This window comes from Acinetobacter nematophilus (assembly GCF_026344175.1).
GTDB lineage: Bacteria > Pseudomonadota > Gammaproteobacteria > Pseudomonadales > Moraxellaceae > Acinetobacter > Acinetobacter nematophilus.
Window position 1 is genome coordinate 1 of sequence record NZ_JAPKMY010000017.1, and the last position, 53,936, is coordinate 53,936.

Consider the following 53,936-nt stretch of genomic DNA (forward strand, 5'->3'; position numbering starts at 1 on the left):
AAAATAAAGCTAGGTCAAAGTCCATTTTATGTAAGTCTGAAATATTGTCTGTCGTTAAAATCCTTAAATCAATCCCTTCATTATTTTGCTGAAATGCTGCTACCTTAGGCAATAACCACAGAGCAGCCATAGCATTTGTAGTAGCAACTGTTATTTGATGCTCTCCTTGCCATTTTTTTATCTCAGCTGTAGCCTGAGATACTTCCAATAAGGAACTATAAATTGTTTGATAATACTGTAACCCTGTAGGACTTAATGAAATATTACGATTTGCTCGAACAAATAATTCTTTACCTAAATACTCTTCAAGTTGTCTGATTTGGCGACTAATAGCTCCTTGAGTAACACTTAATTCATCAGCAGCTTTTGTAAAACTAAGGTGGCGGGCAGCTGCCTCAAATACAATTAAGCTGTTCATGGGCGGTAATGGTCTAATTTTCATGGACACTCCTGGTTTGTCCGTTATATCGCCAAGATAGATATAACTATATATTTTCTAAAAAATTATTACTCATTTGAGAAATCTCCCTTTTCTCAATCATATTTTTACTTCATAAAAGTTAACTTAGCTTGTCGTAATAAAGTGTCATAAATATAAGTTAATAAAAAGTGAGAAAAAGTATTTCGCTTATGAGTTTTTCTCACAGTTTGAAACTACAGGCTGATTTGTTCATTTATATTGAATAAACTCTAAAAAACAGCCTTCAAAAACAAATTAAGCTGCTACCTTCATATCGTTCATCTAGATCGTAGTACTCACTTAAAGTAGATGTATCTCCGATTAACCAATTTCATTCGTATTAATTTTAAAGAAATAAACCTTTAATTAATATAAATAAATCATTTTCTATTTTCCTAAAAAAATCCTCCAGCATCAAACTTTAATTTATTTTACAAATGCTATCTTTGAGGATCACTATTGATTTTAAAATAAAGCACGTATAATCCACTATTCGTTTTTTTCTATCTTTTCAGGTTTACTTTATGTCTGAGCTCCAATCTCTAACGCCTCGTATTTCGGTTGCCCCGATGATGGATTGGACCACTCGCGACTATCGTTTTTTTGCCCGTTTATTTAATCCCAATATCATTCTATACACAGAAATGGTCACAACAGGGGCTATTATCCATGGTGGGGCAAATCGCCATTTAGATTACAACCATGAAGAGCATCCGATCGTATTGCAACTTGGCGGATCAAACCCAAAAGAACTCGCAACTTGTACCAAGATGGCGCAAGACTGGGGCTATGATGAAGTCAACTTAAATGTGGGCTGCCCAAGTGACCGTGTGCAAAATAATAAAATTGGTGCATGTTTGATGGCTGAACCTGATTTGGTTGCGGAATGCATAGCTGAAATGCGTCACGCAGTTGATATTCCAGTCACCGTAAAACATCGAATCGGCATTGACGACATGCAATCCTATGAAGAAATGCTGCATTTTGTCGATACTGTAGCAAAAACTGGATGCAATAATTTTATCGTCCATGCCCGTATTGCTCTGCTTCAAGGCTTGTCTCCAAAAGAAAATCGAGATATTCCCCCACTCCGCTATGATGATGTCTATCGCTTAAAACAAGACCGTCCTGAGTTGTTGATCGAAATCAATGGTGGGATTAAAACCTTTGCTGAAACTCAAGCACATTTAAAACATGTCGATGGCGTCATGATCGGTCGTGAGGCTTATCATAATCCTTATCTATTAGCGGAACTGGGACAGCTTTGGAATTTAGATCTGCCTGATCGTTTTGAGATTATCGATCAAATGTTGCCTTATATTGCTCAACGGATGCAGGAGGGTGCGCCACTGTCGATTATTACTCGTCACATTCTTGGATTATTTCAAAACCTGCCAGGTGCGCGTAAATGGCGTCAAGCTTTAAGTGGTGGCAATGCCAAAACTTTTGCCGATGTCGAAACTGCTATCGTAAATATTAAAGAAGCAATGAAACGAACTGAAGATTATATTCGAGAACAGTCTGTTTAAATTCACTGATCTCCATAGCCAACAGACCCAGTCAATAAAAAATGATATGCATTTACGACCTATCGTTTTTTATTGAAGTTTAATTTTGAAAGTATTTCGCTAATTCTTTTGCGCATTTCACTACTGCATCATCCGCATGACTGTTCCATGCCATAAAGACATCAGAGCGTGCATGCTCAACATCCAAAGCAATCAATCTAACTTGCTCAGGTAATATATTTTCGAATTCGGCAGGAACGATACAGATCCCTATGTTTGCTGCAACCAATTGCAGTTGCGACACTTTTCGAGATTGAATTCTGGCTTTCCGGGGCGCAAAACCTGCACTCAGGCAAATATTAGCAACCAAATAACTCAGCCCACCTCGTTCTGCATGAGGCGTTGATACAAAGGTTTCATGTCTTAATTGCTGAATTTTAACTGTGCTTTTTTTCGCTAGAGGGTGGTGTTGATGGACAGCAACATATAAGGGTTCATCATATAATTGAGTGGCGATTAAGCCATCCAAACTATTTAAAATAGGGGGACGAAAAAATCCAATATCAATGTTACCTTTTATCAATTCAAGTACTTGATCTTCAGAAGACATATTATTGATTTCAAAATTAATATTGTGATATCTGGCGACATGATCAAACAACTGTATTTTTTCCAAACTCATCGTAATGGTACTTGAATGCGCAATCTTAATTAGGCGATGTTGCCCTTTAGCAATATCTTTAGCATTTTCAATAATATGATTTAAGTTAAGTAGGTTATTTTTAACTTGGGAATAAAAGAACTGCCCTGCTTTGGTCAGCTTTATTTTCTTATCACCACGATCTAAAATTTCGAAACCAACTTCTTCTTCCAAAAGCTTCATTTGCCGACTTAACGCAGATTGGGCAATAAACAACTTTTCTGCAGCAGCAATAAATCCACCTTCTTCAACAATTTTAATCAGATAATGGAATTGTTTGAGTGTTGCCATATTCATCTCAATATTAGATCAATCATTCTTTTTTCCATATTAGATTAGATCAACAAACTTCACTAGACTGAATTTAAAAGTAAGCGTCCAGGAAGAAAGCCAATGAGTATATCTAAACAAATCTTGATTTTTATCAGTATCATTGGTGCATTTCTTTTATTGAGTTGCTATGACCGTTTCATCACTCAGCAAACAGGAAAAGAGATTAAGCAATCAACGTTTATTGAGTCGCAGGATTGAACAGATCTGGTACATTGAGCAAGTAACAACAAGGGCTGGTTTGTTTTTTAACCACAATCATGTATTAAAAATAAATCCCTATGGGCTGAACAGCAATCTGAACTGATCTCATTCAACTTAGACGGATAAACCATATTGATGGATATTCAGGTCGTTTCGTATAGGAATGCTGCTTTATCAACGGGTACAGAATTTTACGAGAGAATATTTTTCTATATTGGTCAAACATTCGGTTTTATTATTTTTTAGGTCATATCGATAGGCAATATACTTCCCAGCAAGATCATCACTGACAGAATGATCATATTTAAAATAGACTTTGATCATACATGTCTGTAAGTCATTTATTGCAAAGACTTTAATACGTTCAAGATATTGTGTCTGCTGTTGAACACTCACGTTCCAGTCGAATAATTGGTTTATTTTTTGAAACTCGGCGTGTGCACTGGCTTGCTGTATATTCTTAAAGTTACATGTCTTTATCGCATTATGAGGATATTGGGCACTTGACCAAATCAGCACCGTTCTTATATCACCCAATGCTTTTCGTGCTTCATTCAATTGATTGACTGCTTGAACGTGGCGAACCGTTGAATAACAACCGTAACCCACTCCAACTGCAATCAAAATGAACAATATGAGCGGGCTAAGATTAAAGTGTAAACGATTCCCCCATAGAAACATGTTTATTCAATATCCATATGTATAGATTGATGCTAAATCCACTGTAATCCGCATAACGTCAGATAAATTCCGAATCTATCGACCAAATTTATTTAGGCAGCGCCAATATTTATCTTTAAAGATACTGACCTCAATTTCAAAATCGTTGCTATATTTTTCAATAATCTGATCAATTACTTTGGACGGTTTTCGAAAATCCTTAGCGGCAAAATACATGGTTCTTAAATGATTTCCAGTTTCACGACCAATATTTAAATAACCATCAACATCTTTTAGCTCAGCCAATAATGCTTGTTCTATATGTTCAAGTTGTTCATATTGTTTTGAAGGCGGCATACCGCTCGAGTTTTGACCATGATAGGTGATTTCAATAATCATCATCCATGGATGCGACGCTTTTTGATCCCAATCCAGCAAAGTACTGTTTAAAACTGCAATCAGGGGTAAGCCCTCATTCGTTTCCCCTTGCAGGCTGATATATTCATCTTCATCTGTATTCGTTCGGATAACTTTGTCTAAACGAGAAATTTCACTCGTTTTTAAAATTAAAATATTTTTTAAACTCTCCATCGGCATCAATTCTTTTTCAGCATCTTGTCGACAGCGTACTGACACCTGATCCAATTTAGTGATTGAATCGTATTCGCCTAAATAATTGTCTAAAAAAATATAAACTGCTTGTAAAAACTCGGCTTTTTGCTCTTCATTATATTGATCATGCACGACAACGAGGTCAATTTCGTCAGGGTATCCATCATGATCTCTCAGATAAAAAGATAAAGTTTCTTGACTAAATTCATGACAGTGCATAGCAATACTGGTCTGGTGAATATCGCTGGCAGGTTTCAGTGCTGTAAATTTCCAACCTGCAATTTCAGGGGCAGCAGCCACCAGTTCTTCAACAAAGATAATATTGGAAATCACACCATCTGGCGTCAAGATCAGCTCAGCAGTCTCTTGGTCGTACATTCCTGTTAGAAAAAAAATCCCAACATGAACTTTTTCCAATTCAGGAGACAATTGATCAAAGAAATCTCTTTGAATCGTGTCTTGATTCATTTCATCGACCACTCGATGAAAATGCTGTTGATGCTGCTGAAACCATTGCCAAAATTCAGCATAGCGGTTTTGATTGTTTTGTACCTGCTGTTGTTTTTTTTCAAACAATTTCTTAAAAAAACTCATTTTGATTATTTTCTTTTATTGCTGATGAATCAGGTTAATTTAACCTAATTCATCTATTTTTTAAATGTACTGAAGCAACAATTAAGTCAACTTAAGCATTACTTTCCAGGTTGTAGACGATCCAATTTTTTTAATACTTCTGCAACTGCAACCATTGCAAAACTGGATGTCACGACAACAGCTGATCCATAACCGCCACAGCGCAGACCTGCACTGGCACAGACATCTGCGCTAGAAAATGGATTATCTATTGAATAAATACAGGTAATACCAAATTTTTCTTTGGGTTTCTTACAAATGCCTTTGCCACGTAACTGGCTACGTAGTTTTGCCAACATCGGGTCTTGCTCTGTCTTAGACAAATCAGCTACACGAATCTTTAAAGGGTCTAATTTTCCGCCCGCTCCACCAGAAACAATCAGTGGGATTTTATTAAAACGGCAATGTAACATGAGTGCAAACTTTGCTTTAACATCATCGATACAATCTAAAATAATATCGGGTGCCTTTTCTAAAATTTCCTTGATATTTTCAGGACTTAGATAGTCATCTATCAAGTTGATCTTGATTCGTGGATTGATTGAACGGCATCGTTCAGCCATGACTTGAATCTTTTCCATCCCTAGAGTTGAACTCATCGCGGGCAATTGACGGTTGATATTTGAAGCTGCAACGGCATCCATATCCACAAGGGTGAGTTCACCCACCCCCGTTCTGGCTAAGGCTTCCACAGCCCATGAACCGACGCCACCGATCCCAATCACCATCACATGACTTTTTTCATAATGACTAAACGCATCGTCTCCATAAATCTTGGCAACACCGGCAAAACGGCGTTCATATTCATCATCAGTAGAATGGTCAGTCATGTTTAGCATCAACTCAAAAATACCGCACTATTTTACTCATTTATCAGCAATGTGTCTTGCATGGACGCAATAAAAAAAGCCCTGTACTGTATACAGGGCTTGGAGAACCGATATAAAACCTGAGCAATAGCTTAACTAAGATGCAATTAAATTACGCAGTACATAATGTAAGATCCCCCCTGCTTTAAAGTATTCCACTTCGTTCAACGTATCAATACGGCATAACACTTTGAAACGATCTTGTGATCCATCTGCACGTTTAACCTCAACCTCTAAAGTTTGATGAGGTTGTATATCATCAGATAAACCGTAAATAGACAGTTGTTCATGTCCGGTTAGATTTAATGATTGGCGGGTCTGTCCATCGACAAACTGCAAGGGCAGTACCCCCATTCCTACTAGATTTGAACGATGAATTCGCTCAAAACTTTCGGTAATTACGGCCTTTACCCCCAAAAGATTGGTGCCTTTCGCGGCCCAGTCTCGTGAAGAACCCGTACCATACTCTTTACCTGCAATGATCACCAGTGGAGTGGCATCTTGCTGATACTTCATAGCAGCATCATAGATCGACAGTTTTTCACCGGTTGGGATATACAGCGTGTTGCCGCCTTCTTCACCATTCAACATTTCATTTTTGATACGAATATTGGCGAATGTGCCTCGCATCATCACTTCATGATTCCCGCGGCGTGAGCCATATGAGTTGAAGTCTTTTTGATCCACGCCCTGCGCTTGTAAATAACGCCCCGCTGGACTGTCCTTTTTAATGTTCCCTGCTGGTGAGATATGGTCTGTGGTGACTGAGTCACCTAAAACAGCCAAAATATTGGCATTAAGAATATCTTGAATTGGTTTTGACGGCTGATCAATCCCTTCAAAGAACGGTGGATGACGGATATAAGTCGATTGTTCATCCCATTCATAAGTTTCAGAGTCAGGAATCTGAATCGCCTGCCATTTCTCATCGCCATCAAATACCGCAGCATATTCTTTATGGAACATCTGTGTATTCACTTTTTGGAGTACAGCATCAATCTCGGTCTGTGTCGGCCAAATATCTTTTAGATAGACTGACTGACCCTGTGAATCAACACCCAGTGCAGTAGTGGTAATATCATGACGTATGTTACCGAATAATCCGAAGGCAACCACCAACGGTGGAGAAGCCAACCAATTGGTTTTTACCAGAGGATGTACACGGCCTTCAAAGTTTCGGTTTCCTGAAAGTACCGATGCGACATTCAGGTCATAGCACTGAATCGCATCTTCTATGGGCTGAGGCAATGGTCCAGAGTTACCAATGCAGGTGGTACAGCCATAACCTACAAGGTTATAGCCCAGTTGGTCTAGATAAGACAGTAATCCTGCTGCCTCTAAATAATCCGTAACGACTTTGGAACCTGGTGCTAAAGAACTTTTGACCCACGGCTTACGCTGTAAGCCTTTTTCTATGGCTTTTTTGGCCAATAAGCCCGCTGCCAACATTACGCTTGGATTCGATGTATTGGTACATGAAGTAATTGCAGAAATAACCACATCACCATCGGTCAATGGATAACGTTGACCATCAATGACACAATGTGGTTCTTCATTTTGTAATGCAGACTGTTTTGAATCAATGGCTGTGCCTGCACCCCCTTCATTCACCAACCGTTCTTTCTCAATTTTAGCTGGTTTAAGGTCTAGTTCCATCAGTGCACTAAAGGTCTTTGGAATATCAGCCAATACCACGCGGTCTTGTGGGCGCTTTGGCCCTGCAACACTGGCTTCAACCGTATTCATATCCAACGCCAAAGTATCGGTAAACACAGGCTCATCTCCTGGATTGCGCCATAACCCTTGTTCTTTACAGTAGGCTTCAACCAGTGCAATACGGTCATCTTGACGACCCGTCAAGCGTAAATAGCCAAGTGTGATTTCATCGATAGGGAAAAAGCCACAAGTTGCCCCATATTCAGGCGCCATATTGGCAATGGTTGCGCGGTCTGCCAATGGTAAATCCGCAAGCCCATCACCATAAAATTCAACAAATTTCCCGACTACACCTTTTTTACGGAGCATTTGAGTGATAGTCAGTACCAAATCAGTTGCTGTGATTCCCTCACGTAATTTGCCTGTTAATTTAAAACCAATCACTTCAGGAATCAGCATCGAAATCGGTTGCCCCAACATCGCGGCTTCGGCTTCAATGCCTCCAACGCCCCAACCCAGTACACCCAAACCATTGATCATGGTGGTATGTGAATCAGTCCCCACCAAGGTGTCCGGAAAAGCATACTGTTCTCCGTCACTTTCGCCTAACCATACAGCCTGTGCCAGATACTCTAGATTAACCTGATGACAGATCCCTGTACCCGGCGGGACAACGCTAAAATTATCAAAGGATGATTGCCCCCAACGCAAAAATTGATAGCGTTCACCATTACGCTGCATTTCAATTTCAACATTTTCTTCAAAGGCTTGGTCTGTACCAAAATGATCTACCATGACCGAATGGTCAATCACCAAATCAACAGGTGATAAAGGATTAATTAAATTGGGATCTTTATGAGCTGCCTGAACAGCAGCACGCATTGCAGCCAAGTCAACAACTGCTGGAACCCCGGTAAAGTCCTGCATCAAGACCCGTGCTGGTCGATACTGAATTTCTTGATCTGAAGTTTTATCTTTCTGCCAATCGACAATAGCCTGAATGTCACTTCGCTTTACCGTGAGATCATCTTCAAATCTCAGTAAATTTTCCAACAGTACTTTGAGTGACTTCGGCAGTTTTGAAATATCACCTAATTCAGATTGGGCTTGTTTCAAACTAAAAATTTTATATGTTTCATTCCCAACATTTAAGTTGTGTAGAGAATTCAAACTATTTATACGACCATACTTTGCCATTGAGTTAACCTCCAGCTTGGCGTTAATTTCTTATTGAGCTACTTGGAGTACTTCTTTCAATCTAAGACAAATATTTATTTTAGGTGTTGTGAATTGGTTATTTTTATTCAATTGAGTGAGATACAAGGCGACGTCCAGTGAGGAATGGTGATCCATTTACTCAAGATATTTTGAACAAACATGTGCCATATCATTGCGAACTTAAGCCCTTATCAAACTTCATTCATCCTCAAACATGTCATGGAGTTATTCCATAAAATATCTGCCAACAACAAAAGTTCCATGTTTAAGCTTTCTGCCAAACCTTGCAGAACATAGGGTAAATTGACAGGCGTATTACGTGTTCGATGTTGTGTAGATGTCTGACAGCACAAAGGCGTCATGTCTGGACAGTCTGTTTCTAAAACGAGATGCTCAGCTCCCACTGCCTGTACCACAGCATGGAGTTTTTTGGCATTTGGTTGAGTAATCTGTCCTGTTATCCCAATTTTAAATCCTAACTTGATCAATGCCTTGGCTTCTTCTACACCACCACTGAAGGCATGTGCAATTCCACCATTTTGAAACTGATGTTGCTTCAACATCGTCAGAACATCGGCATGAGATTTACGGATATGCAAAAGAATCGGCAGATCAAACTGTTGAGCAAGTTCAATCTGTGCTGAAAAGAATGCCTTTTGCTTTGCCAAAATTTCAGGCTGTTTATGCTGTTTCAAAAAAGTATCTAAACCGATTTCTCCAACGGCTATACACTGTTCTGTTTGGAGAATCTGTTCGAGTGCATCGAGATGTGCTGAATCATGCTGCTCAATATAAAAAGGATGCAAACCCGGTGCCAAATGGCTGCGCGGTGCCTGTTCTAACTGATTCAGTATGTACTGGGTATGAATCAACTCTTGAAAACGTGATTTTAAAAATCCGATTAAAACCAGATGTTCAACCCCAGCCAATTTTGCTTGATATGCCAACGTCTCCCGGTCCTGATCAAAATCCGGAACATCGAAATGCGTATGCGTATCAAACAGTCTCAATGACATTATAATTTCGCTTTATTGTCAGCCGCCGGCGCAGAACTATTCGGTTGATCTACCTGCATTTGTGCTGGGAAATATTGCGGTTTTAATATCCCCTTTAATTGATCATAAGGAATAGTTAAACGAGGCAAACCCACCACATATGGACCAATATCATATTCACCATACTGTAAAATCAAACCTTGTTTGCCCAGATAAAAATTATTGGATAATTGAAATTTCCAAACTTGCTCATACTCGCTCACATTATCCGCAAGTTTTGAATCAACTACCCAAGCTTTAAATGCATCATGTGCCAATTGTTCAAATTTAGCTTTTTGCTTTGCTTCAATGATTTGATCCAGTTGAACCTGTTTCTTCGTCAACAAATCAAAATTAAAATAAGTTTGTGCAGATGATCCATGTGCTCCCCCCAAGTAGCTACTGCTATTTAATACAACCGTTGCTAAAGGCTGATCCGAATTCAATATTTTAGGGCTTAAACTAATCGTGATCTGACCACTTGCACCCAATGTTTTAAGTTCTTTATCCAATGCCAAGAATGAGTTTGCATACGGTTGAACACGATCTTGCAATTGCTGAGTCGATGTTTTATCTACATTTACTTCACTGGCTGAAGCTTGTGAACTGGCTTGCTGTTGATCGGCAACTTTTTTACTCAACTGTGCAATATCCAACATTTTATCGAGATTATCCAAAATTGCTTGGTCAATCACTCGATCTACAAAAGGCTGGTTACTTTGCAGTCTTTCAATTGAAAATTCAGGACATGTTTTTCCATCACACTCAGGTAAACTCAGTTTTAATTTCTCTCTATCGCCTTGTAACAGCAGTGAAGTATCTGCGACTTGTGATGCAGCAGTTTCATCTACTGTTGGCTCTACTTTTTTAGAGTCTGGTTTTTGACACGCTGCTAATCCCAAGGTGATTAACAAAATTGAAAGTGCTAAGGTATTTTTTTGATTCAACATTTCACAAACCTATCCAACAATCCAAGCTCAGATTTTTTCAATATCTCTAAGGGATAGCCTATTCTTCTCTGTATCAATCCTCAATCAAAATTTGTATGAAAATTGAAGCGTTATTATCATTATCAATGTGCTGATTTAATGTTCAAACCCGGTCATCAATGCTGTATACAAACTCAAAGGAAAGTTCGCCTTATCGACAATTCAACATCATGGAATAGTCGATAAAATTTAGTTTTGCTCATCAGCTTTGTAGGCATCAAGATTAGAACATGTGTTGAAATACTTCTGCTTTAAGTATTTTTTGGGTTTGTTTTTTACTTAAATAAATATCCAACTGAGTTGCATCTTCTACAATCTCATTGGCGCGATAGTGTAAACCCACACCTTCTCCATCAAAGAACCAATCTGCTTGTCCCCAATAAAGTTTTTTAGGTGCATGTTTTTTTACATCCGGGTTTTGTTTTTCCAACCATGCTGCATATTTTTCTTGTACCCAAACATTCAACTGATTTTGTTGATTGGGTTGAATCACATCTAAAATGCTCAAACTCTTTTTCAATTTACGATCTGCGACGAAAAAGTATTGACGTTCCTGGATACTGACATCCGCTTGCAATGAGTTGACCGAGACTTGAAGTAAAACATATTCATTACGTTGTGATGCCATTCGGGTTTGCATATGTAATTCAAATGCTTTGTTTTTTGGAAACTCTTCTTGCCACGCATCTGACTTTTTGACAAAAGCATTAATTGCTTGCTGTAAAGTCATGTTCTGCTTTAAATCAATTTGTGCTTGAATCACATTCGCCTGATTATTACTGATCCATTGATTGAGCCAAGCATCTTGAGTTTTAATGGTTTGGATGTCGATTTCAATGCAATTCTTTTTCTCGCAAAATGGCAATGCATAATCCGCTTTGCTTTCTTGAATATTTAAATAAGGTAAAACTTCTGCGGCTTGTTGTTTGGATTGTAATACTGAACCATCTTTATCTTGATCTTTTTTTGAATCACATGCTACCAAAACCAAAGTACTCAAACAAAACACCGTGATTATTTTTTTTGAATATTGCACCGTATAAATCCCTTTGGACAAAAAGCACTGTATTTTGATACAAAAACAGCTTCACTAGGAAGCTGTTTTTACATTTTGCAATAAGTTAGCAAAACTTAATGTTCACGTGTCGCACGGAACTGAATATCAGGATAACGCTCTTGCATCAACTGTAAATTCACTCGGCTCGGCGCAAGGTAAGTTAAATGACCACCACCATCGACTGAAAGCTGGTCATGTGCTTTTTTCTTAAATTCGTTGAATTTCTTTTCATCATCACAAGATACCCAGCGCACTGTATTGATATTCACTGGTTCATAAATACAATCCACTTTGTATTCTTCTTTCAAGCGGTATGCAACCACATCAAATTGAAGCACCCCTACTGCGCCTACAATTAAATCATTGTTAATTTGGGGCATGAATACCTGTGTCGCACCTTCTTCAGAAAGTTCTTTCAAACCTTTTTGCAGCTGTTTAGATTTCAAAGGATCTTTGAGACGTACACGGCGGAACATTTCTGGTGCAAAGTGCGGAATACCTGTGAAATGAAGATTTTCACCTGAGGTAAAGGTATCTCCAATTTGAATCGTACCATGGTTATGCAGACCAATAATATCACCCGGCCATGCTTCTTCCAGTTGCTCTCGTTCGCCGGCAAGGAAGGTTAATGCATCACTGATACGTACATCTTTACCAATACGTACATGATTCATTTTCAAACCTTTTTCATACTTGCCTGAACAGATTCGCATAAAGGCAATACGGTCACGGTGCTTCGGATCCATATTGGCTTGAATTTTGAAAACAAAGCCACTGAAGCCTTCTTCAGTGGCGTCAACAGTCCGTTCATGTGTTGGGTGTGCTTTCGGTTCCGGTGCCCATTGGATAAATGCGTCAAGCACATGATCAACGGCAAAGTTGCCTAAAGCTGTACCAAACAATACTGGCGTTTGTCGTCCTGCCAAGAATTCTGCCGGATCAAGCGGATCATTGGCCATTTTGACCAGTTCCAATGATTCTTCAAAAGACGCAAATGCCAAGTCACCCACTTTGTCACGGATATCCGGATAATCATAACCATCACGAACTTCAATATCAGTAATGGTTGAACCAAAGCCTGCCTTGTAGAGATAAAGCTTATCTTCAAGAATATTATATACACCTGCAAAATCACGCCCCATACCCAACGGCCAAGTAATTGGTACACAACGGATTTTAAGCACATTTTCAATTTCATCAAGCAACTCTAATGGCTCACGGATTTCACGGTCCATTTTGTTGACGAATGAAATAATCGGTGTGTCACGCATACGACACACTTCCATCAATTTAATGGTACGTTCTTCGACACCCTTTGCCCCATCAATCACCATCAACGCCGAGTCAACGGCAGTTAAAGTACGATATGTATCTTCAGAGAAATCTTCATGTCCTGGTGTATCGAGCAAATTAATGACATGTTTTTTATAGGGAAACTGCATTACAGAGGTAGTGATCGAAATCCCACGTTCTTTTTCCATTTCCATCCAGTCAGATGTCGCGGCACGATCTGATTTACGACTTTTTACCATTCCCGCAACCTGAATTGCTTTACCCCATAACAACAGTTTTTCTGTCATTGTGGTTTTACCAGCATCGGGGTGGGAAATAATCGCGAAAGTCCTACGCGCTGCTACTTCTGTAGCTAACTGATCTTTAAACATAAAAAAATCTACAATATGTGCACAGTTATGTACACATTGATAAATATGTACTTGAACTGAAAAAGTTTGAATTTGAAATTGTGTGGATTGTAGCAGATTTCATCTGTATTTTAACGCTTGTTGATCGGTCTTAATCATCTATAATTTGTTCTTGAATAAGTCATGCAGGGAAAATGAAATTCGATAATCGACTTGCCATCTCATAAAAATCCTTGCTTGGCACACTTGGCTCGTCCTAAACAAGATAGGTAAAGCCTAGATCTATCTCCTTCATGGAAAAGAAAACAGAAAGAATAATACTCAAATATAAATTTATTTGATTGGCTTCACATTGAAGATTAGTATTTATTAATCAATCCTATGATTCCATTTGCAATCATATCAATCGCTATGGTTCCAATTAAAAGCGCCGATAAACGCCCAACAATATCAAAATAACGGTCAATATATTTTGCATGACTATAGCGGAGATGATCATGACCAAATTTCATAATCATTAAAATCCCACAACTGATAAATAAAGTGAATGCAATCAAGAGGGCCGATTCGAGTAAAGACATACTGACACCCGTCACAACAGCCGCACTAATTGTGCCCGGACCTATCATAAATGGCATCGCCATGGTACTGGCTAGGTGTGCGGGTGTCCCTCTCATTTCGCCAATTGTATCAGCACCTTGAAAGACAAAACGATAGCCGATCACCAAGAAAATAAGTCCACCAAAAATTTGAAATGACTCAAAACGGACATTTAAATACGTACTAAAGATGGCTTCTCCACCCCATGCGAAAAGCAAAAATACCACATAAGCAATCAGCGCACCCTGAGCTAAACTCTTATTAAAAACTTTAGTTTCAGTATGACGAATCATCCCAATCATATAAATGCTCATTAAAAATGGATTGAGCAGAGAAAAAAATAAAGCAAAAGAATGGATATAGTTTGAAAACATAAGAACTTTCCATTAATTAATTCAAAAAATATAGGGGTACATAAAGTGTAATATCAGTTCTTCACTCATTTTGTCAGACTCGTTATTTAGAATTGTAAAATTGTTGAATATAAATGAGTTTACTGGATATAAAATCATAGAAATATGTAACGATATTGCTACTCAGATAATTGAATGAATCAAAGTCTGTTTACTCGACTTACATCATTAAATCCTATCAAATGATGTTCAATTTTCGGGCTTAATACATTAAAAGTAAAAATTATACTTAGAAAAGGATATATCAAAAATTAAGATGGATAAACATCTAAAGAAAAAGAAGTTTATCCATATTTATATCATGAAATGTCGTTATAACCGATCATGGATTAAAATTTGTAACCGATTTTTAGTCCATATACCATCGCGGTATTGTCTTTAAAATCAGCTTGTTCTGCGATTTGTGAAATACCTTCAATAGGGAGAAAGTATGTGCCATCTTGTGCGACAGCATCACCAAACCATATATAACGAAGACCTGCAGAAAGAAAATATTTAGGTGTTGGGTTATATTGGAGCCCTAGCCCCAGTCCCCATCCACCATGAATTGGTCCTAAAACACCTGCAGGGTTGCCTGTACCTGAATCCCAGCTCACGTCAGTGGATGCACTTATTTTCTCATTAAATTGATGTCCAACGCCTAATGCTGCACTCCACTGATCTTTTCTATAGTCATCCAAATTGAAACCACCACCATATGCGCCTTGGCTTAATTCAGCCGTTGCTAATTCAGACAGTGCGCCAAACTGAGCTGGACGAATAACAGAATTTTTCCAGTTCACCCATCGTGCATTTAAATATAACAAGGTGTTTTGACTTACTCCTGTTTGAAAATCTAAGTTTATAGACTTCGGCGTAATTATTTTTGTATCTTTTGCTTCGGTAAAATTCATAATTTCACCATTCAGACTTTCTTGTACATCAATACTATAATCAATTTTAGAACGATAAGTTAACGCTGCTTTTAACGCGATTTCTGGGATTTGATATGCCACACCCGCCAACCAACCCGTTGAATTATCTTTTAAAAAATTTGCATCATATCCATTAAAAATGCCCATACTATTTCCACGCAGGGAGACATTTCCTTCCATGCTTTGATAGACCCCGCCCGCATAGAAATTCAAATATTTGTTCGGTTGAAAGCCAATGATTGTCGTAAGGTTTTGGGTTTCAACGTTCGCTTTGGTCCCAACAAAGGTGTATTGATTATCCGAAAAAGTATTATTCGCTTTCATAGGATATTCTGTATTCGCACCAAAAGGTTGGTCATAAAGAAGACCAAATGAGACCCTGGGTGAAAGCTGAAACTTCATGGCAGCACTATAATATTGAATATCTTTTATCATGTCGCCCGTATCTAGATCAGAACTTCCTGATGCGACTAAATCAGGTCTATTTCTAATTTTTCCCGAGATATCTGGAGAGACAGCTGTAATACTTGCCTCTGCATAATGCCCATCTTCTAAAAATGCTAAAATAGATTGACCAGACTGATCCATACCAGCTGCATAAACTTGTGTAGATGAATAGATACTCAACAAGCAAAATATGAGTGGGGTAATTTTCATAATTAACCATCCTTGATTAAAAACAATAACTTCTGCTGATGATGCAAGCGCTGTTCTTCTTTAGTTGCACTTGCAACGGACTATGTTTATTTATCGAGTGAAGCAGCTATCGCACTAAAAGCAGCAAGCGTATAGGCTTCAATATCATGATCCTCTGGTAAATCCAGACTAGATTGCTTCACTATAACGACATTGTGTTTAGGGTCGACATAAATCCATTGCCCATTTATTCCCCATGCACTAAATGACTTTTCAGGATTATTGAAAAACCAAAATTGATCCACATAACTAGATCCTTTCGGTGTTACAGCATCTCTTGCATACACACTATTTGCATAGGCTTTTGCATCTCCACCTTGAGCAATGCGTTCAACGACTTCAGTAGGTAAAATTTGCTGACCATTAAATTGACCTTTTTGTAAGATCATTTGACCAAAACGAGCCATATCTCGAGTTGTTGCATTTACCCCACCACCACAACTGGGAACTCCTTGTGGATCAACAAGAACATAAGCATCACGCTCCATCCCCATTTTTTGCCAAATGCTTTTTTCAAGTAATACCGTTGGTGTCATACCTGACGCACGCTCAGCTAACCAACACATGACATCACTAATGGGAGTAACATAATGAAATGTAGTACCATGCACTTTTTCTTTTTTGAGTGTAGGTAAAAAATTTCGTATGCCTAATTTACTGTTATATACATCATTTTCTGGCATTAACCCCATATTTTTAATGTATTGAGTAATTTCTGAATGAGGAGATAAATAATCCTCTGAATATTTTATTCCAATCGTCATATTCATCACTTGATCAACGGTTGCATCGCCAAATGCTGAATCTTTCAGTTCTGGAATGTATTCAACTACTTTTGCATTTCTTTTTAATTTTCCCTCTGCAATCAACATTGCGGTCAAAGAACCAAAAATAGACTTACTAACGGACATCATTTGGTGACGAGTAGATGCATCTTGACCATTTAAATATCTTTCAACAACAATTTTTCCATTTTTTAAGACAACAAAACCATCTGTATTGGTATCAACCAACATCTTTTCCAGATTAGTTTCTACAGGCTGTTTTGTAGACGGTTTTATAAAGTGAAATGGAATATTATTTAATTGCGGTGAAGCATATTTGAATTCCGATATCGGTTTATTTCCCGTCCATATCGTAATTGTCGGTAAGAATTCCTGCATATGTAAAAATGAATAGCGATTTTTTTCAGGTGCAAATACATTGTTCAAATTTACATCGAGTTTCTGCCGAGGGGATTGCAACTTATCGTTCTGATGAATCTCCGAAAATACTGAACTATTAAAAAGACACAGGCACACGAGACCCAATAAGGTTTTTTTTACATGACAAATCAGCATATCATTCCCTAATACGCAGTTAATTATGTGAATATTGGATGATATTTTTATTTATGTGTACACTCATTTATTCTCATGCTTATTATTGACATTTACACATACATTTACCAAGTCATTATGCTTTAAATATTTTTTTACTTGAACTGATAATTTTAACACTCAGCATCATTGTCTTATTGCTGAGATTTTAAAATAAGCAAATTCGATCAAAATATTAAACTTTTTCTAAAAATATCTATATTTTTTGATGAGTAGTCAATGCTGCAGAATTAATAGTATGACTTTGATTGATACTCTGCTAAATGAACAAATATCCATTTAAATAATATCGTTTTTTATTCTCTCAGGTCATTATAAATTATTGATTAAATTGGGTGATAATTTGCTTCTAAACGATCGACAGGCAATGGCATACCTAATAGATAACCTTGTAACTGTTGACAACCTAAGCGTTTAAGAATTTGCGCTTGCTGCTCTGTTTCAACACCTTCTGCCGTGACGACCAAGCCTAAGCGGATTGCCAGATGGATGATACTTTCTAAAATAATCTGTTCTTTTGAACCTTCGCACAGATTTCGAATGAACTCACGATCTATTTTTAGTTCGTCTACAGGTAAGTCTTTTAAATATAAAAAACTGGAATGCCCTGTTCCAAAGTCATCAATAGCCAGTTTAATTCCTAAATTTCTGAGTTTTTCAAAAGTTTGAATACTATCATCGATATGGTGCATCGCTGTAGACTCAGTAATTTCAATAATTAAATTTCCATGTTTAACATGATATTTCTGGATTAACTTTTCTAAATTGCCAATCAGATGCTTATGTTCAAATTGCACTGCGGAGAGATTAACAGCAACAGGGCAAAAGGTATAATTCTTTTGCTCCCATTGTTGAATTTGCATACACGCTTGCTCTAAGGCCCAATAGCCCATACGAATAATTAAACCCGTCTGCTCAGCGCCACCTATAAACATACTGGGTGCTAATAATCCCAAACTTGGATGTTTCCAACGAATCAGGGCTTCAACACCACAAATACGATAATCAGCGGTAAACTTGGGTTGATAAAATAAGATAAATTGCTGTTCTTCAACAGCTTTGTATAAATCATTAATCAATTTAGATTGACTTCGATTGTTATGCTGCTGGTCTAGGGAACAGCTATACATACTATAAGTGTTTCGCCCCTGTTCTTTGGACTGCATCATCGCAGAATCTGCATTAATTAATAAATCTTGTAAATTTTGTCCGTGATCTGGAAAAAATACAATTCCTATACTCGCTGAAATATTGATTTCTTTACCCGAAATTTGAAAACTATCCTGAATTTTTTGTAAGAATAATTCAGCAATATGCTCTGCTTCAGTTCGACTGGAATCTTCAAGAATTAGAATAAATTCATCACCGCCAATACGAATCAATTTTTGCCCTTCAGTCAATAAAGGATATAAACGTTGAGCAAACTTCACTAGAAGTTCATCGCCAATATGATGACCAAAAGCATCATTAACAGATTTAAAGCGATCAAGATCAATATAAACAAAGGCTATTTTTGTTGTTGCCTCCTTATAATCCAAAAATAATGCATCCGTATATTCAACTAGAAAAAGGCGATTAGGCAACTTAGTCAGATTATCTTGAAGTGCCAATCCTTCAAGCTCTTTATTGGCTTGTATTAATTGTAAACTGCGTTCTTCTAATCTTCGTTCTAAAATTGCCACACAAAAGGCAGAAACAAGAATCAAACTTGCCACAAAAATAATAGTGAACAACAAAACACCTTGCCCTTCGTTCAACTGATTTTCAAAATGATTGACATGCGTTGACGAAAACGTTATCGCTGTCATACCAGTATAGTGCATCCCTACAATACTCAGTGCAATCATGATGGATACGGCAGCTTTATACAACAGCTTATGACTAAAGGTATTTTTATACTTAAATGCCAGCCAAAACGATAATCCCGAACCACTGATTGCAATCGTCACAGAGAGTATGACTAAAATTGGATGATAATAAATTTGCTGGTTTGGAATTTCCAATCCCATCATGCCTACATAATGCATGCCGGCAATACCTAATCCCATAAGTAAAGCGCCTAAAATCAAACGCGGAAGGGGTAAGGTGTCCTGAGTTGTCAACCAAACTGCAAATATTGAAGCCAATGTTGCAATAATATAAGAGATTACAGTGAGTGTTAGATCAAAAGTGTGATTTTCTGGTAAATGGCAAGCCAACATTCCGACAAAATGCATCGCCCAAATGGCAAATCCCAGTGCCATACCACTTAAACAGATAATAACTTTTTGAATACGTGCCGAGTGAGGCGTAAAAATGAGTTGTTCTAATGAAATAGCAATGTAACAGATAATCACTGCAATGCACGCAGAACCTATTACGAGGCTACTATCATAACTCATATAACTCATAAAATTTTTCTTCCAGTAGTCAACCTATTATTGTTATAAGAAACCCCAATGTTTTATGACGTATAATGGCAAAAAGGTTCACTTTTTAGAACTCTAATATTTCTTAAAATATCACTATCCTATTGAAGGTCAAGTTATTTTTCTTAAAATTATCAGCCGCATTTTGAAACAAGTTAATCATTCTATGGCTTATTTTGAAGAATTGGAAAAAGATCCAAGAATTAAAACAGTTTTGTGTGATTAGCATCTCACTTTTAAATGCATTAATTAGGTTCATCATTTAGAAAAATAACAAATAACAGGTGTAAAGCGCCATCAAGTTAGCATTGCAAATTCAGATAGACCTTATTCATTACCAAAGGTAAGGATGATGACCAAAATGCTTTATTACAATAAGTAATGAAAAATTAGAATAAAAATTTTAAAACAGACACACATAGGATTCAAAAATCAGATCGATTGATCGTAGTATCGCATGCATTTACGTGTGAATGTCCAAATTGGAATTTCACATCGCAATCGATGCCATTTATCTCACCACATCAAATGTATGGAAAGTGAAAACCGAGCGACCCCTATCGCTCGGTTTTAACTGAAATCACGTTCATTTTTAACATACAATATCTAAGTAAATTGCTAAGCTTTTCTTAGTCCAATCTCAAGCTGAATTTGATCTAAGTCTGGAACATGGTAGCGAACATTACCTATTTTAACATATTGAAAAATTGTTTTATCTTCTATAGCGTCTTCAACATCCACCACTTCAGAGATACGTAAACGAATAGAGTTCGGCATTTCATTACACATTAAAGCAAAACGTTCATCCAACTCCTCACCTTCTATAATCAAGGCAACGCCCAAAGCCTTTCGGGGATCACTGACACTAAAGGTGGGTAATTGCTTTTCATGCCATTCCACTACAGGAACATGAATTGGACTATTCTGAGCAGATAGCACCACATTCTGCGGTAACAACATTGGGTCTTTGCCATAACAATTAATAATATAAGCATCAATAAACCCTGTAGACACCGTAATCAGGTGTTGCAGTTCCTGTGTACTGATTTTATCAAGTGCAGATTTTTCGATATTTCCCGCCATGAGTGCTCCTATTTAACCGTCAACAAAGCATCAATATTGGCTAATAAATCAGCCTCTTGGAATGGTTTACCCATATAGTTTGTCACCCCCAAGCTAAATGCACGTTCCCGATGTTTTTCACCTGTTCGTGAGGTAATCATAATAATTGGCAAGTCACGATGAATTTCATGATGTCGAACCAAATTGGTCACTTCAAATCCATCCATGCGCGGCATTTCAATATCTAACAGCATCAGATCTGGTTTAACATTTTCAAGTTGCTCAATCGCATCCACACCATCTTTAGCTGTAATCACATCAAAACCTTGACGTTCTAATAAACGTGACGTTACCTTACGAACAGTTACTGAGTCATCCACAATCATAATCAAACGACGTTGATCACGATGACGTTGTTTATCCTGTTGTAGATATTCAGCCCCACCTCGGCTTGAACCCTGAACTTGTCTGGCAATATTTTGCCCATCAAGAATCAAACAAACTTGACCATCACCAAGAATCGTAGCACCTGCAATCGCATTAATTGCTGCAAATTGTTTGCCGATCGGTTTAACCACAATTTGAGAACGTGAGCCAATCAACTGATCGACTAGAATTGCAACAGATTGACCTAAACTGCCTTTAATCAGTAACACAGGTAATGAATGTGCAAAGCCATGCAAACGTGGTGTCACCTGATTGGCTGTAAACTCACCGAGATAACGCAATTTATAACTTTGGTAATCTATGTCGAAATAGTCATTTTGAGTTTCAAAATACTCTTCCAAAGCAGCTGGAGAAATTCGTACAATCCGATCAATTTGCGACAATGGAACAGCAAATTGTTGATCACCGACTTTCACCATCAATGCATCACTGACAGCAACTGTTGTTGGTACGCGGATGGTAAAAGTCGAGCCCAGGCCCAATTCAGAACTTACGCTGACCTGCCCACCCAGCGACTTAATTTCACTTTGAACCACATCCAGCCCAACACCGCGTCCAGAAATCTGGGTAACTTGCTGCGCTGTACTAAAACCAGGATGGAAAATAAATTGTAAAATTTCCTCTGGTTCTAGATGCTGATCTGATTTAATCAAACCTTTTTCGATGGCTTTTTCGCGGATAATTGTAGGATCAATTCCTTTACCATCATCTTTAAAGGACACCAAAACGTCTGTACCTTGGCGACTAATATTCAAGTCAATTCGACCAGTCAATGACTTGCCAGCTTTTTGTCGCTGCTCTGTATCTTCAATCCCGTGGTCAATTGCATTACGCAACATATGTTCTAAAGGAGATACTAATTTCTCCAGAATATTACGATCTAATTCACCTTCCGTATTATTAACCAAAAGCTCAGTAGGCTTATTGACCGTCGAAGCAGTTTGACGTACCAGACGCTGTAAACGTGGTAATAAACGAGAGAAAGGAACAAGACGGGTACGCATCAGACTTTCTTGAATTTCAGCTTGAATCCGTGATTGCTGCAATAACAAACCTTCCGTATCACGAATTTTTTCAGCCAAGGTGGTTTTAAAGTCCACCAAGTCGGATGCAGATTCAGCCAGCGATTTAGACAGTTGATTCAAAGATGAATATTGGTCCATTTCCAATGGGTCAAAGTCTGCATAGCGCGCACTTAAATCACCGTGCTTAGCAATAATTTGACTTTCCAGCTCACCTTCCATTCGACGAAGCTGATCCGCTAAACGTTGAATCGCTAACTCCATATCGGTCAACGTATTTCCCAATTGACCCAAATCCATTTCAATACGCGAACGGTTAATGGCATTTTCACCAGAAAGATCGATCATCTTTTCAACCAAATCCGCAGAGATACGAATCATCTCATTGCTGGTTTCAGTTTTTTCAGAAAGATCCCATTCACCCAACATTGAAGGTGGTTCAGTCCCATCCCCCTGAACAAATTCATTATTGGTCTGTTCAAAAATCAAATTGGTTCGAGATAGTTTTTCTGGAAGCTGAGCAGAAACATCAACATATTGAATACGGTTTAAATTTGACTTTAAACCATCAAAATTATCGTAGCTCTTTTTGAAGATTGCTGCATCTAACCAGTGAAAAGCACTTTCCAATAAACCGTCATACACATTCGAATTAAAGTTGTGCTGACCAAATTGTTCAAATGCATTTTCAAGCTCATAGGCAATATCCGCAACACCTTCTAATTTCACCATTTTTGCACCGCCTTTTAAGCTGTGCGCAATACGTTGTAATTGAAGCAGTAAACTACGGTTACTTCGTTGATCAAACCATTGACTTAAAATGCTTAACCCATCATCAATCAACTCACGTGCTTCCTCAATAAAGGTTTCTTGAGCAACACGTTCTGCATCATCTAAATCATCTAATTGAATCTCTTCAACTACTGGCTCAACATGTTCAAGTGTTGATCGCTGTTGCTGTTCAACAACAACATCCAGATCTGGAGAATCGTTGACTAAAACGATCTCGTCTTCAACTTTGTCAGCTTCTTCAACATTCGTATCAGGCGAAAATTGCTGTTGATCAATATGCTGTAAAACTCCAAGAATATGTGTTGCTGGGTAATCAATAGATTTTTCACGAATCAACTGAATACGATCTGCAACATCATCCTGAATTAAACGAATAGATTGAATAACTTGTGGTCCAGCTTTGAGCTGACCTTTAATTACTCGCTCATAAATTGTTTCGAGTTCATGGGCTATTAAACCAATATTCGTCGCTTGAACCATGTTTGCACCACCTTTTAAAGTGTGCAAATAACGCATTAAATTATTTAATGCTGTGGTGTCATCTGGATGACTCGACCATGTATTGAGATCATGGTCCATCCCCACCAACAGTTCATCCGCTTCCTCAATGAAAATATCAAGAACGTCGGCATCAAATTCCCGCTGACTTTGCGTAGAATCAATATTTTGCTTATCTAGATTAATTTGGGTTAAGACAGAATGATTGATTGTCTCAACAGCGTTGATCTCAGGTACAACTGCTGCCATATGTTCAACGGCTGGTTCAGCAATTTGAACCTGATCCACATCAATATCTTGATGTACATAATCATGAAGCTCATCCAAAATCGCCTGAGTTGCATCATTCAGAATGACACGTTGACCTGATGCCAATGTATCAAATAAATGAATGAATTCCTGATGAGCTTTAGAGAAAATTTCAAATACATAATCGGTGTTCAGCAAATCCGACTTGGCAATAATCTGTGCATATCCATCCTTGAGTGCAAGACTGAAATCATGAATACCTTGTGACGCACGATTGTCAGTATGATCGACCAGAATCTGAGCTTGTTGAATCAGTTGTTGGAAATATTCTGGATATTCAATTTGAGCGCGTTTATCAAACTCAAATTCGGCATCCAACAATAGATCGATTTCCAAATCCACCAATTGAGTCACTAGCCCTACTTGTGGCTGATGATCCTGTTGATATTGATTTTGGAAATCATAACGTTCCCAAGCATCATTAAATTTTTGGTAAATCTGTGCTAATTGCTTATCTCGATCACCCGTTTGCTTGAGCACATGCAGATAATCACTGACGAATTCAGCATAATAGGTCAATAATGCATTTTCATTTTTAGAAGACTCTGTATCCTCTTGGACCAACACTTTAAACAAATGCTCAACTTTACCACTTGCTTCAAATACATCCTGAATATGCGCCATTGAAGAACTGCCACGCAAAGTGTGTAAAGCGCGAATCAAGCGATTATATTGTTCAGGTGTATGTTGCTCTAAATGTAAAAAGTCCTTTATTGTTGCCAGATGTTCTTCCGACTCTTCAACAAAAATCGTCAATGTTTCAGAGATTAGACTTTCATCAGAAGTTGATGTTGCCTCTAAAGCAAACTCTTCGGTTTGAATCAGATCTGGTATCGCATGCTCTTCCACATTTTCGGAGCTCGCGATTGATTCAGTTGTTTCCGCATGTCCTACAGCAGCCTCATCTTCTGCAAACTCTAAACCTGTCACCACACTTTCATCATTGAGGGTGTGCGCAAGTGACAGTAGATCTGCCAATGCAGGCTCTAAACTCTGCTTTTGCTGTAATTGTTGCCCCAAATACACCAATGGTGCTAAATCAAGATGATGTGGTTGTTTGTTTAAAAACTCAGTATACAATTTGAACTTATACACATTAAATACAGCACTGACATATTGTTGAATTTCAGTACTTAATTCCAAGTTTTTTGCAATTACACGATTTAATGTATCTTCAACAGTCCAAGCCAACTCCCCTGAACGCTTTGCCCCCACCATACGTCCAGAGCCTTTAAGGGTATGGAAATAGCGACGTACATTCACCAATTCCTTGTCTTTGGACTCATCACTTAGCCATTGATCAAGAGAAGCTTGTAACTGTTCAAAAATTTCTTCAAGTTCTTCTACAAAAATTTCTAAAATCTCATCATCCTGATCAATATAAGCATCTTCAGGTAAAGTGACGTGTTCAACTAAATGTTTTAATATTTCTTTCATAGCTCAGGCTTCTATGTTAGTTCCCGATTTTGGGACTAAAACCTTTCAAAATACAGTCAAGCTGAATGGCTTTAGAAGGCTTTTCACTGTGCGCAACCCCTACATTTTTATTGTAGAAATTACGCATATCAAGTCTCAATCGTTTTAGTCTGGTAATTTAAAGTCAGAAACTGATTGACGCAATGAATCCGCCATAGTTGCCAATTCAGATACCGAACGCGCTGTATCAAACGTTGCGCCTGTCGTTTGCGAAGTAATTTCTTGTACAACATTCATCGTATTGGCGATATGACCTGCTGATGCAGACTGCAATTTTGCTGATTCAGAAATACTTTCAATCAATCCTGCCAAGTTACTCGATACCGTTTGAATTTCACCCAAAGCAACACCCGCATCTTTTGCAAGATTTGCACCACGTACAACCTCAGAAGTGGTTTGTTCCATTGAAATAACAGCTTCGTTGGTATCGGTTTGAATGGTTTTTACCAATGTTTCAATCTGCTTTGTAGCAGATGCTGAACGTTCTGCAAGACGTTGTACCTCATCCGCAACCACGGCGAAACCACGACCTGCTTCACCAGCCATAGATGCTTGGATTGCAGCGTTTAATGCCAAGATGTTGGTTTGGTCGGCAATATCGTTAATCAGCGAGACAATGTTACCAATCTCTTGAGAAGACTCACCCAAACGTTTGATACGTTTTGATGTTTCTTGAATCTGTTCACGAATCGTGTCCATACCCTCAATTGAACGGTTTACAACATCTGCACCATTTGATGCAATCTGTACTGAACGTTGTGCTACTTCTGCGGATTCAGCAGCATTTGCCGATACATGGTCAATCGATTGTGCAATTTCATTAATCGCTGTGGATGCACCAGCAATCTCTTGCGCCTGATGCTCAGATGCCTCAGCCAACTGGTTGGTAATTTGTTGTGTATTCTGAGTATATTGTGCAACTTCCTGAGAAGTCTCATTGATTCGCGATACAAGGTCACGTAATTGGTCAATCGCAAAGTTAATCGAGTCGGCAATTGCACCTGTAAAGTCCTCAGATACCGTTGCATATGAACTCAAGTCACCATCAGCCAAATCGGCAATTTCATCCAATAAACGTAAAATCGCATTTTGGTTACGGTCATATTCGTCTTGTAAGCGCATTACACGTACTTTATCTGACTCACTACGTAAACCAATCAATTTAAATACAGCAAATAAGAATGCGCCTAAAGCAAACAATAAGATTAAGGCAGGTAAAATAGTGCCTACACCTGTATTTACTGAGAGTCGATCTAAGCCCTTTAATAAATTATCTGATTCAGCAAAGATATTTGATGATGCCTGACGAACTTTAAAAATTTGATCAGAGTTCTTTAATACTGAAGTCGATGCCAATTGCACAATTTCATTGTAATCTGATTTGATGCTTTCTAAAGATTCACGCAACTCAGGCTTGTCAATACGCGTTACACCCAAGTCAGCATTACCGTTTAACTGTGCATTTAGGTATGTTCCAAAAGTTTCAGTATCGGCATTGAAGTCTTCTGCAGAAGCACGTGTATTATCTGAACCCCCTAGTACTGAACCAATAGAACGTAAAATACGTTCTGCAAGGAATACTTGGTTTTTCGCGATTACAACCTGTGTACTCGGCATGTTATCACGTGCCATTTGGTCAACCATTAGGTTATATTCAGCCTGCATGCCAGGAATCACATCTGCAACGGCGATATTGGTGTCATATAACTGGTTAATGATTTTTTGGTGGGTTGCAATCATGTCAATATCAGCAGAAACTTGATTCCAGGTTTTTTCGACCCCTTCTACTGCTTTTGACGATGCATGAATATCTTTAACAATATCCAAGTTTTCTTTAAATTTCTTTTGTGACGCTACTAAAGCATTGATCGATTCTTTTGAGCCTGAAGCTGTTGCTTCTGTTGCTTGACGCGATAATGTTTGAGATAAAAGCTTTAATTCACCCAAACTACGAGTTAAGTCGTTATTTCGAGGAACTGTATAGAATAAAACCAAAAGTAAAATAATCGCGACGATGATGCTGACAATCGCCATTTGAATAAATGGTTTTGATTTGTCACTTTCCCCAAATAACTTTGCAAACTCATCAATTTTGGATTTGGTTTTTGTTAATACGCCTGGACTACTTTTTTGAGCAGTATCCCCTGTATTTTTCTTTTTTAGTTTAAAGCCCATTCAGCTTCTCCCGATTCGCTTAACTCTAATTAGGCGTCAAAGCTAGTTTATAAATTTTTCTGATGCATTCATGTATTGAGGATCATTCAACAAACGACTGAATAAGAATATATTCCAGGCTTGGTTATGCTGTTGGAAATATCCTTGACAATAGGTTTGAAGCTTTTCTTCCAGTTGATTATTTTTAGAAAAAAAGCTTTTTTTATTAAAATGTTGAATCCCCAAAACCTGATCTACGACCAGACCAACATAATGGTCATTATGACTAATACATAAGACTTTTTGAGTAGGTAGAAATTGGCTTCTTTGCCCCGTTAAATAAAAAGCCAAATCGGAAACCGACAATAACCGTCCGCGAATATTCGCTAAACCTTTTACCCAGCCCTGAACATTGGGAACTGGTGTATATTTTGGCGGATAAATGACTTCCGAAACTTCCCCCAATGGAGCAACAAAATATTGCCCCATCATTTCAAATGCAATGCCTGACCATCGGTTTACTTCACTATCATTGTCAGCGTAATTTTTATTTCCTCGCTTAGACAATCGAAGTAATTCGATAAATCCATTTGCTGCCATACATTATCCTGCTTGCAGATGCTGCTTGATTGTGCTGATCAGCTGATTTTCATCAATAGGTTTGGTGAGATAATCACAAGCGCCCTGACGTTTGCCCCACACACGGTCAGTTTCTTGATCTTTAGTACTTACAATCACAATTGGAATATGCTTCGTTGTTGCACCACGAGCAATTTGACGAGTTGCCTGGAAGCCATTGACCCCTGGCATTACCACATCCATCAATACAAGATCTGGTAACTCTGCTTGTGCAATAGTAATCCCATCTGCACCATTGGTTGCTTCAATCACCTCAAATCCATGTTTAGCCAAGATTTCTTTAAATCTAAACATTTCAGTTGGTGAATCATCAACGATTAAAATTTTTGTCATTGTTTCCCCCCAATTAACCGTTATGCACTCACATGGTTGCGAATTGCATTTAATAATTCATCTTTACTAAATGGTTTTGTTAAATATTCATCAGAGCCAACAACACGACCCTTTGCTTGATCAAATAAGCCATCTTTGCTTGATAGCATAATGACTGGAATGTTTTGATAATTTTGAGAATTTTTAATCAAAGCACATGTTTGATAACCATCCAAACGAGGCATCATAATATCAACAAAAACAATATCTGGATTAGCTTCAGCAAGCTTAGACAAAGCTTCAAAACCATCTACAGCAGTGACTACTTCACAACCTTCTCTTTGTAATAACGTTTCAGCAGTACGACGAATGGTTTTAGAATCATCGATCACCATGACTTTAAGATTTTGAAATTTATCGTCCATTTAATGCCCCTTTCCGTAAGCTTGGAATGAATTGTGCTGTACAGATTTATTTTTACAATTAATCATGGTTTTTTAACATATATTAACTCACTTTATCAATGAACATTTCTTGTCATAAATCTCATTTCAAATAGAAAAACACAGTAAAGCTCACATAAAAAAAAATATTCTGTATTTTTTTAGAACTTAATTGTTTATTAAAATTTTGTAACCACATAAAATGATCAAAGATCGTTTTTAAAATCATATAACTGACTTTATTTTTTGGGGATGGCAGACTTCGAATGGATAGAATAATCTATTATCAAAATGCTGGCTTAAAAACAAAAAAAATACGCTGTTTGACCTTAGTAATCTGTTTGATCATGTGCAGCGCTGTGGCATATGCAGATATATCTCAACCTAGAGCTGCTTGGTATCGATATTATGACAAAAACGGGGTTGCAAATATTAGTACTTCAGTCACGCCTGCACACATCAGAAATGGCTATGAAGCACTTGATCGCAATATGCAAGTGATTAAACGCAACCCTGCCTATAATGTTGAAAAGGATTTGCAACAGTCAACCTCCAGGGCATCTGAAGTTCGTAAACTAGAACAAGATGCCCGTCTCAAACGTGCTTATGGAAACTCGTCCGTTGCCACCAATAAACGTAATGAGCTGCTCAACAACTTAAAACAACAAATAGCACTACAAAATCAAAACCTTAAGCAATTACAAAGTGATCGAATTCTATTAAAAAGACAGGAAATGGAATATTATAGAAAAGGCAATACAGTACCATCCATCCTTAAAGATCGAATCAAGTACAATGCAGAAAATATAGACAAAACAAAAGGTTATATTAATAATTTACAAAATAGTTACCGCACTACCCAAAGCAAGTATGACGATATTATTAATCGGCTAAAAAAACTTGAATAATCAACTTTTAACTCAAAAAAATTCATACTCACTATTGAAAAAATCTTAACAAAAACCAAAGCTATCTAAATTTTCATTCAACTTTCTTAAATTTAAACCTCATGAAATACCCTTTTATGAGAAATCACGCATCATCTGATCTTTGTATTTCAAACCAATCAGACATTAAAAAACTTCAGCTAATTTTTTATCGTATTATTTTATCGTATAATCTGCGCTTTAAATCTAAAAATTTTAGGACAGTTTCCATGCGCGCGAGTCGCTTTTTGTTTGCTACGTTGAGAGAAACCCCAAACGATGCTGAGGTCATTTCACACCAGTTGATGTTACGTGCTGGGATGATTCGTAAGTTGGCTTCAGGTTTATATACTTGGCTGCCGATGGGTGTACGAGTACTCAATAAAGTTGAAGCAATTGTGCGTGAGGAAATGAATCGCGCAGGTTCATTGGAAACTTTAATGCCTGTAACACAGCCTGCTTCACTCTGGGAAGAATCAGGTCGTTATGTGCAATATGGTCCTGAACTTTTACGTTTTAAAGACCGTCACAGCAATGATTTTGTTCTAGGTCCAACACACGAGGAAGTGATTACAGATTTAGCACGCAACGAGCTAAAAAGTTATAAACAGCTTCCGATGAATTTCTACCAGATTCAAACCAAATTCCGTGATGAAATTCGCCCAAGATTTGGTGTAATGCGTTCACGTGAATTTATTATGAAAGATGCGTACTCTTTCCATGTAGATCAAGCATCGCTACAAGAAACTTATGATGTCATGTATGACACATACTGTCGGATTTTCACCCGCTTAGGCTTAAATTTCCGTCCTGTTCAAGCTGATACTGGCTCGATTGGAGGGTCTGGCTCACATGAGTTCCATGTACTTGCATCAAGTGGCGAAGATGATATCGCATTCTCTACCGAATCAGATTTCGCAGCCAATGTTGAAATGGCTGAAGCAATCTTGGTGGGTGAACGGGCAGCACCAAAACAAGCGTTTACGATTGTTGATACACCTAATCAAAAAACCATTGCGGATGTTTCTACCTTTCTAAATACTGATCCTGCCCATTCTGTTAAAGCTTTATTGGTACAAGGTGTTGCTGACGAAAACGGTCACATTCCTGTGGTTGCATTGTTCTTACGTGGTGATCACGAACTCAATGAGATCAAAGCGGAAAAGCACCCATTGATTGCAGCTCCATTGACTTTTGCGACGGATGAACAATTAAAGGCATTAGATTTGACAGCTGGATTCTGCGGTCCTCAAGGACTGGTGGAAAAAGGCATAACAGTCATTGCAGATCGTGCTGCATCAGTGCTTTCTGACTTTGTTGCTGGTGCAAATGAAGTGGATAAACATGCTATTGGTGTAAACTGGGAACGTGATGCTCAATTTACTGAAGTGTTTGATTTACGCAATGTCGTAGAAGGCGATCCTTCTCCAGATGGTCAAGGCACCATCATGATCAAACGTGGTATTGAAGTGGGTCATATTTTCCAACTCGGAAAAAAATATTCTGAGGCGCTGGGCTGTAAAGTACTCGGTGATGATGGTAAACCACTAGTCGTGACGATGGGCTGTTATGGTATTGGCGTAACGCGTGTAGTTGCCTCTGCAATTGAACAAAACTTTGATGACAAAGGCATTATCTGGCCTATGGCGATTGCACCTTTTGAAGTTGCCATTGTTCCAATGAATGCACAAAAATCACCACGTACACTTGAAGCTGCAGAAGCGTTATATAATGAATTACAAGCTGCAGGTTATGATGTTTTACTAGATGATCGTAATGAGCGTCCAGGTGTGAAATTCTCAGATTTAGAACTCACAGGTATTCCTCATCGTATTGTGATTGGTGAGAAAGGCTTGGATGCCGGTACTTTTGAATATAAAGGTCGTAAAGATACTGAGTCTGTTGATTTAAGCAAAGCAGATCTATTGGCCAAATTGGCGAAATAATTTTACTCAGTCATAAAAACCCGCAATTTTTGCGGGTTTTTTCATTTAAACCAATTAAAAATTAAAACTTATAAACCATTAATTTTGACTTTTAAATCAGTAACTGAGGTTCCAATTGCACCAAAATTCCCCATCGAACCATTTTGAAGACCATTAAACACAGTAGATGTACTGGTACCGCTGCTTCCCATAATCATCTGATTGATCCCTACATCAAATTTACTGGACTCACCTGTATTGCCAAAAACAAAACCACTTGGCTCAACGCCTGCGTAGAAACCATTTAACGAGAAACCATTGGTTTTATCTGTACCCGTGAGTTGAAAATTGAAGTTTGCACCAATATCACTATCGTCTGACAGAAGGGCTATAGCGCAGCCAGTTCCTGCGCCACAAATGGATTGAATTGCTCCGCCAAAAGCGAGCATACGACCTTGAGGGGCATTGCCGAGTTGTAAATTCATTGTGGGTTTAATTGCAGCAAAATTGATGTCAAAGCCACTGTCCATTTTCAGTATTTTAATCACATCAGGTTTTTCACTGGTTCCGGTGAAAATAGATTGATACCCTGTTGGACCTGAAGATGAACTCGCACCCGCCAAATAAAGTGCAAAAGGCGAAACTTTAATACCCGTAATATTGCTGCCGAAACTTAAACCAATATTCGCAAATGGTTTGCCTCCAGTACTGCCATCTGCATCCAACATGACCTTCATCGTTGGTGTAGTTGAAGCCCCCAAGAACGTTACATTTAAACTTTGCTCTGCAAGCGTACCTGCCGTTTTGCCAGCAACAACAAGCGATGCTTTGTTTGCATCATTCACACTTGTACCTAATCCGTCACGATCAATAATGGACAGTTGATTGATTTGAACTTTGCTAATATTTATACCGACATCAATCCCTGCCTGACCCGTTGTTTGAGAAAGACCTTGATCATCCAGGGGTTGCATCGCCATTGCAACTGGACTCAATATCAATAATGATATACACCCTAGCTTGTTATTTTTCTTCATTATCCTAATCCTTAGGAAACTTTATATACTGTCTACTACATCACAGTCTAATCAGAAATGAACTACGATAAAAGTATAACCCGACCAATAACGCATCAATTTCGCGGAATAATATTGAGTTCACTGCTTAAGCGACCACCTGTCAATGCAATTTCACCTAAGCGTGCACCAGATACTAATGCGCCCGAAGCAGCTGGAGGATAAAAGTTTAAGTCTCTCGCTCTAAATACACCATCTACCGATTGTGTCGGATTAAATTGGAAACTTGCATTAAATCCAACTTGACCTGTACCTGAAGTTGGATTTTTACTAATGACAATTGCATTATTAAAGCGGACATTCCCTGTCAAATTATCTAAACCGAGCGATGAACCATTCACTGGATCACTGATCTGAATCGTATTATTATTCTGAGCCAACTTTAAATCACCCACAACAGTTAAACGACTGCCTGTACCATCATTATTTATTTCGCTACTCGGAATCAAGGAGAGGTCCATATCGCCACCGAAACGAAGTTTTACACCAAATAGTACATCATCACTCTTTGCAAAATTATTTATATCCGAGGCACTTTTATTCCCACATGCAACTGATGCTGTCGCTAAACCTAGGGCACATGATTTGTAAGTAGTTCCAGGTAAATAACCACCAGCAACCTCAGCAGCCATCACAACCAACATATTTTTTAAGCTTAAATTTAAACTTCCATTTTCAACACCAACGCTACCATTTCCCTTGAGTAACATATCGATATTTCTAAGTCCCATATAATAATCTGTAGGCTGACCATTTCGTAACCCACCATCAATCACCATAATCGATGTTGTATTATTACCCAATTTAGTAGTGCCATTTTTATCTACACCTTCTGTCGTGAGCCCCAGTGAAAAGCCAAGCCGAGCAGTTTGACCAGAAAGTGCTATTTTACTTTGTGTACCATCCGTTGAATAAGAATACACTTTATCTGCATCCACAGTTGTTCCATACATCGCTAAGTTTGCATTCAGATTATAAAATGGTAGTGCCAAGCCCCATTGGTTATTCAATCCACTATCTGTAAAAAGATTATTTGTGGCTACACCCGCACTTGTTGTAAACCGACCTCTTCGAGAAATTGCTTGGAATGCCGCACCTCGAATAGAAGATACAACACTATAAGGCCGATTTCCCGTTGTCAAAGTGCTATAAATATCCTGTTTATAGTCATTTACATTTGTCAATGACTGACCATTGGCAAAACTTGAAGTTTGGAATGTATTATTAACAGGTAAAGTTAATTGCTTTGAGTCTGTTAGGTTTAAAAATACACTGCCGGTATCAAAAGATGCACGCGTATCTTTTTGTAATCCTGTTAAATTGCCAAATTCAAACCCATAGCTATTTAAACCCGCACCGCCTATTTCTAAGGTGGTTGCATCACCACTGCCAGCAAGCATTGTATCGCTATCTTTGGTAAAGTCTGTTTTCATTCTAAATGCAATTCCAGAACTACCGACAATATCTTTACCGGTATCAGTACCTGTCGCATTCACGGCAGAACCAATAAGATTGCTTGCATTCTGTATACCGCGGAATTGCAGTGAGCTGTTCACCATACGACCACTAGCACCTACACGAATCAAGCCTTTCGCGCCTACTGGGGTATTATAGTTGTCTACATCATATAAAGATGCTGGTGTAAAATTAGTCCCTTTATTATTCACCATAATTTCAAGATTTAGACCAGCATTGGAAGTTGTAGTGCCATTGCCATAAGACCCACTATTGATAAAACCTGCTTTTGTAGAGGCAGGGTCAACAACACGGGCTAAATCAACATAACCATAGGTCGCATTTGGTGTTGCAGAATTTCCTGCAGTATTAGCCCCCAAGTTTGTTTGCAACTTAAAGCCTTCAATTGCATCCACAAATGCAAATCCTTTACCTTTAAAGTTGAAGTTGAAATTCTTTAAAATCAACTGATTTAGTTGATTTGCAGCACTGGTTTGTCCAAGGTAAATATTGGCATTTTGAAGTCCTAAAGTCATATCCAGTTGATTGGTTTTGCTCAAAAGCCCATTGACTGTTTTTATCCCGATTATTGTATTTGATGAAGTTTGAATCGCTAAATTTCCAATTTTTGCACTACAGCGAGCGCCACTTGGATCACTGTCACACACTCGAAATGAATCCACAGTCATGAGCACAGGAGAGAGTGATAAATTCAGATTAACTCCAGCCTGCCCATTTGTGCTCCCCATGTTCAGTTTTAAATTCGCTGTTAATGGATCTGATGGCGATGCAACGCTATTTTTTTGAATCTTGACAGTATCTGCTGTTGCCGTAAGTGCTTGACTCGTTGCATCCGCTTCTGCACGCCCCGTCTGATCAGTCCAATACAATGTTTTAATATTGGCTTCTTTCAATGTCGCTTCTATATTGACACCGTCTTGACCATTTACATTTCTAAGATCACCATCATCCAAAGCTTGAAGTGCATAAGCAGGCATATGCATCACCAATAAGCTGAATGCCAATGTATTTAAAATAAATCTCTTTCCATGCTGTTGTTTTTGTATTTTCATCCTTGAGCCCTCAGATTTATTTTCCTTAGCAACGTTTATTCATTGTTGAGTCACAACTAAACATCATTAACTTGCCCTGAAGCGCCAGATTGCCATTCATTTGCATGCCCATAAATCCAGTTTCACGACCTGTATCGTAATTGTTTGCAGTAGAACCATTGATACCCGTTGTTTGAGGTTTCGCAGCATACGTATTGGCTTTTAAATAACCATATTGCGCTTGTGTCGCACCTGAAGAATTTTCAGTCACCGTTCCATCCGCATTGGTTTTACTGGTGAATTCATCTTTTTCAATAGAAAGCGAGTTAAAGCCAAAGTTACGGATCTGTATAGGTTTATCTGCATCAAAAGATAACTGAACAGCTGGTTTAATCATCTGTAAATCATTGGTATTTTTATAAACTAAATCAGCACCATCCAAACCCAATTTCTGAATATTAATAGTTCCCTGAATTCCTTTAAATACAACCCAGAGTTTTTTTCCTTCAGTACTGCTCGCCACACCATTTGCATCGACATAACGATTATTTACAGATAATGCTAAGTGGCAAAATTGTAATTTCTCACAAATTCCACCAACACCATTATCAAACTTATAAGCATTATTTGTTGTGAAATATGAATCATTGGCATTAATTTGATTCAATACCAGCTTTAAAGATAAATCTGCCCCAGCCTGGCCTTCGACTTGCTGTAGATCTTGATCGGATAACGCTTCCAGAGCAACTGCATGAACGCTCAATAAGCCAGTGAGAATAAGGAGTATTGTTTTTTTCATCATAATTCGTCCTATCCTATAAGCCTTTAGTCGTTATTTTCATATGTTGGATCAGCATGCCATCAATGACCGCTGACCCCAAATTATTCTGTGCGTTTGAAGTAGCGGCATTACTTAATTGATTAAATGAAATTCCAACAGCGCCTGCAGTTTTATCGGCAAGTAAAGTTTTACCAGCATCAGGACTATAAACAGTCCCTATGCTAATACTACTGTGCGTCGCTGTACTCCCTTGGTAACCTGAAATTGAACTTGTACCACAGTTATAAACATTACAAGTTGATCCTTTATAGCTTGTATCCGCACCGGTATAATCCGTATATATCTGTTTATAAATTGATTCTTTATTTGGAATTCGAGCTAGTTCCAAACTAAAGTTTGTTCCATCAGAACCCAGAATAAGTGGTTGATACAATGAACCCAATACTAAATTTGTATTCAGGTTATAAATATAAATACCTTCTTTATCCGAAAAAGTGGGGGCTAATCCGCCATTGATTGCAGGAGTAGATAATATGTCTTGCGCTGTACCTGTTGTACAACCATTCAAGTTTCCTACCCCACATTCTTGGGTACTTAAACGCAACACATGATTCATCAAGTTTACAGGCATAGCCCACGAATTTGATGCAGATGTTCCCAATAATTTAGAACCATCACCACTATTCAACCGTATAACGCCAGCAAGTCCTAAAGTATTATTATAGAAAGCACTCATCCCACCTGTATTGGTCGCACCGCCTAGTGTCTGGAATAGTTGAATTTTACTGCCATTCAATCCAAAACCATTAAAGATACCCTGTAAACGAATACGGTTTGCACGCCCTGTTGCGGTTGTACTAAATCCCTCACCTAAATTAAATTGGTTTGAGTCCTTATCTGGTTTACTTTGATCACGTACGAAACCATCTGCCCATAGCGCTAGTTTAAGGTTATATGCATCCTCACCACCTGCATCATTGACAAATGCATTTGTAGTTACGGTTCTTTTATCAGCAGCAAATGTATAGATATTTTCATATAACGGCGCTTCAAAATTTAAATAGGTTACCGAATTGCTCCCTGTACCAAAATCTGGAATATTTTGATCTGTTTTTACATTAAATATCCAAGGATTTGTTGCAGTCCCCCAACTTTTAATTGCAGCATTAGCTATACCACCTGTTTGTCCTGCATCTAACCGTAGATTTGCATTATTGGTCGCATTTTTAGACAAAGCTAAACCGTATAAATATAAATCTGCCTTACCCACTGAGTGATCACTGCTATTCACAACACCATCTTTATTGGTATCTTGCACGATTGATGACAACGGTCCTACTGGCACATAATAAATGTATCCCGTATCTAAACTACGATCGGTCAGTATTGTATTTTGCGACTGGTTCACGCCAGCACCTTGAAACACCATATAGGCATCTTTAGGTAATAAGGCGATACCTTCACCTGTGGTATCACTTAATTTTTCATCAGACATGACTTCCAATGCGAAGCACGATTGGGAAATGACCAAGCCAACAAAACCAGCCAAAACTGTTTTATGAAATTTTGCCGTATAAGTGAGTGTAGTCATCTATGACCTTCCTGTGTTATACGATGCTCCGCACCATATTTTATTTTATTTCTTAATCTCTACGTCACTGTACATTATGGTCTTTCCCTACCCATACAGTTATGTTATCTATATCACACTTTATCTTATGCAATATTTTTCATTATGCCAAAGTCTTTTATGTAAAATACACGTTTTTCCGATAAACGTAATTCTAGAAATATAAAAAAAGCAATAGAACATTTGCTTCTATTGCTTTTTAAATCTGATGATCATTTTTAACAGAATTTTAAAGTACCATAACAGTTTGGGGTAAAGTCTTGTTTGGCTAATTGCAAGTTATTCAATGTCATATTAGGTCGAGTTGCGTCTTTTAGATCAACGTCTTTTAAAGGAATTGTACTGCCAAAAAGACAATTTTCTAATGCAAGAGACCCACATTGTACAGGTTTATCTTGCAAATAATCACTCACCTGATTCATAACTTCATTTAAAGTTGCTTTAGGAATATCAACACGATCAGTCGGATCAATTTTTCCGATATCAATAGGATTAGAAAACTCTAACCACCAACCTTTAGCAGCTGTAGATTTATTGCCTGGCCATTGCAGATCTTGTCCTTGTAAGGATAAGGATGCAGGAGTTCCATTTAGGCTGGCTTTGTGAAAATAACCTAAATCCTCGTTAATATTTACATCTACATTTAAATTTTTAATTGTTCCACTCGTTTCTTTATCCAAGTTAATAACACCTAGGGCTCTAGCGATAATATTACCACTCAAATCAATATCTCGTACTAAGGCACTTGCTTTCAATGCTGCACTATTTATACGCTTTCCAGTAATTACTTGTTCTGGTAATAATAAATCTCCCTTTAAAATATTACTTCCAGTTGCTTTATCTCGTAAGTTTAAATTATATGAAGTAGTAACAAAATTAATTGGAATAATAAAAACAGCGCAACAAGCCTTCCCGTTGATTGCATTGTAACCATCTGATTGTATTAATTGTCTTCTAGATGCTTCTCCAGAAATCAAACTATTACCAAAACCGTTCACCAAAGCTGTTCCAGTGGTAGCTGCAACTTTCATATAACCACTTAAAGAATTAATTCCGTTTTTGCTACTACTATTTTCTTGGCCAAATGTTAATAATCCAATGGCTTTTTCTGAACTTAGATTAATCCCCACAACCTCTCGCGTCGAAGCACTATTTGGATTTTTAATCGCAAACTCCATAAAGGGATTGCTTAATACCGCACTAGACCCTACACGCGCTGCTCGATCACTTGCACTGTTTGTATTTGATGTTGCAGAATTCCCTAAGCCACTTAAACTCAGATTATCAATATCAATATCGCAATTCCCTGCACCATTGACACCACCACACCCCAACTGTAGCTTTTTTATATTGGCGTTCAATTCTAATTCTGCTTCCAAACCTAATTTATAAAAGCCAATATTTTTTGCACCTATTATATTTCCTGCACTATCCTTACGCTTAGCTTCAAGGTTTGCTGCATCTGTTGGTGCAATATAAGACAAGCTCATGAGTGCCTGCCCTGTCGTTTCAGAAAGTTGCTCATCTGACATACTTTGTAAAGCAGAAAAATCCGCATATACGGAGGACACACTAAAAATGCTAAATGAAAAAAGTGTTATACACAAAGACTTTATTTTAAACATGAACATCTCCTCATCCTTAGACTATGTTCAAAATTGTTACACTCTATTTTTTAGCAGTAAAAGTTAGTTTTTAAAAAAACTTTATAAAACTTAAAACTTTAACAGTAAAAATGTATTTTAATTTTCAATAGAGCAATATAATATGAGTAAGTTATCACACTTATTTTGATTTCTGATGTGTTTCCGATAAAATGACAAAATATAAAAATACGATACTTTTCATGCACTTAAAAACCCAATTATTAAGACACTAACTTAAGTTTATAACAGTGCCCTCCAACCCACTGTATTTTATCATTTTTAAATACACATCTTTATCTAGAGTGAGTTATAAATTTTTTTATTCTGCACTATTTTGTTTTTATAATTAAACTTCACAATAAAAATTAGATGTAACTATAAAACGTTATTGTTAGGATGAGTTGTAAGAATACATACCTGTTTAGTCTAGAAGATGCGTACATATAGTTTTAATGTGATTCAAGCAAAAAATTCTGCTCAATATTCTTTATTCAAATCAATAAAGATAACCAATTAAAATCATGCTAAGACTCAATCAGTCATATCAAATTCACTAAATACAAATATTATCTGGTTAATAAATATGAGTTGACCTGAATGCAATATCAATTTTCCAGGAAATAAATCATTATTGAGCTATTGCTTGTAATTGGTTCAAACAGCGCAACAAATAATTAAAATCTTGTAATATATCAATATGCTTTAATAAATTAGAGAAAGACTAGATGTAAAAATTTTCCAATAATCAAAATTACTCATCAGGTGAAATTGGAAAAGAATAAAAGCATACGTGTTTCATCAGACCAGCAGACTCCTCTAAAAAATTTAGAGGAGTTTTAAATCAACAGAACTTTAAGTTTCCATAACAATTACGGTAAGGCTGCTCTAATAAGGTAATATTTCCGTCTCTGGCATTTGAACTGGATGCAATATTACTTACAAGACTACTGACTTTATCTGAAATATTGAGTGTGAACGCATCTTGAAGATACATACTCCAACCTTTACTCACAGCAGCCGCATAATCTGGATATTGTAAATTTTGTGCAGATAGGGCTATACCAAAGGTATTTGAATTCACATCGATTTGATGGACATTACTTAAGTTATAAGGCATTTGATAAGTACTTAAACCAGAAACCGTAGTCCCTAAACCTGTTGCTAACTGTTGCTTAATATAGTCTGAGATTCCACCTCTTAATACCGGTAAGAGTGCATTACCAATATTTGCGCCGAAAGATCCTGAACAAATACCAAGAATCCTTACACAAGAATTACTGGTATTCAGCTCTAATGCAGAAGTAGTTGAAGTACCGTTCATAATATCATCGACCACTGCACTTAAATCTAAACCTTGTATTTTCGCCTGAGTTACACGATTTCCAACGACAGAAACTGCTAGACCATTTCGACTCACAGTTGAATAGTTTGCGGTAATTTCACTATATTTTACTGAAGCCAAACCTAAATTTAATATTGTTGCATCATCGAGACCCAAAAAGGCGCTTGGTGTCGATATTGCATTTGTATTCCATGTATTTGATCTTACAGGAGAAACATTCGTTTCACCTTGCATTGTCAAATTTGCTTTCCCAGTAAAATAACCACTAAATGTATTTAGACTACCAATGGATAATGGTCCTTCAGCCTTTTCAGCGCCAATACGAATACCCACCACTTCACGAGTAGAGGCACTGTTGGGATTTTTAATTGCAAACTGAAAATATGGATTGGTTAAAACAAAATCTTTCATATTTACTTGGTTGCTAATCGAGTTATTGCTATCAAGACCTGTAGGTTGTTTTGGATTAGTTGTAGCAGTAGTAATACAGTAACCAGATGCCCCTGTAATACAACCAAATGAAACATTATCCAAATCTAAGTCACAAGCACCAGCTCCGTTCGCTCCACCACAACCCAATTGCAGTTTTTTAATATTTGCATTCAATTCAACTGTAGCTTCAAGTCCTAATTTATAAAAACCAACCGTACCGTCCCCTCCAGAACGGCGAGCTTCTAAATTTGCTGCGTCTGTAGGTGCTAAATAGCTTAAACTCATCAACGCCTGTCCTGTCGTTTCTGACAGTTGCTGATCAGTAAGTGGCTGTAACGTTGCTGCATGGCTTGAGCCTATGACAAAGCCACTCAATGCAACCAATGCAAGACTTAAATATTTGAACTGGGACATAATACGCTTCCATCCTGAGCAAAGCTTGACCTTATTTTTATCTTTATGCTAAATGTTCATTCAATTCCTATCTGAATAACATAATATAAATCACATTATATTTAGCATATATTGAATGATTTCATTTGTAGCATAGATCAAAGTTTATACCGAGAAAATATTTGTATATTCCGATAAAAATCATTAATTTAGAATAATTTAATATTTTCTTAAATTAATTTAAACAATCTGCTTTATTTATCGCAAAACTCAAATTAAAATAAATCTATACATCACAATATATTTACTATATCCATAATTGCAGACACAAAAAAAGCAAGTATTTTACTTGCCTTTTAAACTGATTTTTTTAGGTCTTAGGTAAAGTGACTCCTGTTTGACCTTGGTATTTACCACCACGATCTTTATAAGATGTCTCACAAACTTCATCTGATTCGAAGAATAACATCTGTGCTACACCTTCACCTGCGTAAATACGTGCTGGTAAATTGGTCGTATTGGAAAATTCTAGTGTCACATGACCTTCCCACTCTGGCTCGAGCGGCGTGACATTGACAATAATCCCGCAGCGAGCGTAAGTCGATTTCCCTAAACAAACAGTGAGAACATTACGGGGAATACGGAAGTACTCAACTGTACGCGCCAAAGCAAATGAATTTGGTGGAATAATACATACATCAGATTCGATATCGATAAAACTACGATCATCGAAATTTTTTGGGTCTACAATCGCGGAGTGAACATTGGTAAATACTTTAAATTCACGCGCACAACGGACATCATAACCATAGCTTGATACACCATAAGAAATTAGCTTCTCACCTTGTTCATCATAACGAACTTGGTTTTCTGCATACGGTTCAATCATACCGTGTTTTTCGCTCATTTCGCGAATCCAACGATCAGACTTAATGGCCATTTATTTCTATCCCAAAACTGTGCTGTTTACTGCGCTGTACTTTAACTGAAATTGCTTTTGAAAGGAATGTTTCTTGCGAAATAGCTTTACCTCAGTCTGTAAGTAAACTCCACAGACTTTAACGAGAAGGACCTTATAAACTTAAAAGAGCAGAGTAACTGAGAGGAACTGTGAAACTAACTAAGACTAAAGAAGCGGTTCTTTGCATATTGCGTTGATTCAACCAGGACACTTTATTGCTACAAATCACAGAACCGATAAAGGTCCAAAAGAATGCAATCGGAATAATCAACAATAGGAAGACCAACATATGGGAGGTATAGGCTGAAGCATTTTGCCATACGTAGGTTGGAAAAATTGCAGAAGCGAATAACAACGCTTTTGGATTTAACAGCGTTGCCAAAAATAATTCTCTAGCACGGATAGTTGCTTGGTTAAAGCCTTCATCTTGATTTGCTGTACGCCATAATTTTAAAGCTAAAAATAGGATATAACCCGCACTAAATAGTTTAAGTATAACAGGCACACTTGGAAACTGCTTCGATACAGTACCGATGATCAATCCCCAAATCGTGATGGAGACAAAATATCCTAAAGCTTCAGCTGGAATAAGTGCAAGAGATTTTCGAATTCCAACTTGAATTCCAGAAGACGCTAAAAGCGTATTAGTTGGTCCAGGTGTTAAAAGAATCGTCACCACCAGGCCAATAAAAAACCATGAAATCATTAAATGACCTCACCTATCAATTGAGCGCAGATTAAATCTTTTAGTGAGAATTGGCAAAAAAATAATTGTAAGAGAAATCTCAAAGAACACCAAAAACAAAACTAAATATATTTTATTTTCAATCAACTACATGTCTAGATAACGCAAAAGACTCCAAAGTCATTTAAGCCGTGATTGCTGTTTTTACGTTCATATTTGAGTAATAAAACTTTCAATAATGTCTTTTAAATCAGTATAGTTAAGTCAAAAAAGTGAAACTGATCACACAAATATGGATTGCTTATCGCAAATGAACATGCGCTTTACTGGATATCACTGTTTTTAAGGTAATTTTCAGTTTCTTTGCTTAACATTCACTCAAAACCATCATTCATTCTTTCAGGTATTTTGTTCGAAAGGTTGTCGTTTTTATCTACATTGATGCACAATAGTCACCTTTCCTTCATTCTTTAGTTTTATGGCAAAGCATTTTTTTCAGTCTTGGCTCCCTTCGCCAGAACGGGTCAATAATTTGAAATTCATGAAGATTTTTGGCGAAAAAGCCTTAAGTCCTCAGCTTTGGTACGTCAATCGAAAGTCTATTTCGAAAGCAATGTTTATAGGTACGTTTTGGGGGATTTTGCCCATTCCGTTTCATACCCTGCTCATTATTTTTTCAATATTGATATTTGAGGCAAATCTGCCGATTGGTCTAATTTTAGCCTGGATCATGAATCCAATCACCATTGTCCCAATTTTATTTTTTGCATTTTGGATTGGTTCTAAAATTTATCATGTACATATGATCAATAAAGAAATGCTTCTAGGCGTATTTCACCAAATTATCCATTGGATCAAAAACTTCGGGCACGGTCATATTGATTTTAGTCTGGCAAAAATTTTAGCTACTGGGCTTTTTATCGAGGCTTTAGTATGCGCATCTTTGCTATTTATCTTGACACGTATATATTGGCGGTGGAGCGTGATTAGAAAATGGAATTACCGTAAAAATCATTCCCTTTAAAAATTTATCTCCAACACCTTTGATTGTTATTTTGAAACAGCCTGTTTAGCTTTCATATATTCAACCACAACATCCAACACATAATGCTGGCATGCCTCACCAGTGCCTGCATCATAAGCTCCACCATTGGTAATGTTATTTGACAGCACTCGAATACCCAAAAATGGGACTTTAAATTGACTGGCAATTTGTGCAACAGATGCTGCTTCCATTTCTTCCACCGAAGTCCCATAATTTTTATGGAAGTATGCAATTCGATCTAATTCATTATTCCACACATCAGCCGAACCGATGGTACCTTCAACCACATTGCCCTGCATATAATTCTTCTGGGCACGGTGTGCTGCCATTAAAAGATCAGTATCCGCTTCAAATTTACGAATTGCGATCGGCTCTGGATCAGATTCATCATCTGGCAATACATCAAAGGCTTCGTTCCATTCTAAAGCGTCAGAACCTTCTCCCAATGCTTTTTTAGGGGTTCTAAATGCACCAATGTTGGTTGTATAGCGACCTAAAACAATATCATAGACCTTTAGATCAGGATCATGCCCACCCGATGTCCCCTGGTTGATAATGGCAATGGGCTTATAACGCTCAATTGCGATAGCCGTTGCAGCTGCCGCATTGCTCATTCCCATTCGTGTCTTAGAAATAATCACAGGATAACCTTGATAAGTCCCTTTCCAAAACTTCCATCCACCTACAGTTTCTACGGTCGCATTACTCAGTTTTGCTGCCATTTGCTCAGACTCAACAGGTAATGCACCTTGAATCACAATGGGTTGTAGGGTTTTTGGAGCAGTCGTATTCTCACTTTTATTGTTTGAATCATTGTTACATGCTGTCAATAGTAGAGAACCACACATGCCAAGAACATGGATCATTTTTTTGAATTGCATCATTTGCTCAACGGCTTAAATAAGAACTGGATATTTAAGCAATGAATATACCAATTCCACAAATTTCATTTTTTATATCAAAACTAGAATACATATGATTTGGATATGTTTGATCTCATTTAAGCTTATTCAAACAGCTCATTATTCATCACCGCAATTTGATTTCAATTCCCCACCCTTAATAAACTTTATGTTTGTATGCGCATTTTTAGAATCTTTTGATGTTTAATTTTCTTTTACACTTTTGAATTATAGATAATATTTCTACCATGAAGCGACATGGGTGTCGTCGTTGATCAAGGGCAATAAGAGCATCCCGCTCCACAAAAAGATTCAAACTCTAGATGACAATGGAAACTTTATTTCATCAAACCAAATATTCTGTACATTGATTGTATGGATCAAGAAAATTATATTTTGATGTATGAGTTTCTCAACAGATTAACTCTCATTCAAAAGTTCATTGTTTCATTCTTGATTAGCCTTTCTCGGATTTAATGATGAGTATCAAGAAAGGCTAGCGCTTAGCATAAATTTAGAAAATTCTATGTGGATCTTTTTCTGCTCGAGGTAAAGCTTTGGCAATTTTCTCAGCGATCAACATATAGCTTTCCGCAGCTGCATCTCCTGCAATAACAGACGGATGACCCGCATCGGCATTTTCTCGAATCTGTACATTTAAAGGTAATCGACCAAGCAATGGAATATCATATTGTTCTGACAAATGATCACCGCCACCTGTACCAAAAATTTGCTCTTCATGGCCACAATGTGTACAGATATGTGTCGACATATTTTCAATGACACCCATCACTGGAATCTGGACTTTATTAAAGAGCTCAATGCCTTTTACTGCATCCATTAAAGCCACATTTTGTGGTGTAGTTACAATCACCGCACCAGTCACAGGAATACGCTGTGCAAGGGTCAATTGGATATCACCTGTACCTGGTGGCATATCAATCACCAATACGTCAAGGTCAGGCCATAAGGCTTGATTAAACAGTTGCATCAATGCACCTGTAGCTTTTGCACCACGCCATGCAACTGGGGTATTTTCTTTGCCAATCAAATGTCCGATTGAAAGGACTGCCATTCCATATGCTTCAAGAGGAACAAAGTGTTCACCTTCAATTTTGGGTGTCTGTCCAGCATTGCCCAACATCGTCGGTATGCTTGGACCATAAATATCTGCATCCAATACCCCAACTTTCAAGCCCAACGTATTAAGTGCTAAGGCGATATTGACCGTTGTGGTCGATTTACCAACACCACCTTTACCAGATGAAATCAAAATGACATTTTGTATGCGTGGATGTTTGGGAATATCTCGTTGTTGCGGTGCAGCTTTCTGAATAGGTGGATTATTTAGGTCTGCTTCTGCTGGAGCAGATTGTGGTGAAGCATCAACGACTGGTGGTAATTTATTATTTTCTGCTTTGGGCTGACTGGAACAACTATGCCCTGCTTTTCCATGTTGTTCACTAGAGCAACTTGAATCATGCTGAATTTTTTGCTGAATCACATGCATATTCAACTCTTGGATACCGCATTTTTCTAAGCTATCGGCAAGATCATCATGGATTCTCTGTAAGTCGTCGGCTTCAGTGGGATATGTATTGATCGTAAGCTGCAATACCCGCCCAACAACGTTCACTTGGGTAATACGATCCTTTAACGCGTTGTTCGAGTTTGGCAATATGTAGTTTTGCAAAACAGATTGGACTTCTTCCTCTCTCACCTCCTGCGCAGGAGAAAAAACTGATTTAAGTGAAGAAAGCCAAGACATAGATTTGCTCCAAGTTTGCAAATACAACAAATACTGAAACTATAGTTTAACTGTAAATTGAGCTGAGGGTAAGCAAACTTCTATTCAGCTTTTTGAATGTCTTTATTGATCCTACTGATTTAGTCGCTTTTGTGCATATGACTACTGTTTCTTCATCTACTTAGTCAGGAATTTTATCATCATGGATTCTAAGTACTGTGGGTTAAATCTATATCGATATTGTCTTTTAAACCTATCAATTCAATACAGAACACACTGAAAAAAAGCGATAGTGGATTTCCAATTTTTATCATAACAAGGTTTAGTGTTGATGAAACTACGCCATGCTTTTACACTTTCTTTATTTATTTCCAGTTCTATTTTTGCAGGGACATCGACCAATACTGTACATACATCTTCTGGACAATTGATTTCAATAGGCGACAGTTTTACAGATATGAATACACCCATTGCTCAATCGCCAATTTCTATGCAGACTTATGAAAAAAAGAAGGCAAAACTAGCGTTACTGTTTTTAATTATACTGATGAAATTAAACAAGTTAATATACTTTTACGATCATTGATAATCAGATTCGTCAAATTGAATGGACACCTAAAGCACCAAAGTTAAAAAGCCACTGAAAAATCATTTTTTTCAGTGGCCTTTATATTAACTTTTATCAGTCTCATCATCATTTTTGTGTTTCAAATCATTTACTTTTTGCTCACCTTTAAGCAATGTTTCCTTGGCTTTATGTTTTAAATCATCAGCCACTTTTTCAGCACTTAATTTTGCTTCTTTTGCCTTTAACTTTACATCATCAATTACTTCAGAAGCTTTATTTTTTAAATCATCTAAGTTTGTCATCTGTCGTTCCTATTTTGATTAAGTTACTTATTATTTATAACAACAGAATCATGATAAAACGTCAAAAACTGCATTTCAGAAACAATTCATCTACAGAATGTAGCGATGTATCTTTTTGTTTCAAAATGAATAAAATAGTCAAATAAGAATCTACATCTTGATTCTGCTTTAAACATTGGGATAATTTATGCAACAAGTGATCAAAGACAAAATTATTCGAATATGCAATGAGAAAATTGCAAAAAAAGGCGATCAAGTCGGATTATCCTTTTATGCATTTTTTGCTAATAAAAATGATGACCCAGAAACATTAATGCAAGTTGCAGAATGGTGGATTAAAACCCATAAACTCGATCATTTTGAAAAGGCAAGCAAAATTAAAAAAATGATTGAAAATGAACAATAAGCACTTGGAGGTTTTAAAATAATTCTTGGTAATGCTGCATATGGGTAAAAATTCCTTCTTGTCTTATATATTGATCAATAAGAGGTACCAATCGTTGAAAATGTGCTGATTGAACATGCGCATCTAGCGCAGCGCGATCAATCCATTCTTCAATAAATACAAAATGTCCTGTATTTCGTAGGTCATGATATAAATCATAGGCAATACAACCTGCTTCTTGTTTGGTCTTTTCAACTAATTCTTGATATAAAGGTAAAACCAAATCAATTTTATCTACTTGAATAAAGTCTTCGGCAATCAGTTTAAGCATGAACCACATCCTGTCCTAAATCATAGCTTTAAGATAGTACAGAAAATCCCACCAAATAGCCCACTTATCATTCATAAACCCTATGTTTTTTAGACAGAATCAAGCTCAAAAGGACAACTTCTTATTGAATAAATAGTGATAGACAAATAGTTTAGATTTTTAGATCAGATACGTCCTTGAATCATAGTTTTTTATTAATCATTAGCGCTCTAGATATTTTTATATAAATACCAAGATCACATTCCATTCTCTTTTTCGATCTTGGCTTCAGTGGCTAAAACTTCAACATAAAATATTAGATTTCGAGATGAAATTAAGGTGAAGTCTTTAATATTTGCTGACTAAGATTTTAATGAACTCATAAAACTTACAGCGCTAAATAACCAAATAAACAATACAAAGCTACGCCCCTGATTAAAATGACTCAGTTCTGTACCATGCAAAATATTATGGCGCGTCATACTCACAGTTGAACTGTTGTCCATTTTGTATGCTGCTAGCTCTAAAAAGTAATGATTCCATTCGTTGGCGATTTTGGCTTTATGCCATAAGCTCTTAATCTCATGTCCTTTTAATCCCGGTACGATTTTATAAACATCAATAAACTTGGTGTCTTGCTGTTTTAGGTAACCATTTTGAACCAGCACCGCTGTCAATAAACCTTCCAACTGCGCATATAACAAAGGAATACATCCTGCATAGAATTTTAATTCATAGAGTTTAAAACTTTGTTCTAATACTGCTTTGTATTGAGGTTTTGATGCACCAATATCTAATTGATTAAATGCATCCAACAAACTGGATTGAAAAAATTCAGTATTGATCACTTCCAAAAGATTAAATTCTGAAACCTCTTTTGCCTCATGAATAAGTTGCCAAAAATGCAGAAGATTTAATGCATCGTTAGCAACCTTCGCACCGACAGGCTGGTCGAGTTGATCAGCAAGTACATCGAAATAATTTTCTTCTTGGGCAATATCTCTGAGCGTTTGAATTAAAAATTGATGTTCATCTTCAGAAATATCCTCCAGATAGTATTCTGCTTCTTTTAAAATATTTTTTTCAAGCTGCACTTTTGTTTTTTGATTTTGTGCAATACGGATTACAGGTTGATCATCATAATAATCTTCATCAATCATCATGTTATTACTCTTGGGCATACTTTCAATCATTGATTCTATAATAATAAATGGTTCGATATATGAATATGGATAAAAATCTACATTTAAAAAGAATTCACCTATTCTGTTGTGCATCTTGATAGCAATTACGTTAAAATCAATACCCTTGCCTTAACTTTGAGAAAGAGAGTTATATCCGTGCGAAATATTTTAGTCACTAACGCCCTTCCATACGCAAATGGTCCTATTCATATGGGTCATCTACTCGGCTACATCCAAGCAGATATCTGGGTTCGTGCCATGCGTGCAATGGGTCATGATGTGACTTATGTATGTGCGGACGATGCTCATGGTACAGCAATCATGCTTCGTGCTGAAGCCAATGGAATTACACCTGAAGCACAAATTGCCAATGTTCAGAAAGAACACATTCGTGATTTTGATGGTTTTGGTGTGCATTTTGATCACTATGATTCAACCAATAGCGATGAAAATAAGGCACGTTCTGAAGAAATTTATATCAAAAACCGTGAAGCAGGAAATATCGCGATTCGTCCTGTAACACAATTATTTGATCCTGAAAAAAACATGTTTCTTTCCGATCGCTTCATTAAAGGGACTTGTCCAAAATGTAAAGCTGAAGATCAGTATGGTGATTCTTGTGAAGTCTGTGGAACTACATACAATGCAACAGAGCTGTTGAATCCAAGTTCAACTTTAAGTGGCGCAACACCAGTTGAAAAATCATCGGATCATTACTTTTTCAAACTGCCGAATTTTGCGGAATATCTCCAAAAATGGACACGTGATCAAGGTCGTTTACCCGTGTCTATCGCAAATAAGTTAGATGAATGGTTTGAGAATGGCTTGAATGATTGGGATATTTCTCGTGATGCTCCATATTTTGGCTTTGAAATTCCAGATGCACCAAACAAATATTTCTATGTATGGGTTGATGCACCAATTGGCTATATGTCGAGTTTTGAAAATTACATCAAAACCAAACGTACAGAATTGAGCTTTGATGATTATTGGAAAAAAGATTCTAAAAATGAAGTGTATCATTTCATTGGTAAAGACATTGTTTATTTCCATGCCTTGTTCTGGCCTGCGATGCTTGAAGGCGCAAACTACCGTACACCTACAGGTTTGTTTGTGAATGGATTCTTGACAGTGAATGGTCAAAAGATGTCAAAATCACGTGGTACATTCATTAAAGCTGAAACCTACTTACAACACTTGAATCCAGAGTATTTACGCTATTACTTTGCGTCTAAACTATCTGATAAAGTTGAAGATTCAGATTTAAATCTCGATGATTTTGTACAGAAAGTCAACTCAGATTTGGTGGGCAAAGTCGTCAACATTGCCAGCCGTTGTGCAAAATTCATTAATACCAAGTTTGAGAATAAATTGTCTGCAATTTGTGCAGAGCCTGAATTGGTTCAAAGTTTTATTGATGCAGGCGATTCAATTGCTAAGGCTTATGAAGCACGTGAGTTTTCTACAGCAATTCGTGAAATCATGGCACTGGCAGACCGTGCAAATCAATATATTGATGAGAAAAAACCTTGGGCTTTAGCAAAAATCGAAGGTGAAGAACAACAAGTTCATGATGTATGTTCAGTTGGTATTAACTTATTCCGCCAATTGGCCGTTTATTTAGCCCCAGTTTTACCAACACTTGCTCAACAAGTCCAAGATTTCTTAAAACTCGCACATTTTGATTTTGCTTCAGTGAAAACCATTTTGGTGAATCATGAAATTGCATTATTCCAACCATTAATGCAGCGTGTGGACCCTAAAGCAGTTGCTGCTATGGTCGATGCATCTAAAGACTCTTTGATTTCTGCAGCTGAACCAGCAAAAGCTGAAAAGAAAAAAGAGAAGAAAGCTGCACCTGTCAAAGCAGAACCTAAAGTTAGTGAGGCAGAAGTTATTGGTATCGAAGACTTTATCAAAATTGATCTTCGTGTTGCAGAAGTTCTTGAGGCAGCGCATGTTGAAGGTTCTGATAAGCTTCTTCAACTCACTTTAAATGTTGGTGAAGCTGAACCTCGTAATGTATTTAGTGGTATACGTGAGTTTTATGCGCCTGAAGATTTAAAAGGTAAATTGGTAGTGATGGTCGCTAATCTTGCTCCACGTAAAATGCGTTTTGGTATTTCTAATGGAATGGTGCTCGCTGCTGGAAATGGTGAGGGCGTTTGGGTCATTTCACCTGAGTCTGGCGCAAAGGCTGGCGACAAAGTCTCTTAATCAAAAGCAATCAAATGGTTTAAAAAGGCTTCTTCGGAGGTCTTTTTTTATGCTAATGTTCAGAAATAAAACCAAGATAAAACCTACAACATGACTATTACAAAAACTATCCCTCTTCAAAGGCCTAAATGGCAAAGTTCAGCATTTGTCATCTGGGGACCATTTATTGGTACATTGATTATTGCAATCACATTTCATAGTCAGATTATGTTTGGTGATCCGATGCGTTTTTTAAAAGGTCTTATTACACCTTCAATCATATTTCCAATGATCGGAGGATTATTTTTAATTATGCCATTCGGTTATCTACTGGGGATTATTCCTGCACTGGTTACTCAATGGCTGTTCCAACATTTCTTCGAACAAAAGCTCGTTCAAATATCCCTAATACGAAGCATAATCTATGGTGGAATTTTAGGCTTAATGCTTGCCCCTTTTATTGTCATTTTTGCCATACTCACTCCGTCACCTATATTCACATTTAGTTATTTGCAGTTTTTTCTCATCCTCCCTACAACCTTAATTTGCACTGTTATTGAATGGAAAAAGGCCCAAAATAATATTTAAAAAAATTAAAGGCCTTACATAAACTGCTGTGAAACTCATAAAAAATCACTTACAAAAGCAGCGTTTTTTTCATCAATAAAAAGCTCAATGACAGATCAATCCATGTTAAAAAATAATTCATTAAATTAACGCTGATCATAGCCAATGAAAAATATTGCCCAATCTTTATCAGTGCTCTGCATTTGTTTGTTTCCTCTTGCATCAAAGGCAGATGTTCAAAAAATTTTACCAATTAGGGAGCAACAACCACAAGTTTCTGGTTTTTACCAACATCAAGTTGGTGATACACAAATTACAGCCTTACTTGATGGCACAAACTTTATGTCGTCCACTCTTTTTAAAGACATTTCATCAGACAAGGTTCAAGAGATTTTGAAAAAATACCACGCCGATCAGGTCAAAGGTGTACAAACCTCAGTCAATGCCTTTCTGGTCAATACTGGAAAGTCTCTAGTTTTAGTTGATAGCGGTACTGCAGATTGTTTTGGTGCACACTTAGGTTCCGTACTCAAAAACCTGAAATCTTCAGGCTATCAACCAGCGCACGTCAATACAATTTTACTTACACATTTACATCCTGATCATTCCTGTGGTGTCAGTAAAAATGGTATTGCCAATTTTCCCAATGCCACGATTTATGTTTCAGAAAGTGAAGCAAATTATTGGCTAAATCCCAAACAAGTAGAAAAAATTACACAGGATAAACGTGAGAATTATCTAGCAACTGTAGATAAAATCAAAGCTGCACTCGCACCTTATCAAGCGAAACAGCAATTTAAAACATTTAAACTCGGTGATAATATTAATGGCTTTGAAGTGATCAACACTGCTGGTCATACACCTGGCCATTTCAGCTATAAACTCAAAACTACTGGTGAAGATGTTATTTTTATTGGTGATATTGTGCATTCGCATACTGTTCAATTTGATAGACCTGAAACAGCAATTGAATACGATATTGATCCCAAAATGGCTGTTCAAACACGTCTAAAGCAATTTGCAGACTATGCTAAAAATGGTCAGACTATAGCAGCACCACACTTGCCATTTCCTGGTATTGGTCATATTTACTCAGCAGATGGAAAAAGCTATCAATGGATCCCAATACACTTTAAAGATTGATTACTTTTTCCTTAACTACAATTGACTAAAGAGCTCAACCTCAGTTGAGCTTTTTGTTTTCCTTATATATTCATCTTTCCAATTTTTCTTATTGCTTCATTTCATCTTTTTATTTTCCATCATGCATAAAAAAACACCCTCAACTA

Annotated in this window: 43 protein-coding genes; 10 read left to right on the forward strand and 33 right to left on the reverse strand. The window is 37.4% G+C overall.

Annotation, left to right across the window (positions count from 1 at the left end):
- Positions 1-442 (reverse strand): LysR family transcriptional regulator (locus tag OSH00_RS19525; protein WP_266131802.1); only part of this gene is annotated, 442 nt, incomplete at its 3' end.
- 542 nt (positions 443-984) lie between these two features.
- Between OSH00_RS19525 and dusA the strand changes: the two genes are divergently transcribed.
- Complete coding sequence (gene dusA / locus OSH00_RS19530) at positions 985-1,989, forward strand: tRNA dihydrouridine(20/20a) synthase DusA (RefSeq protein ID WP_266131803.1); 1,005 nt, start codon at positions 985-987, stop codon at positions 1,987-1,989.
- A gap of 79 nt (positions 1,990-2,068) precedes the next feature.
- Here the strand turns inward: dusA and OSH00_RS19535 are convergent, their stop codons facing one another.
- Positions 2,069-2,959 carry a LysR family transcriptional regulator gene (locus tag OSH00_RS19535; RefSeq protein WP_266131804.1) on the reverse strand — a complete coding sequence of 297 codons (891 nt, stop codon included), beginning with the start codon at positions 2,957-2,959 and terminating at the stop codon, positions 2,069-2,071.
- 102 nt (positions 2,960-3,061) lie between these two features.
- Between OSH00_RS19535 and OSH00_RS19540 the strand changes: the two genes are divergently transcribed.
- The gene (locus OSH00_RS19540) at positions 3,062-3,199 is read left to right on the forward strand and encodes a hypothetical protein (RefSeq protein ID WP_196076763.1); all 138 of its coding nucleotides are present in this window, start codon (positions 3,062-3,064) and stop codon (positions 3,197-3,199) included.
- Positions 3,200-3,376: 177 nt separating this feature from the next.
- Here OSH00_RS19540 and OSH00_RS19545 read toward each other — a convergent pair whose 3' ends face one another.
- From OSH00_RS19545 to pilG, 18 genes are all read right to left on the reverse strand, one after another.
- Entirely contained in the window at positions 3,377-3,883 is a 507-nt protein-coding gene (locus tag OSH00_RS19545; RefSeq protein WP_266131805.1) for a hypothetical protein, read from the reverse strand.
- Between the two features lie 75 nt (positions 3,884-3,958).
- Entirely contained in the window at positions 3,959-5,068 is a 1,110-nt protein-coding gene (locus OSH00_RS19550; protein ID WP_266131806.1) for a DUF695 domain-containing protein, read from the reverse strand.
- 98 nt (positions 5,069-5,166) lie between these two features.
- Complete coding sequence (locus OSH00_RS19555; protein ID WP_266131807.1) at positions 5,167-5,937, reverse strand: tRNA threonylcarbamoyladenosine dehydratase; 771 nt, start codon at positions 5,935-5,937, stop codon at positions 5,167-5,169.
- 135 nt (positions 5,938-6,072) lie between these two features.
- Complete coding sequence (gene acnA, locus OSH00_RS19560; RefSeq protein WP_266131808.1) at positions 6,073-8,829, reverse strand: aconitate hydratase AcnA; 2,757 nt, start codon at positions 8,827-8,829, stop codon at positions 6,073-6,075.
- Positions 8,830-9,041: 212 nt separating this feature from the next.
- A complete protein-coding gene (locus tag OSH00_RS19565; RefSeq protein ID WP_266131809.1) occupies positions 9,042-9,866 on the reverse strand; it encodes a TatD family hydrolase in 825 nt (274 codons plus the stop codon).
- Positions 9,866-10,834, reverse strand: a complete 969-nt coding sequence (locus OSH00_RS19570; RefSeq protein ID WP_266131810.1) for an RsiV family protein — start codon at positions 10,832-10,834, stop codon at positions 9,866-9,868. Before OSH00_RS19570 ends, OSH00_RS19565 begins: the two co-directional genes overlap by 1 nt.
- 262 nt (positions 10,835-11,096) lie before the next feature.
- On the reverse strand, positions 11,097-11,909 hold the full coding sequence (locus OSH00_RS19575) for a hypothetical protein (RefSeq protein ID WP_420909558.1): 813 nt from the start codon (positions 11,907-11,909) through the stop codon (positions 11,097-11,099).
- Between the two features lie 95 nt (positions 11,910-12,004).
- Positions 12,005-13,594, reverse strand: coding sequence for a peptide chain release factor 3 (locus tag OSH00_RS19580; RefSeq protein WP_266131811.1), 1,590 nt, complete (start codon positions 13,592-13,594; stop codon positions 12,005-12,007).
- Between the two features lie 338 nt (positions 13,595-13,932).
- Positions 13,933-14,547, reverse strand: a complete 615-nt coding sequence (locus OSH00_RS19585) for a MarC family protein (protein ID WP_266131812.1) — start codon at positions 14,545-14,547, stop codon at positions 13,933-13,935.
- 368 nt (positions 14,548-14,915) lie between these two features.
- A complete protein-coding gene (locus OSH00_RS19590) occupies positions 14,916-16,157 on the reverse strand; it encodes an OmpP1/FadL family transporter (protein ID WP_266131813.1) in 1,242 nt (413 codons plus the stop codon).
- 86 nt (positions 16,158-16,243) lie between these two features.
- Positions 16,244-17,440: a serine hydrolase domain-containing protein gene (locus OSH00_RS19595; RefSeq protein WP_266131814.1), complete on the reverse strand. Its 1,197-nt coding sequence runs from the start codon at positions 17,438-17,440 to the stop codon at positions 16,244-16,246.
- A 461-nt stretch (positions 17,441-17,901) separates the two neighbouring features.
- Entirely contained in the window at positions 17,902-19,965 is a 2,064-nt protein-coding gene (locus OSH00_RS19600; protein WP_266131815.1) for a bifunctional diguanylate cyclase/phosphodiesterase, read from the reverse strand.
- Positions 19,966-20,601: 636 nt separating this feature from the next.
- Positions 20,602-21,066 carry a hypothetical protein gene (locus OSH00_RS19605; RefSeq protein ID WP_266131816.1) on the reverse strand — a complete coding sequence of 155 codons (465 nt, stop codon included), beginning with the start codon at positions 21,064-21,066 and terminating at the stop codon, positions 20,602-20,604.
- Positions 21,067-21,074: 8 nt separating this feature from the next.
- Positions 21,075-25,550: an Hpt domain-containing protein gene (locus OSH00_RS19610; protein WP_266131817.1), complete on the reverse strand. Its 4,476-nt coding sequence runs from the start codon at positions 25,548-25,550 to the stop codon at positions 21,075-21,077.
- 144 nt (positions 25,551-25,694) lie between these two features.
- Positions 25,695-27,764: a methyl-accepting chemotaxis protein gene (locus OSH00_RS19615; RefSeq protein ID WP_196077414.1), complete on the reverse strand. Its 2,070-nt coding sequence runs from the start codon at positions 27,762-27,764 to the stop codon at positions 25,695-25,697.
- 42 nt (positions 27,765-27,806) lie between these two features.
- Positions 27,807-28,343 (reverse strand): chemotaxis protein CheW, encoded by a 537-nt coding sequence (locus OSH00_RS19620; RefSeq protein ID WP_196077415.1) that lies wholly within the window; start codon positions 28,341-28,343, stop codon positions 27,807-27,809.
- 3 nt (positions 28,344-28,346) lie between these two features.
- Positions 28,347-28,715, reverse strand: a complete 369-nt coding sequence (locus OSH00_RS19625; RefSeq protein ID WP_004827615.1) for a response regulator — start codon at positions 28,713-28,715, stop codon at positions 28,347-28,349.
- Between the two features lie 20 nt (positions 28,716-28,735).
- Positions 28,736-29,119 (reverse strand): twitching motility response regulator PilG, encoded by a 384-nt coding sequence (pilG, locus tag OSH00_RS19630; protein WP_266131818.1) that lies wholly within the window; start codon positions 29,117-29,119, stop codon positions 28,736-28,738.
- Positions 29,120-29,403: 284 nt separating this feature from the next.
- Here pilG and OSH00_RS19635 point away from each other — a divergent pair, with 284 nt between their 5' ends.
- Together OSH00_RS19635 and OSH00_RS19640 are read left to right on the forward strand one after the other, a co-directional pair.
- Positions 29,404-30,045, forward strand: a complete 642-nt coding sequence (locus OSH00_RS19635) for a hypothetical protein (RefSeq protein ID WP_266131819.1) — start codon at positions 29,404-29,406, stop codon at positions 30,043-30,045.
- 248 nt (positions 30,046-30,293) lie between these two features.
- Positions 30,294-32,009, forward strand: coding sequence for a proline--tRNA ligase (locus OSH00_RS19640; RefSeq protein ID WP_266131820.1), 1,716 nt, complete (start codon positions 30,294-30,296; stop codon positions 32,007-32,009).
- A 68-nt stretch (positions 32,010-32,077) separates the two neighbouring features.
- Here OSH00_RS19640 and OSH00_RS19645 read toward each other — a convergent pair whose 3' ends face one another.
- The 8 genes from OSH00_RS19645 to OSH00_RS19680 form a co-directional block, all read right to left on the reverse strand.
- Positions 32,078-33,025, reverse strand: a complete 948-nt coding sequence (locus tag OSH00_RS19645) for a DUF6160 family protein (protein WP_266131821.1) — start codon at positions 33,023-33,025, stop codon at positions 32,078-32,080.
- A gap of 95 nt (positions 33,026-33,120) precedes the next feature.
- Positions 33,121-35,592: a DUF6160 family protein gene (locus OSH00_RS19650; RefSeq protein ID WP_266131822.1), complete on the reverse strand. Its 2,472-nt coding sequence runs from the start codon at positions 35,590-35,592 to the stop codon at positions 33,121-33,123.
- A 25-nt stretch (positions 35,593-35,617) separates the two neighbouring features.
- On the reverse strand, positions 35,618-36,370 hold the full coding sequence (locus tag OSH00_RS19655; protein ID WP_266131837.1) for a hypothetical protein: 753 nt from the start codon (positions 36,368-36,370) through the stop codon (positions 35,618-35,620).
- 16 nt (positions 36,371-36,386) lie between these two features.
- Positions 36,387-37,943, reverse strand: coding sequence for a hypothetical protein (locus OSH00_RS19660; protein ID WP_266131823.1), 1,557 nt, complete (start codon positions 37,941-37,943; stop codon positions 36,387-36,389).
- A 257-nt stretch (positions 37,944-38,200) separates the two neighbouring features.
- Entirely contained in the window at positions 38,201-39,607 is a 1,407-nt protein-coding gene (locus OSH00_RS19665) for a hypothetical protein (protein WP_266131824.1), read from the reverse strand.
- Positions 39,608-40,469: 862 nt separating this feature from the next.
- Entirely contained in the window at positions 40,470-41,816 is a 1,347-nt protein-coding gene (locus tag OSH00_RS19670; protein WP_266131825.1) for a hypothetical protein, read from the reverse strand.
- Positions 41,817-42,165: 349 nt separating this feature from the next.
- Positions 42,166-42,735 carry a dCTP deaminase gene (gene dcd, locus OSH00_RS19675; RefSeq protein WP_004827590.1) on the reverse strand — a complete coding sequence of 190 codons (570 nt, stop codon included), beginning with the start codon at positions 42,733-42,735 and terminating at the stop codon, positions 42,166-42,168.
- A gap of 133 nt (positions 42,736-42,868) precedes the next feature.
- The gene (locus OSH00_RS19680; RefSeq protein ID WP_266131826.1) at positions 42,869-43,462 is read right to left on the reverse strand and encodes a LysE family translocator; all 594 of its coding nucleotides are present in this window, start codon (positions 43,460-43,462) and stop codon (positions 42,869-42,871) included.
- Positions 43,463-43,919: 457 nt separating this feature from the next.
- Between OSH00_RS19680 and OSH00_RS19685 the strand changes: the two genes are divergently transcribed.
- Positions 43,920-44,465, forward strand: coding sequence for a DUF2062 domain-containing protein (locus OSH00_RS19685; protein WP_266131827.1), 546 nt, complete (start codon positions 43,920-43,922; stop codon positions 44,463-44,465).
- A 26-nt stretch (positions 44,466-44,491) separates the two neighbouring features.
- Here the strand turns inward: OSH00_RS19685 and OSH00_RS19690 are convergent, their stop codons facing one another.
- Entirely contained in the window at positions 44,492-45,367 is an 876-nt protein-coding gene (locus OSH00_RS19690) for a 5'-methylthioadenosine/S-adenosylhomocysteine nucleosidase (RefSeq protein WP_266131828.1), read from the reverse strand.
- Between the two features lie 535 nt (positions 45,368-45,902).
- Complete coding sequence (gene apbC / locus OSH00_RS19695; RefSeq protein WP_266131829.1) at positions 45,903-47,156, reverse strand: iron-sulfur cluster carrier protein ApbC; 1,254 nt, start codon at positions 47,154-47,156, stop codon at positions 45,903-45,905.
- A 310-nt stretch (positions 47,157-47,466) separates the two neighbouring features.
- Here apbC and OSH00_RS19700 point away from each other — a divergent pair, with 310 nt between their 5' ends.
- Positions 47,467-47,721: a hypothetical protein gene (locus tag OSH00_RS19700; RefSeq protein ID WP_266131830.1), complete on the forward strand. Its 255-nt coding sequence runs from the start codon at positions 47,467-47,469 to the stop codon at positions 47,719-47,721.
- An 86-nt stretch (positions 47,722-47,807) separates the two neighbouring features.
- Here the strand turns inward: OSH00_RS19700 and OSH00_RS19705 are convergent, their stop codons facing one another.
- Positions 47,808-48,005 (reverse strand): hypothetical protein, encoded by a 198-nt coding sequence (locus OSH00_RS19705; protein ID WP_196077470.1) that lies wholly within the window; start codon positions 48,003-48,005, stop codon positions 47,808-47,810.
- A gap of 187 nt (positions 48,006-48,192) precedes the next feature.
- On the opposite strand from OSH00_RS19705, the gene OSH00_RS19710 reads away from it, so the two are divergent.
- On the forward strand, positions 48,193-48,411 hold the full coding sequence (locus tag OSH00_RS19710) for a DUF6500 family protein (protein ID WP_266131831.1): 219 nt from the start codon (positions 48,193-48,195) through the stop codon (positions 48,409-48,411).
- A 13-nt stretch (positions 48,412-48,424) separates the two neighbouring features.
- On the opposite strand, the gene OSH00_RS19715 is transcribed toward OSH00_RS19710, so the two are convergent.
- Complete coding sequence (locus tag OSH00_RS19715; protein ID WP_266131832.1) at positions 48,425-48,721, reverse strand: putative quinol monooxygenase; 297 nt, start codon at positions 48,719-48,721, stop codon at positions 48,425-48,427.
- A 341-nt stretch (positions 48,722-49,062) separates the two neighbouring features.
- On the reverse strand, positions 49,063-49,860 hold the full coding sequence (locus tag OSH00_RS19720; RefSeq protein ID WP_266131838.1) for a hypothetical protein: 798 nt from the start codon (positions 49,858-49,860) through the stop codon (positions 49,063-49,065).
- Between the two features lie 180 nt (positions 49,861-50,040).
- On the opposite strand from OSH00_RS19720, the gene metG reads away from it, so the two are divergent.
- The 3 genes from metG to OSH00_RS19735 all read left to right on the forward strand — a co-directional run bounded on the left by metG (position 50,041) and on the right by OSH00_RS19735 (position 53,790).
- Positions 50,041-52,101, forward strand: coding sequence for a methionine--tRNA ligase (metG, locus tag OSH00_RS19725; RefSeq protein WP_266131833.1), 2,061 nt, complete (start codon positions 50,041-50,043; stop codon positions 52,099-52,101).
- Positions 52,102-52,191: 90 nt separating this feature from the next.
- Positions 52,192-52,668: a hypothetical protein gene (locus OSH00_RS19730; RefSeq protein ID WP_266131834.1), complete on the forward strand. Its 477-nt coding sequence runs from the start codon at positions 52,192-52,194 to the stop codon at positions 52,666-52,668.
- A 144-nt stretch (positions 52,669-52,812) separates the two neighbouring features.
- The gene (locus OSH00_RS19735; RefSeq protein ID WP_266131835.1) at positions 52,813-53,790 is read left to right on the forward strand and encodes an MBL fold metallo-hydrolase; all 978 of its coding nucleotides are present in this window, start codon (positions 52,813-52,815) and stop codon (positions 53,788-53,790) included.
- Positions 53,791-53,936 lie beyond the last annotated feature (146 nt).

What these genes read in the sequence shown, in the direction of transcription:
- OSH00_RS19540 (WP_196076763.1), top strand. Translation starts at nt 3,062, where the DNA reads ATGAGTATATCTAAACAAATCTTGATTTTTATCAGTATCATTGGTGCA.
- dusA (WP_266131803.1), top strand. Translation starts at nt 985, where the DNA reads ATGTCTGAGCTCCAATCTCTAACGCCTCGTATTTCGGTTGCCCCGATG.
- OSH00_RS19550 (WP_266131806.1), bottom strand. Translation starts at nt 5,068, where the DNA reads ATGAGTTTTTTTAAGAAATTGTTTGAAAAAAAACAACAGCAGGTACAA.
- OSH00_RS19590 (WP_266131813.1), bottom strand. Translation starts at nt 16,157, where the DNA reads ATGAAAATTACCCCACTCATATTTTGCTTGTTGAGTATCTATTCATCT.
- OSH00_RS19620 (WP_196077415.1), bottom strand. Translation starts at nt 28,343, where the DNA reads ATGGCAGCAAATGGATTTATCGAATTACTTCGATTGTCTAAGCGAGGA.
- OSH00_RS19680 (WP_266131826.1), bottom strand. Translation starts at nt 43,462, where the DNA reads ATGATTTCATGGTTTTTTATTGGCCTGGTGGTGACGATTCTTTTAACA.
- OSH00_RS19615 (WP_196077414.1), bottom strand. Translation starts at nt 27,764, where the DNA reads ATGGGCTTTAAACTAAAAAAGAAAAATACAGGGGATACTGCTCAAAAA.
- OSH00_RS19705 (WP_196077470.1), bottom strand. Translation starts at nt 48,005, where the DNA reads ATGACAAACTTAGATGATTTAAAAAATAAAGCTTCTGAAGTAATTGAT.
- OSH00_RS19665 (WP_266131824.1), bottom strand. Translation starts at nt 39,607, where the DNA reads ATGTTTAAAATAAAGTCTTTGTGTATAACACTTTTTTCATTTAGCATT.
- OSH00_RS19710 (WP_266131831.1), top strand. Translation starts at nt 48,193, where the DNA reads ATGCAACAAGTGATCAAAGACAAAATTATTCGAATATGCAATGAGAAA.
- OSH00_RS19720 (WP_266131838.1), bottom strand. Translation starts at nt 49,860, where the DNA reads ATGATTGATGAAGATTATTATGATGATCAACCTGTAATCCGTATTGCA.
- OSH00_RS19730 (WP_266131834.1), top strand. Translation starts at nt 52,192, where the DNA reads ATGACTATTACAAAAACTATCCCTCTTCAAAGGCCTAAATGGCAAAGT.
- OSH00_RS19645 (WP_266131821.1), bottom strand. Translation starts at nt 33,025, where the DNA reads ATGAAGAAAAATAACAAGCTAGGGTGTATATCATTATTGATATTGAGT.
- OSH00_RS19580 (WP_266131811.1), bottom strand. Translation starts at nt 13,594, where the DNA reads ATGTTTAAAGATCAGTTAGCTACAGAAGTAGCAGCGCGTAGGACTTTC.
- OSH00_RS19660 (WP_266131823.1), bottom strand. Translation starts at nt 37,943, where the DNA reads ATGACTACACTCACTTATACGGCAAAATTTCATAAAACAGTTTTGGCT.
- OSH00_RS19605 (WP_266131816.1), bottom strand. Translation starts at nt 21,066, where the DNA reads ATGGCGGGAAATATCGAAAAATCTGCACTTGATAAAATCAGTACACAG.
- OSH00_RS19670 (WP_266131825.1), bottom strand. Translation starts at nt 41,816, where the DNA reads ATGTCCCAGTTCAAATATTTAAGTCTTGCATTGGTTGCATTGAGTGGC.
- OSH00_RS19655 (WP_266131837.1), bottom strand. Translation starts at nt 36,370, where the DNA reads ATGAAAAAAACAATACTCCTTATTCTCACTGGCTTATTGAGCGTTCAT.
- OSH00_RS19565 (WP_266131809.1), bottom strand. Translation starts at nt 9,866, where the DNA reads ATGTCATTGAGACTGTTTGATACGCATACGCATTTCGATGTTCCGGAT.
- OSH00_RS19625 (WP_004827615.1), bottom strand. Translation starts at nt 28,715, where the DNA reads ATGACAAAAATTTTAATCGTTGATGATTCACCAACTGAAATGTTTAGA.
- dcd (WP_004827590.1), bottom strand. Translation starts at nt 42,735, where the DNA reads ATGGCCATTAAGTCTGATCGTTGGATTCGCGAAATGAGCGAAAAACAC.
- OSH00_RS19715 (WP_266131832.1), bottom strand. Translation starts at nt 48,721, where the DNA reads ATGCTTAAACTGATTGCCGAAGACTTTATTCAAGTAGATAAAATTGAT.
- OSH00_RS19545 (WP_266131805.1), bottom strand. Translation starts at nt 3,883, where the DNA reads ATGTTTCTATGGGGGAATCGTTTACACTTTAATCTTAGCCCGCTCATA.
- OSH00_RS19640 (WP_266131820.1), top strand. Translation starts at nt 30,294, where the DNA reads ATGCGCGCGAGTCGCTTTTTGTTTGCTACGTTGAGAGAAACCCCAAAC.
- OSH00_RS19570 (WP_266131810.1), bottom strand. Translation starts at nt 10,834, where the DNA reads ATGTTGAATCAAAAAAATACCTTAGCACTTTCAATTTTGTTAATCACC.
- OSH00_RS19610 (WP_266131817.1), bottom strand. Translation starts at nt 25,550, where the DNA reads ATGAAAGAAATATTAAAACATTTAGTTGAACACGTCACTTTACCTGAA.
- OSH00_RS19600 (WP_266131815.1), bottom strand. Translation starts at nt 19,965, where the DNA reads ATGAGTTATATGAGTTATGATAGTAGCCTCGTAATAGGTTCTGCGTGC.
- OSH00_RS19555 (WP_266131807.1), bottom strand. Translation starts at nt 5,937, where the DNA reads ATGACTGACCATTCTACTGATGATGAATATGAACGCCGTTTTGCCGGT.
- OSH00_RS19635 (WP_266131819.1), top strand. Translation starts at nt 29,404, where the DNA reads ATGGATAGAATAATCTATTATCAAAATGCTGGCTTAAAAACAAAAAAA.
- OSH00_RS19690 (WP_266131828.1), bottom strand. Translation starts at nt 45,367, where the DNA reads ATGCAATTCAAAAAAATGATCCATGTTCTTGGCATGTGTGGTTCTCTA.
- OSH00_RS19735 (WP_266131835.1), top strand. Translation starts at nt 52,813, where the DNA reads ATGAAAAATATTGCCCAATCTTTATCAGTGCTCTGCATTTGTTTGTTT.
- apbC (WP_266131829.1), bottom strand. Translation starts at nt 47,156, where the DNA reads ATGTCTTGGCTTTCTTCACTTAAATCAGTTTTTTCTCCTGCGCAGGAG.
- OSH00_RS19700 (WP_266131830.1), top strand. Translation starts at nt 47,467, where the DNA reads ATGAAACTACGCCATGCTTTTACACTTTCTTTATTTATTTCCAGTTCT.
- OSH00_RS19685 (WP_266131827.1), top strand. Translation starts at nt 43,920, where the DNA reads ATGGCAAAGCATTTTTTTCAGTCTTGGCTCCCTTCGCCAGAACGGGTC.
- OSH00_RS19535 (WP_266131804.1), bottom strand. Translation starts at nt 2,959, where the DNA reads ATGGCAACACTCAAACAATTCCATTATCTGATTAAAATTGTTGAAGAA.
- pilG (WP_266131818.1), bottom strand. Translation starts at nt 29,119, where the DNA reads ATGGACGATAAATTTCAAAATCTTAAAGTCATGGTGATCGATGATTCT.
- acnA (WP_266131808.1), bottom strand. Translation starts at nt 8,829, where the DNA reads ATGGCAAAGTATGGTCGTATAAATAGTTTGAATTCTCTACACAACTTA.
- OSH00_RS19650 (WP_266131822.1), bottom strand. Translation starts at nt 35,592, where the DNA reads ATGAAAATACAAAAACAACAGCATGGAAAGAGATTTATTTTAAATACA.
- OSH00_RS19585 (WP_266131812.1), bottom strand. Translation starts at nt 14,547, where the DNA reads ATGTTTTCAAACTATATCCATTCTTTTGCTTTATTTTTTTCTCTGCTC.